Below are 46,036 nucleotides of genomic sequence, written 5' to 3' on the forward strand. Positions count from 1 at the left end.
TAAAAAAGGAATAGGAATTTTAGATGAAGTAATTAATGAAGCACCAAAGAATATCGAAGCAAGGTTAGTGCGTGGGATTAATAGTCTTTACTTACCAGACTTTATCTTTAGACGTTTAGACTTAGCTAAAGAGGACTTGCAGTATGTTATTAATTTAGCTAATAATAATTCGCAGTTAGTTACTAAAGAAGAATTAGCAACTGCTCATTTGAATTTAGGGAAATATTATCAAAAACGGAATAAACAGCAATTAGCTATAAATGAATGGAAGAGAGTTATTGCTTTAGGAATAAATCAAACTCAGGTTAAAAGAGCTAAAGAATATATTGTTGAGATTAAGACTACTAATTAAGGAGGGGAATTTATGATTAAAAAATATCAATTAAAGCAGGTTCATATGGGAAGACTACCTCATGGTTCGGATTTAATTGAAGAACTAACTAAGATTGTTAAAGAACGTGATATCGAATCAGGGAAGGTGACAGTCATTGGGGCTGTTACAAAAGGAACGATTTCATTTTACGACCAAAAAGAACAAGAGTATAATGAAAAAGCATTTAATGAAGAATTAGAGATAGTTAATTGTATTGGTAATATATCTTTAAAAGATGGGGAACCATTAATTCATGCCCATATCTCTTTTGGTGATGAAAAAGGGAAATTAATTGGAGGACATTTAGCTAGTGGAACAATAGTCTTTGCTGGTGAATTTATTATTGAAGAATTTTCTGGAACGCCATTCAAAAGAGGAAAAGATGAAGTAACTGGACTACCATTATGGGAAGAATAGTTTATTTTTAGATTAGCACTTATACATAAAATCAGTTCCTTTACAAAGAATAAGTATTAAATTATAAGAAAGGACTGATAAAAAGTGAGCCAAAAAGATGTTAAATTTACTGATTTAAATGAGCATGAATTACAAAAGTTAAACAAGATGGAAAGGGCTTTAGGAGACCGTAAAGGTAAGAAAGTAATACTTTTAGCTTATGAAATGGAGTAATTCATAAAAAAGACTGACAAAGCCATGAATCGCCTCATATAATATAAAAATTCATACTTTAAAGGGGTGATTCTATGGCTATTAAAATTAGATAAATAAGTTTGACTTAATGTAAATTGTTATGTTATAATTTACCAGGAGATATATAATTAGCAAATAGATTTTTAAATTTAAGTTAAATGATGAAAAGAAGGGATAATGATGAAGTTATTAATAATACCTATTTCTAAATTAGTAATTCTAGTTGGAGCAATATATTCATTGTTTCAAACTGATCAATACAAAAGAATAATTTTTAATAAAGATAATGCTAAGTTGTCAATTAAAGATAATTTATTATTAATTGCTCTATTTAGTTTAATCGGACTACTTGGTTTCTTAATTCAGCCACAGACTCGGAATTTATTTTTAGGTTTTGAAGATATGGGTTTTCTTTTAGCTGGGTTGCTAGGTGGTCCATTAATTGGGATATTTGTTGGGATAGTAGTTAGTCTTTATAAAATAACATTAATCAATCAAAATGCTATTTTAGTCATAGTAGATGTTTTGGTATTAAGTGGTGTGGCAGGCTTTTTAAGAATTAATTTTGATTTTGAGGAAGAGTTTGACTATAAAGCAGTAATTATTAAAAGTTTAGTTCCTGTAAGCCTTTTATATTTATTGTTAAATTTAAATGTTATTTATCGTTTTACCATTTCAACACCTAAAATTGCTACTTTTAAATTATTTTTAAATTTAATAGGGGTCTACTTAACTATCTTTAGTATTAACAAATTGAAGCAATATGAACAAGAGAGAAAGTTAAAGGATAAAGCCATGGATAACTTAAATAAGTCTTTTAAAAAGTTAAATGGTCTTTATGAAATGGTAAATGAGGTTGATACTAGTGCTACTTTACATGCGACATTAAATTCAATAATTAATGTTACTTGTAAAGCGCTACAAGTAGATGCTGGAGGCATTATGTTACTAGATGATGATAAATCAATGCTTACTTGTGATGCTGTAAAGAATCTTAATAAAAAGCATATTCCAGGTAAGATAGAAGTTAAAGGGTTATGGGCCTCTATAATCGAAAATCAAAAAGTAATTATAAAAAATGATATTAGTTTTGATAAGGAATCTAATTTTATTAATAATAATAATTATACAAATTTATTAGCTGCTCCTTTAGTAGAAGATGATAATATCTATGGCATCTTATTTGTGGCTGAAAACATTAAATTTAACAATGAAGATTTAAAAACTTTAAAAGCATTAGCTACTCAGGCTTCATTTGTAATTAAGCAAAATCAGTTATTTAATAAGATGCAACGTAATGTGGCAGAACTATCTACTCTACAAAGAGTTAGTAAGACTATTAATTCTACTTTGAATTTAGAACAAGTTTTAGACTTGACAAACGATGTAATTGTAGGAACCATGGGTGTCTCTTCTTGTGCTGTGCTTTTAATTGATGAAGAAAGCCAAGAATTAGATTTAGCGGCTAGCAGAGGTGTATTAGGTGAAAAATCTGAAATAAAAAATGTAATAAATAATTCTGATTGTATATTAATTAATGAATTATTTGAGATGCAGAAGCCATTAGTTTATAATACGGTTCCAGAGGAAATAAAAGAAAATTTAGGAATGTCTCAACTTAAATCTGCTATTACCGTTCCTTTGAAGTCTCGGGGCAATATGATTGGAGCAATTATAGCAATCAATACATTAATGGCTCACAGTTTTAAAGAAGAAGACAAACGTTTTTTGACTACTTTAGCTAACCAAATATCTATTGCGATTGATAACGCAAGAATATATAATCGAATGGAAGAAATGGCTAGTAGAGATGGATTAACAAAGTTATATAATCATAGTTATTTCCAAGAAGCTTTAGCAGAAGAGATTAATAGAGCTGAGAGATATAATTTAGACCTCTCTTTATTACTATTAGATATAGATAACTTTAAAAGCTTTAATGATACATATGGACATCCAGTAGGAGATAAGGTCTTAAAGAAGTTAGCTGAGACTTTACAAATAACAACAAGAGATATAGATATTATAGCTAGGTATGGTGGAGAGGAATTTGCAATTATTCTCCCTGAGACGAAACCGGAAGGGGCTAAGAGAGTTGGTAAGAGAATTAACAAGGCTGTTCGAGAAATGATAATTAAAGAAGGGGATTTAGAGTTAAATGTAACGGTGAGTATTGGTGTAGCAACTTATAATAATGAGTTGTCTCAAAAAGAATTAATTAATAATGCTGACCAAGCTTTATATCAAGCTAAAGATGAAGGAAAAGATAGAACTTGTGTTGCTTAACGTAATTAAATACTATTTAGACTTAAAAAGCACCTAAATTTAGGTGCTTTTTTTATTTGTCATAATTTTTAAGGTGGTTGAATAGGATAGTTATAGATTGTATAACAAAAGGAGGTATATTAGTGAGAATTAAGCATAACATGATTTTATTGGTAATAATTGCTTGTCTTTTGATTGCTATAGTTGGAATTACTAATTGGCCTGCGGACCGTACTCAAGAAGTAAACGTTAATAATGAACAAACACCAAATTTTAGTGAAGCTAACAATATTGAAATAATTTGGGATGTATCTGACAGTATGTGGGGTAAAGTAGATAATGAACGAAAGTATTTAAGAGCTAAGAAGGCATTAGTCGATATTATAAACTCCATCCCTACTAATGTTAATATAGGTCTTAGAACAATTGGGAATCAAAAAGGTAGCAATGGTTCAACTAAGTTAGTGGTTAATATAACTAAAAATAATAAACAGAATTTATTAGATAATATAGAAAGTTTAAGGCCAACTGGTAAATCGCCAATTGGTAAGGCAATGTTAGAAGCAAGTGATGACTTATCTAATTTAGAAGGGAATAAGCATATCTTATTAGTAACTGATGGTAAAGATACCGGGAAAGTGATGCCTAGTAAGCTTGCTAATCAAATCTATGATAAAGGAATTCGGGTACATGTATTACAGGTAGGTAGTAATGAAAATGTAATCAATTTAAAATTGCAATCTATTGCCCAATTAGGTGGTGGGAAATATTTTACTTATTCTGAAAAGGACAAGGTAGTTCCTACTATGAATTTGATAGAATAGCATACCGACTTGCAAAAAAATACATCTTTTCCATTGTGAAAAAAAAAACTAATTTTTTTGCAGGGATTTCCTGCAAGTAGAGAGAAATATAGTTATAGCAAAATAATAATATACAACCCATAATAAAAAAATAATATACAATTCACTTTTTTGTAGTCTTCAATTCACTAAATAATCTTACATTCTATTCTCTATAAATTTTATCAGACATTATTGACGCCTATAGATGATGATTTGATTTTTTAATTATAACTTCTCATAATTCTAATTAATTAAACACTATATATTTTTTTGCCCACAGTAACAAAAATTTCTATATAAATACTTTAAGTTCTACTAATGGCATGAAATAAGTAATATGATAAATGTCAATCCATTAGTCAGAAAATTTTAAAACATTATAATATTTCAAAATAACATTAAATATCTATAGAAAGAGGTGCTGAAAAGGGATGAAGATAGCAATTTCAGGAAAAGGAGGAGTAGGAAAGACAACAGTAACAGCAAATCTAAGTAGATTATTTGCACAGAATGATTATCAAGTATTTGCTGTTGATGCTGATCCAGATGCTAATTTAGCAACTGCTCTAGGAATTCCAGAAGAGGATGCAAAAGAACTTAAACCATTAGTAGAGTTAGAAGATATAATAGAAGGCAAAAATTCAGGAGGAGGCTCATTTGTTAGTTTAACCCCTACTGTTGATGATGTATTGGACGACTATTCTTATAAGTTAGGAAATATCAAATTTGTAAGAATGGGTGCTGCTAAACAAGGAGGGTCAGAGTGTTATTGTAAAGAAAACTCTTTTCTCCGTTCTTTAATTGAATCATTATTAATAGATAAGAAAGAAGTAGTAATCCTAGATATGGGAGCTGGAATTGAGCACTTAAGTCGAGGAACAGCTAAGGATGTAGATTGCTTGATTGTTATTGTTGAACCAAGCCAAGTAAGTATTGAGACAGCTGATAAAGTAAAGAAGATGGCTGCAGATTTAGGAATTCCTATATTCAAGGTTATAGCTAATAAAGTTTATGATGAAGAAGCTAAAGATTTCATTGTGAATTACTTTCATGCTGAAGATATATTAGGATTTATACCATTTAGCCAAGAAGTAATTACTTCTGCTATGGATAGGAAGCAACAAGATAAGATATCTCAAGCATTAAGACCCAGCATGAAAGATATATATAATAATCTTTTGAGGGAGGCAGGTGATAAGTAAGTTAAATGATATTCTAGTAGGTGCAGGGGGTTTCATTATTATGCTTCCATTGAATTGTAATAGTACCTTTTTATAAAAATTTTATAGGGTATTAACTGTTGATGAAGGGAAGATAAATCTTTCATAAGGATGATAGCTATGTAACCTGCTAGATGTGCAATTTGTTTATGGGGTGTTTATTTAGAAACTAGAAGGATTTGAAGATTGCTCTAAAGACTATTGCTCTATAACAAGTATTTAACAGTATGGTTCAAAGAATGCTTTAATAATTGATTTTACTAGAGACATAATTTTCTGAAAAACATAATTTTCTGAAAATAAGAATAAGGAGGTTGACAGATATATGAGTTTTGAATCAAAATCACAAGATCCTGCTAGTCAAGAAATACTTCAACTAGCAGAAGAAAAAGGAATGGAGACAATTTGGGACCGTTATGAGGCTATGCAACCACAGTGTGGCTTTGGAAGTACTGGACTTTGTTGTACGAACTGCTTACAAGGACCTTGTAGAATTGATCCATTTGGAGAAGGACCTAGTGAAGGAATTTGTGGAGTGAAAGATTATTCAGTTGTAGCTCGTAACTTAGTAAGAACAATTGTAGGTGGTACTGCTTCTCACTCTGATCATGCTCGTCACGTAGCAGAACTATTAAGAGAGGTAGCTGCTGGTCATATTGAAGGTTATGAAGTAAAAGATGAAGAGAAATTAATGAAGGTTGCTAATAAGTTAGGATTAGAAACTGAAGGAAAAGACGTAAATGAGTTAACTAAGGAGGTTGCTGAAGAGGCTGTTGGTAACTTTATTGGCTTCCATGGTGAGGAAATGAGCTTCTTAAAGCCAATGATACCAGAAGCTCGTTATGAATTATTTAAGAAGTGCGATATTGTTGCAACTGGTATTAATGATGTTATTAACCAGGCTCTTCATAGAACAGCAATGGGAATGGATGCTGACCCATTAAACTTAATTTTTGGTGGTTTAAAAGGAGCATTAGCTGACTTTGTTGGTTGTACTATCGGAACTGACTTATCAGATATATTCTTCGGTACTCCAGAGTTAGTTGAATCTGAAGCTAACTTAGGAGTGTTAGATGAAGATGCGGTTAATGTTATAGTTCATGGTCACGAACCAGTTCTAAGTGAGAAAGTTATAGAAGCTGCTAGAGCATTAGAAGATGAAGCTAAAGAAGCAGGAGCTAAAAATGGAATTAATGTTGTTGGAATCTGCTGTACAGGAAATGAGCTTTTAATGAGACAGGGAGCGCCATTAGTAGCTAACTATGCTTCACAAGAGTTAGCAATTATGACTGGAGCGGCAGATGCTATGGTAGTAGATATTCAGTGTATAATGCCAGCATTAAAGAATGTATCTGACTGTTTCCATACTGAGTTGATTACAACTATGCCACATGTTAAGATTCCAGGAGCAAGACATATTCAGTTTAGTGATAGTACTGCTGACCAGGATGCAGAAGAGATTATTAGAACTGCAATTGATGCTTATGGAAGACGTGACCCAGAAAAAGTTAATATTCCAGACCACAAAAGCAAATTAATGGCTGGATTTAGTGTAGAAACATTATTAGATGCTTTCAGTCAAATTAATGAAGAAGATCCTTTAAGTGTTATTACTGATGCGATTGCTGCCGGTGATATTAGAGGTATAGCTTTATTTGCTGGTTGTAATAACGTTAAGACACCACAAGATAGAAATCACGTGGAAGTAGCTAAAGAGTTAGCTAAAAATGATGTATTATGCTTAGCTACTGGATGTGTAGCTAATGCCTTCGGTAAGAATGGTTTATTACTTCCAGAAGCAGTTGAGAAGTATGCAGGAGAAGGACTTAAGCGATTCTTTAGTGGAGCTGCAGATGCATTAGGTATGGAGCTACCATTAATCTTCCATATGGGATCTTGTGTTGACAATTCCAGAGCGGTTGAATTAGCCACAGCTATTGCGAATAAATTAGGTGTAGATATCGGTGACTTACCATTAGTTGCTAGTGCACCTGAAGCTATGCATGAAAAGGCTGTGTCTATTGGTAGTTGGGCTGTTTCATTAGGTCTGCCTACTCATGTTGGAGTTCATGTACCGATTACTGGTAGTTCTTTAGTGACTGAGGTTGTTACTAAGATAGCTAAGGATGTATTCGATGGTTACTTCATTATTGAAGAAGATCCTAAAGCGGCTGCTGAGAAGTTAATAGCAGAGATTGATGAACGTAATTGGTTATTAGAAATGAAGGCTAAAGCTAAGGAAGCGTAAACGAGAATATGCAAGTATAAGGAGGAGATAAAATGTCTATAGATGTATGTAAAGCAGCGATTGAAGGGACTATAGTGGCTACTAGCTTTGCTGAAACTCGTCTTAATCAGGCACTGAAGGAGCATGGTCCAGATACTGAAGTAGCTTATCCTGATACTGGATATGAGCTACCTGTTATTTCAGGATTGGAAGGAACTAAGGTAACAAAACTTGGACAGTTGCCTAAGATTTTAAATAAGTTTAAAAAGAACTTAAAGCACGAGTTTGATTTTGAAAATGCAAAAATGGCTGGTGAGCTAACAGCAATATCTGCTGAGATTATTGAGGCATTAAAGTATATTGGCGATGAAGATCCATATGAAGATGAAGTTTATACTGGATTCGTTGGTGATGGAGTATTACGAGAATTAGGGGTACCATTAGTAGATGGTACAATTCCTGGTATTGCATTACTTGTTGGTAAAGCTCGTAGTAGTGAAGAGGCTGCTGAGTTAGTTAAGGACTTACAGGGGAAAGGTATTTTAACAGTTCTTAATGATCAGATTATCGAACAGTTAATTGAAGAGGATGTTAAGATCGGTCTTGATTACTTAACTATTCCTTTAGGTCACTTTACTCAGGTAATCCACGTTGTTAACTTTGCTGTAAGAGCAGCGTTAGCTTTCGGTGGTGAGGAACGTGGTGACTACGAAGCAATCTTAACTTATATTAGAGATCGAATCAAAGCATTCGTTCTTGTTTTAGGAGAGTTAGATGAGGTTAGAATTGCAGTTGGAATGGCAGCAAATCACTTAGGACTACCGGTTATTACTGACCAGGATATACAAGAGGTTCCTGATTGGTTCGTAACTGAAAAAGATTACGAAGAAGCAGTCCAGTTGGGTCTTGAGTTACAGGATATCCACATTGAAATTGTAGATATTCCAGTGCCAATTACTGTAGGGCCTGCATTTGAAGGTGAGCAGATCAGAAGTAGCGATATGTATGTTGAGTTCGGTGGACAGAGAACTCCAGCCTTTGAGTTAGTTAAAATGCGGGAGAAAGAAGAAGTAGAAGACGGTAAGGTAGAAGTCATCGGCCCTGATATTGAGGATATTGAAGATGGCGACAAGCTACCACTAGGTATCTTCGTTGATGTGTACGGCCGAAATATGGAAGAAGACTTCGAAGGTGTATTTGAAAGAAGAGTACACTACTTCTGTAACTATGGTGAAGGTTTATGGCACGTAGGACAGCGTGACATTAACTGGGTTCGAATTAGTAAAGATGCGGTGGATAAAGGATTTACAATTGAAGGTATAGGTCATATTTTATACGCTAAGTTCAAGTCTGAATATCCATCACTTATTGATAGATTACAGGTTAGAATCATTACTGATGAAGATAAGATTGAGGAAGGATTAGAAGAAGCTCGAGCACGTTATAAGAAACGTGATGATCGAATGAGAGAGCTTACTGATGAGTCAGTAGATGTATTCTATGACTGTACTTTATGTCAGTCTTTTGCTCCAAATCACGTATGTATTGTAACTCCTGACCGAGTTGGATTATGTGGAGCTGTTAGTTGGTTAGATGCTAAAGCAGCATATGAGATCGAACCAACTGGTCCTAACCAGCCTGTCGAATTAGGAGAATGTATTGACGATCATAAGGGGCAGTGGACAGGATGTAATGAAAGACAGTATAAAGAGTCAAGTGGTAATATTGAAGAAGTAAATATCTATTCAATCATAGATAAGCCAATGACTTCTTGTGGATGCTTTGAGGCTATTATGGCGATGCTTCCAGAAGCAAATGGGTTTATGATTGTAAACCGTGAATTTGCCGGTCAGACTCCTGTTGGTATGAAGTTCTCTACTTTAGCTGGAACAGTAGGTGGAGGAAATCAGACGCCAGGATTCATGGGAATCGGTAAGTCTTATGTTGCCAGCCCTAAGTTTGTTAAGGGTGATGGAGGTATAAGAAGAATCGTTTGGATGCCTAAAGAATTAAAAGAACACTTGAAAGAAGATATTGAAAGACGTGGTGAAGAGCTAGGTCTTGATAACTTCTATGATATGATTGCTGATGAAACGGTTGGTACTACTGTAGATGAAGTTCTACCATATCTAGAAGAGAAAGGTCATCCTGCTTTAGAAATGGGCCCACTTATGGGTTAATTTAAGGCTGAATTTAATTAATAATTGAATAAGATTGAAGTTTTAATAGTAAGGTTGAGCATTTTAGGTGCTCAACCTTCACCAAAAAATATATTAAAAAACTAATTTCAACAATATGAAAGGAGAAATCAGATTATGGGTTTAACAGGATTAGAAATTTACAAGAAATTACCGCAAACTAACTGTGGAGAATGTGGACCTCCTACTTGTTTAGCTTTTGCTATGAAGTTAGCAGAGGGGAAAGCTTCACTGGACCAGTGTCCAGATGTTTCAGACGAGGCAAAGGAAGCTTTAGATGCTGCTTCTGCACCTCCAATTGCAGAAATTAATATTGGAAGTGGAGATTACGAATTAGCTGTAGGTGGAGAGACAGAGTTATTTAGACATGATAAAACATTCTTTAATCAGACTGGAATTGCAGTTTCAGTTAGTGATGATAATGATGTAGATGCTATTGCAGATAGAGTAAAGAAAGCAGATGCTCTAACTTTTGAAAGAGTTGGGCAGGTAATTGAAGTAGATATGGTAGCTGTTGTAAACGATTCTGATGATGCTGATACTTTTGTAGAGGCGGTAAAGGTAACTGCTGAAAATACTGACCGTACTTTAGTATTAGTTTCTCAAGATCCAGCGGCTATTGAAGGAGCTTTAGATGTGGTTGCTGATAAGAATCCATTAATTTATGCAGCAACGGAAGATAATTATGAAGAAATGACAAATTTAGCTATGGATAATGAATGTCCATTAGCAGTTAAAGGGGATGACTTAGATAGTTTAGCCGAGTTATCTAAGAAAGTAAAAGACTTAGGTCATAAAGACTTAGTTATAGATTCTGGTTCTAGAGAAACAGCCCAAGTATTAGCTGATCAAAATGTAATCAGAAGACTATGTATTAAGAAGAAGTTTAGACCATTCGGTTTCCCAACTATTACTTTCACTGATGCTGATAGCAATGAAGAAGAAATTATGCAAGCTAGTACTTATGTTTCTAAGTATGCTGGTATTGTAGTCTTAAGTGATGCCATTGAGTTAGCAGAATTACTACCATTATTGTCTGTAAGACAGAATATCTATACTGACCCACGAGTACCAATCACTGTTGATCCAAATCAAGTATATGAAGTTGGTGAACCAGATGAGTTATCACCAGTATTCATTACTACTAACTTCTCATTAACTTACTATAGTGTTGAAGGAGATATTAGTGGTGGTAAGCTTGATGCATATATTATTCCGATCGATACTGATGGTACTTCTGTACTTACTGCTTACTCTGCTGGTAAATATGGAGGTAAGAAGATCGGTGAAATCATGGTTGAAGAGACAGATATTGAAGATAGAGTAAGCCATAGAAAGGTTATTATTCCTGGGCATGTAGCTGTTGTTAGTGGTAAGCTAGAAGAAGCTTCAGGTTGGGATGTTCTTGTTGGACCACGTGAATGCTCTGGAATTCCAAGCTTCATTAAGAATAGATGGGAAAAAGAGCTAGGCGCTTAACTAGTACTAAACAGTCTGGTCTTAAGGAGGAGTAGATATGGCAGAAAATAAAGTTAAATTTTTGCCGAATGAAATAGAAGTTAGTTGTGATTCGGGAACGAACTTACTAGAATTGGCAGCAGATGCTGGAGTTGAACTTAAGGCGGTCTGTGGTGGTGCTGGAAGTTGTGGAAAGTGCCAGGTAATCGTTAAAGAAGGTGAAGTGAATAAGCTTGATCAGGGGAATCTTTCCCCTGACAAGTTATCACAAGGTTATGTTCTGGCTTGTAAAACAGAAATAACCAGTGATGTAGTTATTGAAATTCCACCAGAGTCACGATTAAGTAAACACCAAATTCTAGTAGAAGATGATGAAGACTTCTTAACAGAAGAGGAATTACAAATTGCGGAAGAAGTAGAGTTATCTCCTATCTATAAGAGGTTAGAACTGGAGTTAAGTGAACCATCATTAGTTGATAATGCTAGTGACTTAGAAAGACTCTATACTGAGATTAATCGAGATAGAGAATTACCACCTTTAATAACTCCATTATCCGTTTTAAATGAATTAGCTGATCACTTACGAGAAAATGATTGGAAGACACAGGTTTCATTAACAGCTTTGAATGGAAATTATGAAGTTTCAGAGTTAATTTCACCAGATGATGAAAATCCTGATTATGGAATAGCTGTAGATATAGGTACTACTACATTAGCTTTAGATTTAGTAGACTTAAGTACTGGTCAAACAGTAGTAAGTGAAGGAGCTTATAATAAACAGGCTAACTATGGTGATGATGTGATTGGCAGAATTAACTTTGTAACTGAGAATGAGGGTGGTTTAGAAAGATTACACCAGGCAGTAATCAAGAGTATTAATGAATTAATAGATAAGGCAATCAATAAACAGGGAATAGAGTATAGTGATATTAAGACAGCTGTTTTTGCAGGAAATACAACAATGAGTCATCTTTTCTTAGGTATTGACCCAAATAATATTAGGTTGGATCCGTATATTCCAACTGCTAACTTTATTCCGCCTTTAAAGGCAAATGAGTTAGGGATTAATATCAAAGAAGAAGCTTGGATTCATTATTTGCCAGGTGTAGCTAGTTTTGTTGGTGGAGATATTACTTCTGGAGTTTTAGCAACAGAGCTATCTAATCAAGAAAGTATTACTTTATTCATTGATATTGGGACTAATGGTGAGTTAGTACTAGGTAACCAAGATTGGTTAATGACTTGTTCATGTTCTGCTGGTCCTGCCTTTGAAGGTGGGGGAATTGAATATGGTATGAGAGCCATGAGCGGTGCTATAGAATATTTTGGTATAGATGAAGAAACTTATGAAATAAAGTATAGCACTATTGATGATGTTCCACCAATAGGAATCTGTGGGTCAGGACTAATAAATTTAATTGCTACTTTAAACGAGGTAGGAATTATAAGTCGATCTGGGAAATTTAATGAAGACTTAGAGCATGGTCGTTTAAGAGATCGTGAATATGAAAAAGAATTTTTATTAGTGCCGAAAGAAGAAGCAGGAATAAATGAGGATATAGTTATTACTGAAAATGATATTAAAAACTTATTAAGATCTAAAGGCGCTATTTACGCTGGTATAAGAATGATGCTTAAGAATATGTCATTAACTGAAGAGTTTATAGAACAGGTCTTAGTTGCTGGTGGTTTCGGAAATTATATTAACTTAGATGATGCTAAGAAGATAGGATTACTTCCTGACTTACCGGCTGATAGATTTAAATTTGTTGGTAATACATCTCTAAAAGGTGCTAAGAAATCTTTATTATCTCAAGAAGCTTTTGAACAGGTAAATGAGATTGCTAAGAAGATGACTTATTTAGAATTAAGTGCTGAAGATCAAAGTCATGCTTTCACAGATGAATTTGTTTCAGCTCAATTTCTTCCACATACTGATTTAAGCTTATTTCCTTCAGTTGCAGGATAATAGTAATTAAAATTGTCAAAGTGGTAAGGGAGTGGTAATTATGAATATAGCAGTAGCCGGAAAAGGAGGAACTGGAAAGACGACTTTTACATCCCTATTAACAAGAACTTTAATTAAGAATGGGGAAACACCGATTTTAGCTGTAGATGCGGATGCCAATGCCAACCTGAATGAAGCATTAGGCATGGATATTTATACAACAATAACTAAGTTACTGAATGATTTTAAGGAGATGAAAGGTAGACCACCAGGAGGAATGGATAAAGCAAGTTATGTGGAATACCAATTAAAAAGTTCAATAGTGGAAGAAAAGGATGTAGACCTATTAGTAATGGGAGGTCCAACTGGACCAGGTTGTTATTGTTACCCAAATGACTTATTGAAAGGGTTTCTTTCGGACCTGAGTGATAATTATCCTTATGTATTATTGGATAATGAAGCAGGTTTAGAACATCTAAGTAGAAGAACAACGCAAGATATAGATATCTTATTTGTAATCAGTGATGCCAGCGCTAGAGGAATTCGGTCTGCTGGTCGTGTTAAAGATATTGTAGAGGATATTAAATTAAATATTGACCAATTGTATTTAATAATAACTAAGGCACCGGATAATGTAACTGAAGCACTAGGAGATGAGATTGAAAAGACTGGTTTAGAAATGGCCGGAACGATTCCTCATGATCCTAAGGTCGCTGAATATGATTTGCATGGTAATCCATTGGTAGAATTACCAGATGATTCATTAGCAGTTAAAGCTGTGGAAGAGATTGTTGGTAAGACAATTTTGGCTGATTAGAGAAGCCTAAAAATAAATATACCAATCAAGAAATTTATTAAAACAAGAGAAAGGGGCGTATAAAATGGCAGTAGAATTATTAAAGGAAAAATGGAGTGGCCAAGTAAATGAATTAACTATTGGCGCTACAGAAGAAGATGGAGGAACTAGAACGTCTACAGTTACAGTTGGAGGTGAAACTGCACTTCCTTACTTACACTTCGAAGGGGAGTTTCCAAATAAACCGGTTGTGGCTTTTGAAATTTCTGATGAAGAGCCAGAAGATATGCCAGAACCACTAGTTGAAGCTTGGAGTGATGTTTGGGCAGACCCAGTTGATTGGGCTAAAAAATGTGTAGAAGAATATGATGCTGAATTACTTGCTTTAAAATTAGACAGTACTAATCCAAATGGTCAGGATGCTTCTGCTGAAGATGCTGTTGAAACTGTAAATGCTGTTTTAGAAGCAGTAGGAGTTCCATTAATTATTCTTGGCTGTGATGATGTTGAGAAGGATAATGAAGTTTTAAAGGCTGTTGCAGCAGATACTGAAGGTGAAAACCTATTATTCGGTATTGCAGACGAAGATAATTATAAGACCCTTGCGGGAGCGTGTATGATTCATGGGCATAGCATAGTTGCTCAGTCTCCAGTAGACGTAAATATCTGTAAGCAGTTAAATATCTTACTTACTGATATGGGAGTTAAGGAGGATCGAATTGTTATCGATCCAATTATCAGTGGATTAGGTTATGGTATGGAGTACTCTTACTCTATCATGGAAAGAATTCGTTTAGGTGCCCTAAGAGATGATAAGATGTTGTCTATGCCAATCATTAACTTCATTAGTGGTGAAGCCTGGAAGGCTAAAGAAGCTAGTACACCACAAAATGAAATGGAAGGATGGGGCGACTTAAGTGTAAGAGGTCCTTTATGGGAAACTTTGACTGCAACTCCTCTTTTACAAGCGGGTGCTAATATTTTAGTAGTTTGCCATCCAAAGACTGCTGAAAATATAAAGAAGCATGTAGAAGACCTAATGAATGAGTAAATAATTAGTGCTTAAAGCTAAAAGCTTTCAAGCTAAATTTAACAAAAATTAAGGAGGTAATTATTAGAAATGATTATTATTGGAGAAAGAATTAATGGAATGTTTAATGATATTGGGGAGGCAATTAAGAACCAAGATCCAAAGCCAATTCAGAAGTGGGCAGTAAAGCAGTTAGAAGCGGGTGCTAATTACCTTGATGCTAATGTAGGTCCAGCTGTTGAAGATTCTCCTGAGGTAATGAAGTGGTTAGTTGAGGTTATTCAAGATGAAGTTGATGCTCCAGTTGCTCTAGATACTACTAATATAGATGCAATTGAAGCTGGATTAGAGGTGCACAAGGGAACAGCAATGATTAACTCTACAACTGCCCAACCTGAGAAATTAGAAAGAATTTTGCCTTTAGTTAAGGAGTATGATGCTGAAATTATTGGTTTAGCTATGGATAAGAGTGGAGTTCCTAAGGATGCTGAAACTAGAACTGCTAAGGCTATGGAGATTATAGCTAATGCTGATGCTCATGGTATTCCAATGGAGAACGTATTCATTGACCCATTAATTCTACCGGTTAATGTTGCTCAGGAGCATGCTCCTGAAGTATTAGATACTATTCGTCAGGTGAAGTTATTAGCTGACCCTGCTCCTAAGACTGTATTAGGATTAAGTAACGTTTCCCAGAACTGTAATAATATGAAGTTAATTAATCGTATCTTCATGGTAATGGCAATGGCTGCTGGTTTAGATGCGGCTATTATGGAAGCTGATGATGAAGACTTAGTAGATGCTATTGCAACTGCTGAAATTTTACTAGGTAACGATGTTTATTGTGATTCATTCTTAAATCAGTTTAGAAAAAGTTCCTAAACTATACTGTTTTGAAACTAAGGAGTAAATTTCATGGAATTGAGGAGCAACTTTGCTCCTCAATTTACTCCTCAATTTTTTAGAATTGATTCAAGATTAAAGTATAATAGGCCTGATTATAAAAGGTAAGGAGGGATTATATAATGACGACATGTCAGTGTGGAGATTTAGAGGAAAATAAAGAGAAGTACTTAGCACCATTAAAAGAAATCCTGGAAAATTATGATCAGAAAGAGGAAGATCTAATTCCTGTTTTACAGGATGCTCAGGAAGAATACGGTTATTTACCTAAAGTAGTCTTAAGAGAAATAGCAGATAGCTTGGATATTTTCTTTAGTGATGTTTATGGGGTGACTACGTTTTATTCTCAATTTCATTTAGAACCTCGGGGTGAAAATGTTATTAAAGTTTGTCTGGGGACGGCATGCCATGTTAGAGGTGGAGCACGGATTCTTGAAAGGCTACAAGATGAGTTGGGTATTGCTGATGGAGAAACGACAGAAGATCTTAAATTTACTCTAGAGTCTGTAGCTTGTATTGGAGCTTGTGGTCTAGCACCGGTAATGATGATTAACGATGATACTCATGGTTTATTAACGCCGGGTGAAGTTCCTAAGATTTTAGACCAATATAATCAAGGTTAGAATATAGTAAAATTATGGAGGTGAATATTATGAAATCACTGGTAGAATTAAAGGAATTAAAGGAAAAAGTTCAGATAGATTTAGAAAAAACAGAAAAAAAGATTTTAGTCTGTGGAGGAACAGGATGTGTTTCTTCCGGTTGTAAAGAAGTTCAGGAAGCATTAAGCAGTGAATTAGCAGCTAACGATTTAGAAGATGAATATAAAATAGTTGAGACGGGTTGTCATGGCTTCTGTGAAAAGGGCCCACTTGTAATTGTTTATCCAGAAGAAGTATTTTATTGTAAAGTAAGTCCAGAGGATACAAAAGAGTTAGTAGAAGAGCAGTTGCTAAAAGAAGAAGTAGTTGAAAAGTTATTGTATCAAGACCCAGTTAGTAAAGAGAGTATTTCTTCTTATCGAGATATTGCCTTTTATAGCGCACAACAACAGACGGCATTAGCTAATTGCGGGCATATTGATCCAGAAGATATTGAAGAATATATAGCTACAGGTGGTTATGAAGCATTAGGTAAGGCTGTAACGGAGATGGAAGCTCAAGAAGTGATTGACGAAGTTAAAGAGGCAGGACTTCGTGGGCGAGGGGGAGGAGGATTCCCAACAGGTCTTAAGTGGCAGTTTACGCGTGATGCTGAAAATGACACGAAGTATATTATCTGTAATGCTGATGAAGGCGACCCAGGTGCTTTTATGGATCGAAGTATATTAGAAGGAGACCCTCATAAGGTACTGGAGGGTATGATTATTGCTGGTTATGCAATTGGTGCTGATAAAGGATATATTTATGTTCGGGCTGAGTATCCATTGGCTGTTAAACGTTTAAAGAAGGCCATTTCTCAGGCACGAGAGCGTGGGTTATTAGGAGAAAACTTATTTGGAACTGATTTTGACTTTGATTTGCATATTAAAGCTGGTGCCGGAGCTTTTGTTTGTGGTGAAGAGACAGCTTTAATAGCTTCTATTGAGGGTAAAAGAGGGATGCCTCAATCTAGGCCTCCGTATCCGTCTCAAGAAGGTTTATGGGGTAAGCCTACCAATGTTAACAATGTAGAAACTTATAGCAATATTTCAACAATAATCACCAATGGTGCTGATGAGTTTAGTTCAGTTGGAACTGAGGATAGCAAAGGAACTAAAGTATTTGCTTTAGCAGGTAAGATCAATAATACTGGTTTAGTTGAGGTTCCAATGGGAATAACAATGAAAGAAATTATTTATGATATAGGTGGCGGGATCCCTAATGATAAAGAGTTTAAAGCAGTACAGATTGGTGGTCCATCTGGAGGTTGTCTGCCAGAAGAGAAGCTAGATTTACCTATAGATTATGATTCTTTAACTGATGCCGGAGCAATGATGGGGTCTGGTGGATTAGTTGTTATGGATGAAGGAACCTGTATGGTAGATATAGCGCGATTCTTTTTAGACTTTACAGTTTCTGAATCTTGTGGTAAGTGTACTCCTTGTTCTGAAGGTACTCAAAGAATGTTAGAGATACTAGAAAGAATTACTCAAGGTAAAGGAAAAGAAGAGGACTTAGATGAATTAGAGAATCTAGGTAAAACGATAACCGATACTTCACTATGTGGGTTAGGTAAGACGGCTTCTAATCCTGTATTGTCAACATTGAATTATTTTAGGGATGAATATGAAGCTCATGTAAATGATAGAACATGTCCAGCTGGAGCATGTAAGCCATTAATTGAGTATCATGTTACAGATGATTGTTCAGGTTGTACTAAGTGTGTAGATGAATGTCCAGCGGATGTTATTAGTGGAGAGAAGAAAGAGAAGCATGCTATAGACAGAACCGAATGTACTAAATGTGGTGTCTGTATAGATGTTTGTCCTTTTGATGCAATAATTAAAAAATAGTTATGAGTTAACGGTAATGGAAGTTTATATTTAACTTCAATAAATTATTGGGGTTATTTGTTAACAAAAGGAAAAAGCAAAAAATATTAAGCGTATAGGAAAGAGGGGATAAAATGCGAAAGATAATTCATGTTGATTTAGATACATGCATGGGATGTCATACATGTGAGCTTGAATGTGCTACTGCTCACTCTAAATCTAAAGATCTCTTGACAGCTATTCAGGAAAACCCTCTACCACAACATAGGATAAGAGTAGAATCGGTAAAAGGGATTAATATTCTCTGGCAGTGTCGTCATTGCGAAGATGCTCCTTGTGAGACTATTTGCCCTACAAATGCTATAGGAAGAGCAAATCCTGAATCTCCAGTTGTGGTAGACGATAATAAGTGTTTAAGCTGTAAGATGTGTATTCAGGTTGGTTGTCCTTTCGGAGTTTTAAAGGAGGATAATGCAGACGGTGTTGTAACTAAGTGTGATTTCTGTATAGAAAATTTAGAAGAAGGTGCAGAGCCAGCGTGCGCATCAGGATGTCCTACAAAGGCATTGAAGCTTGTTAGCTTAGATGAATTACCTGAGGATAAGCAAGAAGAAGTTGGAAAAGAGATTCCAACTGTAGTTTATAAAAAAGTAAGCCTACCGTAATGAAAGGGAAGGAGTGATATAATGAAGGTAATAATTGATGGTAAAGATGTTGAATTACAGGAACAGAAGACTATCCTTAAAGTGGCAGAGGAGATAGGTATTGAAATTCCGACTCTATGTCATCATGATGGCTTGAGTTCTTATGGTTCCTGTAGATTATGTATTGTAGAGATAACTAACAATGGTAATACGGAGATAGATACTGCTTGTACTAGGTCTGTAGAGGACGGCATGGAAATTAAGACAGCAACAGAAAGGTTAACTGAAGAGCGAAAGCTTATAGCTGAACTTTTATTAGCTCAGGCTCCAGAGTCAGAAAAGTTAAAAGCATCTCTTAGCAAACTAGGAGTTCAAGAAAGTAGGTTTGAAGCTAGAGAGGATTCTGATTGTATAGTATGTGGCAGATGTGTTAGAGCTTGTAAAGAAGAAGTAGGAGCTGGAGCGATAACCTTTGTAGGAAGAGGTTATAAAACTAAAGTTGATACGCCATTTTCTATCAACTCTGATGTATGTATAGGATGCACAGCTTGTGCTGAAGTCTGTCCTACAGGGGCTATAACAGTTGAAGATGAAGAAGCAATGCGATATATTCGTTACTTCAATACAGAGCTTGAACTTGCCGAATGTGCAGAGTGTGGCAAATATATCAATCCTAAGAGAATGATAGAAAAACTAAAGAAAGAAGATTTTGCTTATTATCCAGAAGAGAACTTTGAATTGTGTGAAGCTTGTAGACGTAATAAAGAAATGAATAAATTTGCTGATAAATTCTTAGAAGCAAAATAGTAAATTATAAGGAATAGCTTTTATAACAGGAAGGTTCTGATCTGAGTTAATAAAGCAGCCAAGTCTTGGCTGCTTTATTTTTATTGGAAAAAAGTTCATTTCTATTTGTATAATATTAGGATGATTATTCCAAACTATAAAGAGGAGAAATAAATTTTAAGTAGAAGTTAATCAAGGAAGGAGGGAAAGTAATGCAATTTACTAGAAAGTTTTTATTTATTATAGTTGCCTTAGGGTTGATTATTAGTTCTCTATTTTTGTCAGGGATAAACTTTTATACTGACTGGTTATGGTTTGATAATATTGGTTATTTATCAGTTTTTAAGACTATTTTCTTTACTAAGATTGGTATCTCTATAGGAATAGGATTACTGTTTGCTTTATTTGTTTTTATCAATCTTTTGATTACAAAGAAGGAAATATTAGAATATAAGGATGCTAATAAAGTTACTATCCATGATGTTGATGACCCATTAGCAGTTGAAAAAAATCAGTTTTTAGATATGATAAATAGTAAAAACTTAACCTGGGTCTTTTTAGGGATAAGTATTTTAATTAGTCTTTTATTTAGTTCAATTAATGCAGATGCTTGGCGTATAGTTAAAGAATTTTTAAATAGTTCTTCGTTTGGGGTGGCAGACCCTATATTTAATAAAGATATCGGATTTTATGTCTTCAAATTACCTTTTTATAAGTTCTTATATCAATTACTGACTGTATTATTAATAGTAAGTGGTATAATTTCAGCTGCCATCTACCTATTCATTAATTCGGAGCGACTATTAAGTCAGAATATTAATCAGGCTTCTAGAGCTAGGTTGCATCTTTCGGTATTAGTAGCATTATTTATGTTGTTAAAGGCCGGAGGTTATTGGTTATCTAGGTATGATCTATTATATTCTGGTAGAGGGGTAGTATTTGGAGCAAGCTATACAGATATAAATGCTAGTTTGTTAGCTTTTAATGTATTAACTGTTATTGCAGTTATAGTAGCTATCTTTATGCTTATTAATATTTTCACTAAAAATTTAAAATTAGTATTTGGTGGTATTGTTGCTTTAATTATTGCTTCAATTGCTTTAGGAAGCATATATCCTGCTTTAATTCAGAGATTTCAAGTAGAACCTAATGAAATAGCTAAAGAAACTCCTTACATAAAGTATAATATTAAATCTACTAAGTTAGCATATAATTTAGATGAAGTTGAAGAACGAGAATTTAAAATTAATGAAGATTTAACTTTACAAGATATTAAAGATAATCCAGCTACTATCAATAATATTCGTTTGTGGGATAGTAGACCATTAAAGCAGACTTATAGTCAATTACAGGAAATGCGTTTATATTATAACTTTAAAAATATAGATATTGATCGTTATAAAATTAATGGTGAGTATCGACAAGTGATGTTATCAGCAAGAGAGTTAAACCAAAACCAACTTCCAACAAGAGCGAACACCTGGATTAATAAAAAATTAAAGTATACTCATGGGTTTGGATTAGCAATGAACTTTGTTAATCAAGTTACTTCGGAAGGACTCCCAGAATTTTTAATTAAGAATATACCTCCAGAGTCTGATTTTCAATTAAAAGTTAAAGAACCTCGTATTTATTTTGGTGAACAGACTAATAATTATGTAATTACTAACACTAAGTCAAAAGAGTTCGATTTTCCGATGGGAGATCAAAATGCATATACTACTTACCAGGGGTCGGGTGGAGTTGAATTAAGTTCAATAATTAGAAAGTTAGCGTTTTCTATTAGATTTGGCACATTCAAAATGATTTTAAATAATGATATAACAAGAGATAGTCGTTTGTTATATGATCGTAATATTAAAGAGAGAATTAACAAGATAGCACCTTTCCTAGAGTATGACCGAGACCCTTACTTAGTTTTAAATGATGACGGGAAATTATATTGGATTCAGGATGCTTATACTACTACTAATATGTATCCTTATTCAGAACCATATAATGGCGCTTTTAATTATATTCGAAATTCAGTTAAAGTAGTAGTTGATGCCTATACTGGTGAGGTTAATTATTATATAGTTGATGATTCTGATCCACTAGTTAAAACTTATGGTAATATTTTTCCAAATTTATTTAAGCCTTTTTCCCAGATGCCAGAAGGTTTGAAGAAGCATATTAGATATCCGGAAGATCTATTCAAAGTGCAAGCAAAGCTTTATGAGATGTATCATATGGAAAATCCAGTTGTTTTCTATAATAATGAAGACCTTTGGAATATACCAAATGAAAAGTTTGCTGGCAATAGTATTCAGATGCAACCTTACTACACAATTATGCAATTGCCTAATGAAAATAAGTCGGAATTTATCTTAATGTTACCATTTACTCCGGCAAGAAAGAATAATATGGTTTCTTGGTTAGCAGCTAAATCTGATGGTAAAGATTATGGTAAGTTAGTACTTTATGAATTTTCTAAACAGGAATTAACATATGGACCAATGCAAATTGAAGCTAGAATAGATCAGGATTCCAGTATTTCACAGAAATTAAGTCTCTGGAATCAGAAAGGTTCAAGTGTAATTAGAGGAAATCTATTGGTTATTCCAATTGAGAATTCATTATTATATGTGGAACCAATTTATTTACAAGCGCAGCAGAGTCAGTTGCCGCAGATGAAGAGAGTGATAGTTGCCTTTGGAGACAAGTTAGTTATGACTAACAACTTAGAAGATGCTTTTACTCAGATCTTTGGGGTTGCAAAAGAAGAACCTCAAGAACCAAAAACAGAAATAGAAAAAGATAAGAAGATAGTAGATGTTGAAAACTTAACTAAGAGAGCTTTAGAGCTTTATAAACAGGCACAAGATAGTTTGACCAAAGGTCAGTGGAGTAGATATGGTGAATTAATCAACAAGCTAGGAAATATCTTAGAAGATTTAAATTCTCAATCAAAATAATCTATGATTAAAATAAAGTCAGGAATTAAAATAATAGATCTGTTTTATATGAGAAGATATCAAAGAGTCGAGTGTAAAATTACGCTTGGCTCTTTTCTATAGAATGAATAAAATTAGGAAAATACGACTATTAATAAAGGAATATTGTAGAAAAATAGAGAAATACAATATAACATTTAAGGAGCGTAATAAGGGTGGGATAAATAAATGGATTCTAAATCAAAAGTGATACAGGATAATACTAGTCTTGATGAAGAGGAAGCGAAGTTGGCTTTAGATTTAGCAGAAGGTGATCTTGAACAAGCGTTGCAAATGGTAGAATATGTAGAGAAGTCCTTCTTTACTTTACAAATAAAATTTCAAACAGAATCTTCAAACAAGATGTATGGACTAGTGAGTATAATTGCTGATGGTAAGAATGGAGATTTATTAAAATTAGGTGTTGCGTGTAGTTATCATCGTGATGACGTAGGGTTAGGAATTAGTAATCAGGCTTTTAATCAGACTATTGAAGAGATTAAATCTGAAAGTAATAGTTCATATGATAGTAATGTTCAGCAGGCTTTCCATGACAATTTAAATTCTGCAGATGTTTTTGAGTTGTTTACTAAGACAAAGCAAGAAGAAATACAAGAGACAAAGTTTATGGTGGAAGATATTCTAAATGAAATTTTTGATAAACGAGTAGAAGTAATGGTTGAAAGTGAATTGATGACTAAAGCACAAGTACAGCAGTTAATTGAAATTACATATGAAAGTGATTTAGAGGAGACGGTTCAAGATGAGGAGACTGAATTATCAATTTATTTAAAATGTACTCCAATTATTTCTGCAGTTAAAGGTATTAGAGCAGGAGATTTAGAAGTTGGAGATAAATTATTGGTGCGAATAGTAGACCGCCGTGAGGTAGGACGTTATTTAGCAGATTTGATTAGTACTGAAGACCAACAAATAGCTATCGGTGTTATTGATCAAATCTATTTTAATGAAGATTCAAAGCGTTATACTTTAATGATTGAATTTGGACCAAATATTTATGGTAAATTATTAATTGATAGTGAGGTTAAATTGGCTTTAGCTCACGAGTTAAATAAAAATAATAATAACCAAGAAGCTAAAGAGTTATCAACTACTATGGTTCAATTAGATATCTCTAGGTCATTACTCTTTTTGTTTTCTATCTTAATTATTTTAATAATAATTTTATTCTATCTTATATAGTTCTTTTGATGCATAATATATATTTATGAGGAGTACACTACTCTTAAGTTGTAATTGTGAAGAAATAACTCTTTAGATTTAAATTATAATCTTAATTTTAAAAGAAAGGATATTATAGGGTATGGGAATTAAATGTTATCATTGTGGGTCAAAGAATACATACTTTAAAGAAGATATTCTTGGTGGTTGTTGCCACAAAAAGAAGACAGGTGAGAAGTGGTTTTGTAAGGATTGTAAAGAGATATTTAGTTTTCAAACTGTTTATTCTGATGAAGAAGAGGGCTGTGGTTGTAGTCATAATTCTCCTTAAGAGATTTTATGAACCTTAAGGAGAAAAATGACTACTTTTTTATTTATAATTTCTCCTAAAATAGTAATAGGAAATTTTTTGTTATTGCTAAATTTTAAATCCTTAAACCCAGGAGCAACTGTAGCATCTTTGCCTGGAGGAACATAATTGACTTGAAGAGAGTGAGGATGCCTTTCAAGGATTTCTAAATTTGCATTTAATAAATTATTATAAAGGGTTGAAGAAACTTGACAGACTCCTCCTCCGTACTTTAATTTTAATTCGTTATTAATGATTGCGGGGGCTTTTTGGTAACCATTTTTAGCATTAAGTCTACCAATCGCTTTATTAAAGGAGAATTTATCTTTTGGATTGATGACTAAACCATTTAAATTATTTAATGCTACTTGAATGTTATTAACCCTTGTAGATTGGTCATTATTTAAGGGAGTTGTATAAGTGCTGAGAAGACTTACCTTTAATTTGAAGCTATTATTTTTGAAATTTATCCATATTTTTTTATTATTAGTTATGAACTTAGTAGTGATTTTAGGTCTAATTTGAATTGTATTTAGGCTAATTTTAGTTCCAGTTTGAGCTGTTAATAGTTTATTGGCAGTTTGATTAATATTAAACGTGATACCATTTTGTTCAGGAATAACTTTTGTGCTATTAGGAGCTAAATGTGCATTTTGAGCTCTTCTTTCTTGTTTTTCTTTTATTTTTTGCAAAAAATTTATTAACTCTCTGTGGTTCAATGGTGTCAATTTTAAATTTTCTAATTTAACACCAGGTTCTACTATTTGTTGATAATAAATTGTGGAATTTAAATTACCGATTAGAATAGGAATAATTAATAAGAGAATAGTTAAAATTATACTTTGTAAGATATTATTCTTCATTATAAAAACTCCTTACATATTATTTGTTTTAGAATTTCATATAATTAATTTTATTATCAGTATTACGTTAATTTTATATTCGTCAATTTAAAATCTAATATTTGATTTTAAATTTATAATATGATTAAAGATGTTCTTTTAGTCTATATTGAAAGAAAAGCTTAATTAAAGTCTTCTTTTTAATATTTTAAAGGATTATTTTGCCTTTTGGAGAATGATTGAGTTAAGTTGGTAATTTTTTAAGTAAGCAGATTACATAATTAAATTTCGAGTATAATTAATTATTCAGCCACAAGTATTAATTTATTTTTGGAGGGAGGATTAAGTTTGGAAAGTAAAGATTTCTTAAAGAGTTTATCTAATAAGACAGGAGTATCTGGGACAGAGGAAGAAATAACAAAAGCTGTTAAAGAGGTTTTTGGTGATTATATTGACGAAAGCAGAACTGATGCTTTAGGAAATTTAATTACTTTAAAGCGGGGAGAAGGTAAAGAGTCTGATAAGCCTCAAATTATGTTAGCAGCTCATATAGACGAAATAGGTCTAATGGTTAAAGAGATAGATGAGAAAGGATTTTTGAAGTTTACTACAGTTGGAGGTATTGACCAAAGAACTTTAGTAGGTCAAGAGGTATTAGTGTATGGGAAAGAAGTTGTAAAGGGAATTATAGGCGCTAAACCACCTCATGTTCAAGATAAGAAAGAGCAGAAGCAAGCAATAAAGTTAAAAGATATGTATATAGACCTGGGGAGAAATGTTAAAGAGGTAAAGGGCTTAGTTGAGGTTGGTGATTTAATAGTAGTTACTAGAGAATTTTGTGATTTAGAAGGTAATAGAGTTAGTGGTAAGTCTTTAGATGATAGAGCTGGAGTAACTATGGTTCTAGAATGTTTGAAGGAATTACAGCGTTTAAAGCACGCATCAGATGTATATGGGGTAGCAACAGTTCAAGAAGAAGTTGGAGTTAGAGGAGCTACTACTAGTACTTATGGTATTGTTCCTGATATTGGGATTGCTATCGATGTCTGTCATGGAGAGATGCCTGGAGTTTCTGATGAGGAGACTGCAAATTTAGGAGAGGGACCAGTAATCTTTTTAGGACCACAAGTTCATCCTAAGTTGCATAAGAAATTGAAAAGAATAGCTCAAGAATTTGATATTTCATATCAGATAGGAACTTCTACTAGCCCGCGGGGAACAGATGCATTTGCGATTCAGGTTACCAGGAGTGGGATTCCTACTGCTTTAGTTTCGATTCCATTACGGTATATGCATACTTCAGTAGAAACTTTAGACCTGAATGACATTAAGAAAGGTGGACGTTTGTTAGCTAATTTTATTAGTCAAGTTGACTCTGAATTTGTGGAGGGGTTAAGATGCTTTTAGCAGAATTGTCAGAAGCTATTGGGGTTTCCGGTGCGGAATATGAAATCCGGGATTTAATTAGAGAAGAGATAAAAGAGCATGTTGATGAAATAAGGACAGATGCTTTAGGCAATTTAATTGTGCATAAAGAAGGAGATTCTTCATTGCCAACATTACTTTTGGCGGCGCATATGGATGAGATAGGTTTGATGGTTACTAAGGTAGAGAAGAATGGTCTGTTGAGCTTTAAACCAATTGGTGGTATTGATAAAAGAGTTTTAGTTTCTAAGAAGGTAGTAGTCGGTAAGGATAAGATACCTGGGGTGATTGGAGCTAAAGCTATTCATTTACAAAGACCTAGCGAAAGAAAGAGGCCACTTAAGATTAAACAACTATATATTGATATTGGCGCCAAAGATGATAAAGCAGCAAAAAAAGTAGTGAATATTGGTGATACTGCTACTTTTGCTACTAAGTTTTCTCAACTAGGTCCGAAAACAGTGAAAGGAAAAGCATTTGATGATCGGGTAGGTTGTTCAGTTCTAATGGAATTATTAAGAAATGACTACGATTTTCCTTTATATGGTGTATTCTCTGTTCAAGAAGAAGTAGGATTGCGAGGTGCTGGGGTAGCAGCTTATGATATTAACCCAGATTTAACGATAGTAATAGAAGGCACGACAGCTTCTGATGTACCTGGTAGTAAGGAACATGTTTATTCTACAACGGTAGGAGAAGGGCCAGCATTAACAATGATGGACATGACAATAATTCCTAATCGGGGTTTGATGCAAAGTATTATTGAGACTGCGGAAGATACAAATATAGGTTATCAATTTAGACGTTCAACGGCAGCCGGAACTGATGCAGGACGTATTCATCTTTTAAAGGAAGGTATTCCAACAGCGGTTGTTTCGGTACCGGTTCGTTATATTCATTCACCAGCCTCTCTATTAAATTTAGATGATTATGAGGCTACTAAGAATTTACTTAATGAATTCTGTAAAAGATTATCGTCAGGAGGTTTTAACTTTGAAAAAGATAATTAAAAGGTTGACTGAAACTTATGGACCATCGGGACATGAAAAGAACGTGACAGAGCTAATTAAGAATGAAATAGAAAGTTTAGTAGATGAAGTTAAAATAGATAAGATGGGGAATATGATCGCTTTTAAGAGCGGTAATAGTGATAAAAAGGTGATGTTAGCTGCTCATATGGACGAAATAGGTTTGATTGTAACACATATTGATGAGAATGGTTTTATTAGGTTCTCTAATGTTGGTGGGGTATCACCGTATGTTCTATTAGGAGAAAGAGTTATCTTTGGCAATGGTGTTGAAGGTGTGATTGATAAGGAGAAATTAGATAGTATTAAAGAATTAAAGTTAAGTAAGATGTATATTGATATTGGTCTAAGTAATGAAGAAGAGGTAAAGGAAAAGGTTCAGATTGGAGATGTAGCTATTTATAAACGTGAATTTTCTGATTTAGATAAGAGATTGGTAGCTAAGTCATTAGATAATAGAGTGGGATGTGCAATATTAATAGAAGCGATTAAAGGCTTAAAAGAGGTAGCAAATGATACCTACTTTGTCTTTACTGTGCAAGAAGAAGTCGGGATTCGCGGTGCCCAAACTTCAGCTTTTGGTATTGCTCCAGATTTTGGTATTGCGGTGGATGTGACAGCTACTGGGGATACTCCAGAAGCAAAGATTATGGCGGTTTCTTTGGGAGAAGGTCCAGCAATTAAAATTAAAGATCGCTCTTTAATTACTCATCCTAAGGTTAAAGAGTTGATGGTAAAAGTAGCAGAACGTGAAGAAATTCCTTATCAATTTGAAGTCTTAGAATTTGGTGGTACAGATGCTGGGAGTATTCACTTAACTCGAGGCGGAGTTCCAACAGGAGTCTTATCGATTCCAGCTCGTTATATTCATACTCCAAGTGAGATGGTTGATTGTGGAGATGTAGAGTATGGTGTGAAGTTATTAAGTGCTATTTTACAAGAAGAGATTGAATGAGATGATATTAATAGTTGAGAATTGACAGTTAATAAATTTAAGCTATAGGTACTGAAAAGAGAGGAGTAGTGAACAATGGGGGAGGCTCAGAAAGAGTATCAGGAATTAGCTAATATTTATGATTATTTAGTAGCTGAAATTGATTATGATGACTGGTTTAAATATATACAAAAGATTTTAGATAAGATAGATTTTCAACCTAATAAAGTGGCGGATTTAGCCTGTGGGACGGGAAAGACTACAATTCCATTTGCTAAGCTAGGTATTAAGAGTTATGGGGTTGATATTTCTAAGGATATGTTAGAGATAGCCGATGAAAAGGTAAAAGCTTTTGATATGGATATAACATTTTTAAAGCAGGATATGAAAGAATTATCCTTACCAGAAGAAGTAGACTTAGTTGTCTGTTATCATGATGGTATGAATTATATACTTTCTTTGGGGGAGTTATCTAAAGTCTTTAGTTCAGTATATAATAATTTAGCTGATGGAGGTTATTTTATTTTTGACCTTAATTCAGTTAATCGTTTTCAAGAAGCTGAGGAGGAAGAAGGAGTAACGATTATTGATGAAGAAGAAAGGTTTTTGGCGTGGCAGACTGATTATGATCCATTAACTGATATTTGGACGATTGATTTGACTGGGTTTATTAAGGGAGAGGATGGACTATACCAACGTTTTAAAGAGGTACATAAAGAGAAACATTATTCAGAAGGTGATGTATTAATGGCTTTGAGAAAAGCTGGATTTAAAGTAGTTGATTATTATGAGGCCTTTACTTGGCAGAAACCGAGTTATAATTCTTCACGAATTATGTATATAGTAGAAAAAAATTAAATATATACATAAATTCTTCTTAGTTAGTAAATATTATAGAAAAGCATCTAACTATGAGGGAGGAGATACTTTGCAATCAGAATTCAGATTCAATAAGGGTTTCATGATTATTTTACTGTTAATTATCATTCTATTAAGTACATCTCAATTAACCTTAGCCCAGGCGAAAGATGATAAATGCCTAAGTTGTCATCAAGGACAGACTCCAAATATTATTGATGAATGGGAGAAGAGTAAACATTCAAAGAACGGAGTAGGCTGTTATACCTGTCATCAAGCTAAGAAGAGTGATAAAGACGCGCAAAAACATTATGATGATGTATATATTTCGCCGATAGTTTCACCAAAAGACTGCTCTAAGTGTCACTCAGAGCACGTAGAAGAATTTAATAATAGTTTACATGAAAAAGGGGCAGAATTTGTAATTGCTTTTGAGGAGAAGAATAAAGACCCAAATTATTTAGCATATAAAGTTCAAGGGGAAGCATCGAGTCATGCTGGGTGTGAACAGTGCCATGGTAGTCGAGTTAAGGTTTTAGAGAATGGTAAGTTAGACCCGATGACTTGGCCTAATACTGGAATTGGAAGGATTAATCCTGATGGTAGTAGAGGAACTTGTTCGGCTTGCCATACTCGACATGTCTTTTCAATTGAAGAAGCAAGACGAGCAGAAGCTTGTTATACCTGTCATGTTGGACCTGATCATCCACAAAAAGAGATCTATCAGGAATCAAAACATGGTGCCATTTATTCAGCTGAAGGAGATAAATGGAACTGGACTGCTCCGGTTGGAGAATGGGGAGTAGAGAACTATCGAGCCCCTACCTGTGCAACTTGTCATATGTCTGGATTAGGGGATACTGAAGAAACACATAATATCAGTGAACGACTTTCTTGGGAGTTAGAAACACCATTATCTAGTCATACTGATAATTGGAAAGAAGAAAGAAGTAAGATGAAAGAAGTTTGTCGTCAATGTCATAGTTCACAATGGGTAGACGGAATGTATACACAAGCTGATGCTGTAGTTGAGTTATATAATGAAGAGTATTATAAGCCAGTAACTAAGACGTATAATGACTTGAAAGAAAGGGGTTTAATTACTAAAAAGAAGTTTGATGAAGCAATAGACTATCAGTATTTTGAGCTTTGGCATCATGAAGGTAGAAGAGCTAGGATGGGGGCATTTATGCAGGGACCGGATTATGTTCAGTGGCATGGATTTTATGAATTAGCTAAAAATAAAGCTGAATTTAATGATATGGTAGCTGAAATTAAAGCTACTGGAGGCAGTGAAGATAAGACTGCTGCTGAAAGCTTATCTGCTATTCCTTATTTAGGAATTGGGATTGCTGTCTTAGCTTTATTAGCCGCTATTTATGCTATCTTTAAATAGAATGAATACTTGTAAGCTAAGCTTTGATTAAAAATATTATAGATGCTTAAAACCACAAAAAGATCATTTTTAACAATAAAATGATCTTTTTGTGGTTAAAATATTGCAAGTATATAATTTAGCATATTTGTTATATTTTTCTGGTTTAGTAATATAATTATTAATCATTTGGAATAAATTGATGATTTTATTCTTTTTGCAGGAATTATATCTCAAATGAAGAAAGTAATCATAGGATAAAGTAAGACTTTAAATACCTGTAACTTCTAAGGGGGATACTAATTAGATGATTATTAAAGAGGATGCCTTAATGGGTTATGAAACTCCAGAGGAAAAGGAAAAAAAATTACGAAAGACCAAGAAGAAGGAAAAAACGAAGAAAGATAGACAGATTAATTATGCTAAACAATCTTCAGAGATCATGAAAAATTTTGATAAAGTTTATAAGTATACTAATAAGGGTAAGAGAGTAGCTGTAATTTCCGATGGCTCAGCAGTATTAGATTTAGGCATAGTAGATCCTAAGGCAGCTTTGCCAGTAGTTGAGAGTAAAGCAAGGTTATTAGAACGACACGGAAAGGTAGAAGCAGTTCCTATCTGTTTGGATGCGACTGGAGTTGAAGAGTTAGTAACTATGATTAAGGGGTTAGCTCCTACTTATGGTGCTATTTTTTTAGAAGATATTGCTGCACCAAGATGTATTGAACTGCAACAGAGGTTACAGAGTCAATTAGAAATTCCTATTTATCATGATGACCAGCAAGGGACAGCAATAGTAGTATTAGCGGCTTTATATAATGCTTTAAAGATAGTTGATAAGAATTTAGAAGAATTGAAAGTTGTTATTAATGGGGCAGGAACTGCAGGATTGGCAATTACTAAGTTATTATTAGCAGTTGACATAGGGGAAGTAGTTTTATGTGATAAAGAAGGGGTCTTAACTTTAAATAGTAAAAAATTAAATTTTGCTCAGCGTGATATGCTTAAGAATTCTAGAGTGAATATTAAATCTGGTAGTTTAGAGACAGCTTTAATTGATGCTGATGTCTTTATTGGAGTCTCCGTAGGCGATGTATTAGAACAGCATTTTATTAAGAAGATGAGAAAGAATCCAATTATTTTTGCTTTGGCTACACCGGTACCGGAGATTGAACCGAAATTAGCTAAAGAAGGTGGCGCAAAGATAGTAGCTACCGCTTTTGGGCAAGATAGTAATCAAATCAATAATCAATTAGTCTTTGCTGGTTTAATTAGAGGGTTATTAGCTGCTAGAGCTACCAATTTATCTTTAAGTATTCAGATTATTACAGCTAAGGCTTTGGCTAATTTAGTAAAGAAAGTTACAGTTAAAAAAATTCTTCCCTCTCCATTTGATGTAGAAGTGGCTAATAAAATAGCTGAAGTGGTTATTAAGGAAGTTAATAAAAAGGATGTAAGAAAAGAAGAAGAGTTAGAGATTAAAGAAGAAATTGAAGATTTACCGTTAGAAGTGGTAGAACATTTATTAGATTAAAATTTAAGATATGAAAGATTATAGAAAAACATCTGCATTTTAATGCAGATGTTTTTATGTGTAATTAAGGAATTTTTTAAAAGTATAATATTTTCTTTAATTAATCAGAATAATAATTACAGATTCATAAAATTGATATTTTGATTGAGGGGTTGAAGTTAAGAAATGTTAATTGATCGTTTAATAAAAGAGGTAACAATTGAATTACAAGAAGCTCATAAATTATTAGATGAATTAAATAGGGATACAGAAGATGTTTGTTCTGACCAATTAGGATTTAGTAATGAAGAGTTATTGTTAGAGACTACTAGAGAGATTATTGATGAACAAAAATGTTTACTATCTAACTTAAAGACTGATCAATTAGCTACTGTTATTTCTAAAATAGAAGAGAAGTATACTGCCTGTCCTTCTTGTGATACTAACTTATCAGAAAGTTGTCGAATTGTTCGTTTGCCTCATCAAAGTCTAATTTATATTAAAGAGAATCCAGTTCCTCCAACGGAAATTGTAATTGTTGATACCTGTCCACATTGTAATTATATTCTCAATTTTGAGTTTTTTAAAGGGCAGAAAGCCCATAAATTGTATCAGATATTAATTGATGATTTAAGTGATACGGAATTTGAATTGGAAGAAGGAGTTAAAATATGAAACCATTTGAGCCCGAATTAGTCTTAATAGAAGAGGCGGCCTTAGACTATAAATTAGGAAGAGAAATTAAGAATAAATATGAATCAAAGGGTGTACCTATTAGAATGATTGAATCACATAATAGGGTTAAGTGGGAAGAGGAGATGACACCACTAGAATTATTTGAAAAAGCTAAGAATACTTTAGTGGTAGGCGTTAAGAAGACGCTAAACTTTAAATCTTGTCAACCATCAGCTGATTATCGGGTAGTGACAAGTACTAGTTGTCCTGCAAAGTGTGAGTATTGTTATTTAGCAACTAATTTAGGTTCAGCGGTATATGTTAGAGTCTATGTTAATTTAGAAGAGATTTTAGAAGCAATAAAGAAACATATTAAGAAGAATGATAAAGAGATTACTACTTTTGAAGCCAGTAGCTCTTCTGATCCAGTCGCAGTTGAACATATTACTGGGGCGTTAAAGAGAATGGTCCAATTCTTTGCTAAACGAGAAGATGCCAAGCTAAGGGTAGCTACTAAGTTTGATAATGTAGATTCTCTTTTGAATTTAGAGCATAATGAAAATATCAAGTTTAGATTTAGTATTAATTCTAGTTATGTTATTAAGACTTTTGAGAACTTTACTCCTTCCTTAACTTTAAGATTGCAAGCAGCAAATAAATTACAAAAAGCCGGTTATCCAGTTGGATTTATGATTGCTCCGATTATTGCTCACGATGGCTGGAAAGATGCTTATAAGGAAATGTTAGATCGAGTGGTAAAAATTTGTTTCCAGTCAATTGAAGATGATTTAACTTTTGAATTAATTATGTTTAGATTCAGTACTCGTTCTAAAAATCTTATTGAAGCAAGGTATCCTGATACAGAGTTAAAGTTAGATAAAGAAAAGTCTAAGCACAAGGGGTTTGGTAAATATGTTTATCAAGATGAGGTTGCTGATGAATTAAAGCGTTTTATTACTGAACAGATTGAGATTAAGTTTCCTAATGCTAAGATTGATTACTTTACTTAGTTTTTATTTGGCATTATAATTTATTAATTAAATGTATATAATAGAGTATTAGAAAGATTCGACAAAATTTCAAGAAAAAAATTAATGATAAGTCTTGACAAAATTAAGTTAGTTATATATAATTATACATGTAATCAGTAATTATTACTATTACTGATTAATTCTTAAACTTACATAATAAACTTAATAGAATCAAAATACTAAAGGAGGAGTTATTTATGGATTTAATTAATGAGAACAAGTTGGGTGTGACTAAGGGAACTGAAGTAGAGGAAGCTATTAATAATGAATTTAAAGGGGAGTCAATGGAAGTTGGTCTGTACTTAGCAATGGCTCGACAGGCACAGCGTGAAGGATTGCCAGAAGTGGCTGAAGTATTAAGGAGAATAGCTCTAGAGGAAGCTGCTCATGCTGCAAGATTTGCAGAGTTAAATGGTAAGATATCTGAAAGTACTAAAGAAAACATTGAGAAGATGTTAAAAGGAGAACAGATGGCCAATAAAGGTAAACGAGAAGGTGCAGTTACAGCAAAAGAAGCTGGTATTGACCCGGCACATGATGTTTTAGATGAATCTTCTAAAGATGAAGCTCGCCATGCTCGTGCATTAAAAGGTTTACTAGAACGTTATTTCTAAATTAATAGTTAGCTTAGAATTTAAAGATCCTCACTGGATATCCAGTGAGGATCTTTTTAGGCTATTATCTGTAATTTTTCTCCTTTTTCCATATTAATTAAGATCTTTAATGCTGTTTTAGCAGCATTCAGATGTTTTGGACTCGGTTCGATAGTAGTAAATCTTTGTACTAGATAAGGTATTGAGAGAATAGGCTGTGGTGAAATTAAGATTATTTCGTAAGCTATACCAATAGCAATTAAACTTTCTAAATAGACATTAAAAGTTATACCTAAGGTTTCTAGAATAGTGACGACCAATAAATAAAAAACGACGAGATTAGTTCCGCATCGTCTTGCTAATCTTGAATGGGAGCTTAATCTACCTTGGTAGTTAGATTCGTAATAATTAACAGCTTTATGCTCTGCACCGTGGAATTTAAATATTTCTTTTAAGATGGTCATTCTTAGTAACATAACTAAACAAGCGATACCAAATAAATAAATAGGAAGCATATAAGGTGAAACTGTGATGAATAGACTACTCCCTATCATATTATCCGGTTGTAATCGAAAATAGATTTCTAAACCGATATTTATGATGATTATAACTAAGATAGGCCAAAACTTTTTTGGTTTTTGGATTGCTTCTTTAAGAAAGAAGATAAGTGAAAAGATAATACTAATCATACCTCTGAGAAATGGTATTTTTTTTGCTAAGAGATATAATTTATTATTAATTAAGGTATTTTCACCAATTTCATATTTTAATTGATCATCTTCATAATAAGCTTTAACAGAATATCTTTGTCCAAAAAGGCGAACACCATTTTTATATGCTCTTCCTCCAATTCTCATCATTGCCACCTCCGACTATCAATAGTTTATTAGCTTTTACTTTAATTGTCAACTATTATTGATAAATAGTTTGTGCTAATTCATAATTCGAGTTTACTTGACATTAGAGTATAAAACTGATATATTTGAAGGTGATTTTTCATTATATAGTAATTAAACATAGTAAAAGGAGGAGTAGAGTATGGAGCAGAGTGATAATCAATGGGGGTCAAGACTTGGATTTATTTTAGCGACGATCGGTTCAGCAGTTGGATTAGGGAATATTTGGCGTTTTAGTTATGTGGCATATGAGAATGGTGGAGGAGCATTCTTAATTCCTTACTTCTTTGCCTTATTAACGACAGGGATTCCATTATTAATTCTTGAATTTAGTTTTGGACAGAAGATGCGAGGTTCATCTATCTTATCTTTTGCTAAAGTTGATAAGAAGTGGGAATGGGTTGGTTGGTGGTCCACATTGGTTACTTTTGTCTTAATCACTTATTATTCGGTGATTATTAGTTGGAGTTTTAAGTATCTTTATTATGCATTTACACAAGCATGGGGTAGTAATCCGGAGTCTTTTCTTTATGGGACCCACTTAGGTTTAACTTCGGGTTTAAGTGAAATAGGTGGAATTAATGGGTCGATATTAGGAACGGTGGTTTTAGTTTGGATTATTAATTTTGTTATTATTTATAATGGAATTGAGGCTGGTTTAGAGAAAGCGTCTAAGATATTTATGCCTGTTTTAGCGATTTTAATGTTAATTATTACTTTTCGCGGTATTACATTACCAGGTGCTATGGAAGGAATTAATAAGTTTTTAGAGCCTGACTTTACAGCTTTATTAGACCCTAAGGTATGGTTAGCAGCCTATGGTCAGATCTTCTTTACTTTAAGTATCTGTTTTGGCGTTATGATTACTTATGCAAGCTACCTACCAAAGAAGTCAGATGTAGTTAATAATGCATTTATTACTAGTTTAGCTAATTGTGGATTTAGTTTTATAGTTGGAATTGGAGTCTTTGGTATTCTTGGTTATATGTCAGCGGAGACTGGTCAGCCAATTCAAGACGTAGTAGCGCAGAGTATCGGTTTGGCTTTTGTAGCTTTTCCAAAAGCAATTAACATGTTACCGACTTTTCAAACTACTTTAGGTGTTATCTTCTTTCTTGCTTTAGCAATTGCTGGAATTTCATCTAGTATCTCTATGGTGGAAGCGGTAGTAGCACCGTTAATGGATAAGTTTGGTTTAAGTAGAAAGAAAGCGGCGGTTATTGTGTGTGGTTTAGGCTTTTTAGGTAGTATTATCTTTACTACTGGAGCTGGGCTCTATTTCTTAGATGTAATTGATCACTACAATATGCAGTTTGGAGTGGCTATCATCGGAATGTTAGAAGCAATTATTTTAGGTTGGTACTATCGTGCAGAAAGATTGCGTAACTTCTTTAATCCCATTTCTAACTTTCAGATTGGAAATTGGTGGGATATTATGATTAAATACGTAACTCCATTATTCTTAATAGTAATGTTAGGACAGTCATTGATTACAGAATTCAAACAGCCGTATGGAGGCTATCCGCTAAGTGGGTTAAAGATTGGTTGGATAGTAGCGGGAGCACTTTTGATAACTTCTATTATTCTTAATTTATTGCCAAGCAAATATAATGGAAGATTACTTGATAAGTAAATATTGATTTGTAGTTTTGGATATTGATCCTAAGTAAAAACGGTCCCTTGCAAGGGACCGTTTTTCAATTGATGGCTTAATTAGAGATTATATTGTGACTTACTATATTAGTATTACATACCTTTAATTTTTTCTGTACCCAAGTACTTACCTTAATTTTAATTTCAAATACTACTTTTTCATTTAAGGTAGTAGGATTAATTAAATTAAAGTCAGTCTCTGCAAGAATGAGTTCATTTTGAATTTCTAATTCTAAATCTGGGTCTACGCCATCGATTTCAGCAGTTGCAGTGAAAGGAATGTCTACAAACTCACAACGAATGATCCCATCTATATCACAATATTCGATTCGTTTGCGGATAGTACCTTGCTTTACAATTTTATCAGTAAAGATATGATCTTCAGTATTAATTAATTCAAAGTCTACATCTAAGACTTCTTGTGCTGGAAAGTCTAATTCATCTATTGAATCAGAAACAACTTGCACTACTTCCTCACCTATTACCTTTAACACTTTAAATTTTTCACAACTGAAAAGTGGTTTTTGCTTTTGATTTCTCTTGAACTTCTTTTTGCATTTGTTCTTATATTGATCATTGTACTTATTCTTATAAGACATGAATAAATTCCTCCTTTGTTTAATAGATTTAATATAATATATGATTATGATACCAAAATGTTACAACACGAGATATATTTGTAAAATAGTAATTGAGAAATAATTTATAAATGTTTGGTTAAGGGATGAACTAACGACAAATTTCTGATATAATCGACATAGGAGTGCTAAATAAGAGAATTAAATGATTAATTATTTAAAAGCTATGAATCAAGGAGGAAGAACTCAATGTTTGCTAAAAATGAATTTGAAACTTATAGTAATTTAGAGAATAATCTTAAAGATGCACTTAATATATTAAATTCAGAACAGCAGTCAAATGTTGTTATAGAAGAGATGTACTATAATACGGCTAAGAATATTGGTAGTAGATTAAATATTAGTAGTTATGACCAACTAACTGAAAAATTATCGATGTTAGGCCTTGGACAAGTCAGGGTTAATTTAATTTCTGAAGAAAAGATAATTATTAGGTTATATGAATGTTTTACTTGTAGTAGCATGGATTATATCGGTAAGAATATCTGTCATTTTGAAGCAGGAATAATTAGTGGAGCAGTAAGTACAATTATTAATCAGGAAGTGGAAGCGGTTGAAACTAGATGCTGTGGACTAGGTGATAATTTTTGTGAATTTGAGTTAATTAAAGATAGTCAACTAGAATCAAAGAAAAAGATTAGTCATGATATTAGTGAAAATGAAACTAATGTAGTTGATTTAACTTTACATTCTTTGAATTTAGCTAAGAAGTATAAAGAGGCTGAATATAAAACAGAATGCTTTTCCAATGTCAATAATCAGTTAGATAAAGCTTTAAAGAATGTAAAAGAGATAAATGAATTTAACGAAACAGTTCTAGATAGTATTCCTAATTGTTTAGCAGTAATTGATAGTAATGGAGTTGTTACTAAGATTAATGATAATTATTTAGAATTCTTAGGTAAGAATATCTATGAGGTTGAGAAGAGGAGTATTAAGAATTTAAATTGGCAGACTAAGTATCAAGAAGTGTTAAATAGTTACGAACCTGCGGTTTGGAAAGAAAGTAATGACCAAGGGGCATATATTGTCTTTGAAACTCCACTTAAGGAAGAAGAGGGTGTAATTAGACAGCTAATTCCTGTAGAGTCGCAGTTTATTAAGTTATTATTAGATAAGATGACTTTCTTAGAGAAAGAGATGAAGTATTATAAGAATAAAGTAACAGAGCAGAAGAATAAAGAAAGATTAATTGATAATATGATTGTGACTAGTGATAAGATGAAAGAAATAATAAAGTATGCTAAAAAAGTGGCTAAAACTGATGCAACTGTTCTATTAAGAGGAGAGAGCGGTACTGGTAAGACGATGTTAGCTAAAAGGATGCATCAAGAGGGGCCTCGTAGCCATAATTCTTTTCTCTATATTGATTGTACAACTATTCCTGAAAACTTCTTTGAGGCAGAATTATTTGGCTATGAATCAGGAGCTTTTACTGGAGCTAAAAGAGGTGGTAAGGTCGGTAAGATAGAGGAAGCCGATGGAGGTACAGTCTTTCTGGACGAGATTGCTGAAGTACCAATTAAAATGCAAGCTAAATTGTTACGCTTTTTACAAGAACAGAAGTTTGAACGTATTGGTAGTACAGAGACCAAAGAGGTTGATGTACGGATTATTGCAGCTACTAATCAGGATTTAGAAGCAATGGTTAAAGAAGGTCGATTTAGAAAGGATCTATATTATCGTTTAAATGTAATTAATATAACTTTACCTTCTTTAAGTGAAAGATGGCAGGACATTCCTTCTTTGGTTGATGATATTCTACTTCAATTTAGTAAGGAAGCAGGAATAAATATTAAAGAGATTAATGAAGAGGGAATGAAGGAATTAATAGATTATTCTTGGCCAGGCAATATAAGAGAATTAGAAAATGTATTAAAGAGACTTATGATTGCTACTGAAGATAGGGTGATTAAAAAGAATGACATATTAGAAGAGTTGAAGAAAACTGATAATCATAAAGAGGTAGAAGAGCTTAAATATGATATAGGGGATGAAGGTGAAGGAAAGATTAAGCTGATAGAAAAAGAGTTAATTATTAAGTATTTAAAAGAGGATAACCATAATAAAACAAAAGTAGCCAATAAGCTAGGAATATCTAGGCAGACACTTTATAACAAACTCAATAAATATGATATAGATTATTAATCTCCATATAATTGTCAATTTGACATTTACACTGTCAAATATTTTGACAGACAAAAATGAATAATTAATCAAAAGAGCCCATTTTCCTTAAGAAAATGGGCTCTTTCTTTTTGGCATAAAATTTGCAATATTTAATACAATAAGGCGAACAATATCAAAAAATAAAGAATAAAACTTTGAAATGCGAGAAGGGAGGAAGAGAAGTGGGAGAAGGAAATAATATTGAATTTATTAGTGGTAATGCTGAATTCTGTAAAGGTTGTAAGAATTGTGAATTGGCTTGTGCTCGAAGACAAGTTGAAGATATTGGTTTGGAGAGAGTTAATGAGTTAAATATTGAGGTGAATCCACGTATATTTATTATCAATAATGAAGGGGTTAAAGAGCCTAATTATTGTCGTCATTGTAAAGAAGCAGCATGTATGGAGGCTTGTCCGGTGGATGCCTTTGATAGAGAAGATGGAGTTATAATTTTAGATGAGGATAAATGTGTTGCTTGTAAGCTTTGTATTAAAGCTTGTCCTTACGAAGTAATTACTTTAGGTGAAAAGTTAGTTGGTGATGAAACAGAAATGGTAGCCAAGAAATGTGACCTATGTAAGGATCGCCAAGAAGTTGGAAAGGATCCAGCATGCTTTTCAGCTTGTCCAACTAATGCTTTAGGATTAGAGAAGAATTAAAATACTAAAAGAGGTGATACTAATGGATAAATGTTATAGTTGTTCTGACCATTCTTTAATTAATAAGGCAGAAGAAGAAGGGATTGATTTAGTTTGGGATCGTTATGAAGCGATGCAGCCACAGTGTGGTTTTGGAGAGATGGGAATCTGTTGTCGACTTTGTATCAAAGGCCCTTGTCGAATCGATCCTTATGGAGCTGGACCGCAAGAAGGTATCTGTGGTGCTAGTGCAGATACAATTGTAGCTCGTAACTTAGTAAGGATGATTGCATCCGGAACGGCGGCCCATTCACTTCACGGTAAGGAGATTGCTAAAACATTATTAGAAGTAGCACATAATGAAGTGGATAGTTATCAGGTAAAAGATATTGCGAAATTGAAGAATATTGCTAAAAAGATAGGGATTAATGAGGTTGAGGGAAAGAGTGAGGAGGATTTGGTTGAAGAAGTAGCTTATAAGACTTTAGGTGATTATAGTCGTATAGAGGATGAACCTTGTAATTGGCTAGCCAATACTATAACAGATACTCGCTTAGAAAGATTAGAAGAGTTAGATATTGCATTAAATAATATTGAATCTTCAGTAACTGATATTATGTCTAGAACTCATGTTGGAACAGATGCTGACCCGTTAAATCTATTATTAGCCGGTTTGAAGTGTGGCTTGGGTGATTATACTGGGATGCAGATCTCTACTAACTTATCAGATGTTTTATTTGGAACTCCAGAACCAGTAGTGAGTGAATCTAACTTAGGTGTAATTAATGAAGGTGCTGTCAATATTGCAGTACATGGTCATAACCCACTATTGAGTGAGATAATCGTTGATGTAGCAGATGAATTAGAAGAGGAAGCTATTCAGGCAGGAGCAAAAGATGGAATCAATATTGTTGGTGTTTGTTGTACAGGAAATGAAGTGCTTTTAAGAAGAGGTATTCCATTGGCAACTAATTATTTATCGCAGGAATTGGCGATCCTAACTGGAGCTATAGAAGCAATGGTAGTCGATGTACAGTGTATTATGCCTTCTTTGGCTAAGATAAGTGATTGTTATCATACCGAACTATTTACTACTATGCCTGATGCTAAGATTCCTGGAGCTACTCATGTTGAATTAAATTCTTCGGAAGTTACAGAAAATGCTAAATTAATTGTGCGAAAAGCTATTGCAGCTTTTAAAAGAAGAGAAGTGGAGAAGGTAGAGATTCCAACCGAAACAAGTCAGACTATAGCTGGTTTTAGTAAGGAAGCAGTTGTAGATCTATTAAGTCAAATAAATTCAGAACAGCCGTTACAACCTTTAATCGACAATATTGTTAATGGGAATATTAAAGGAATAGTTCTATTTGCTGGTTGTAATAATGTTAAAGTAACTCAGGATAAGAACTTCTATGAAATGGCAACTAGACTTATACAAGATAATATCTTAGTTTTAGCTACTGGATGTGCAGCTGGGGCTTTTGCTAAGAACTCTTTGATGAGTTCCCAAGCTACAATCGATTATGCAGGAGAAAGTTTAAAAGAAGTCTTGACAGCACTAGGTCAGCAGGCTGGTCTTGATGCTCCATTGCCGCCTATATGGCACATGGGTTCTTGTGTAGATAATAGTAGAGGGGTAGATTTAGCCGTAAGTATTGCTAATGAACTGGGAGTAGATCTAGATCAACTACCGTTAGTAGCCTCTGCCCCAGAATTAATGAGTGAAAAAGCAGTCTCAATTGGGACTTGGGTAGCTACTTTAGGAATACCGGTTCATGTAGGAGTGACACCACCGGTAACAGGTAGTGCCTTTGTCACTGAAGTCCTAACAACTGGATTAGAAGAATTACTTGGTGGGTACTTTATTGTTGAAGAAGATTCAGAAGCAGCTACTGATAAATTGATAAAAGTTATTGAAGATAAACGTGAAGGCCTTAATATTAGTGATGTACAGTCGGAAGCGGTGTAGGTTAGGTGTAAGAAAGGAGTAGATAAGATGAAGATTGCTATTTCAGGTAAAGGAGGCGTAGGAAAGACTACTCTGTCTGCGTTGATGGCTAGAAGATTAGCCGCCCAAGGTTATCAAGTATTAGCAGTAGATGCTGATGCCGATGCTAATTTAGCAACTGCTTTAGGAATTGATTTAAAAGAGCATGAAATTAGGCCTATTGCTCAATTAGAGGAATTAATAGAAGAAAAGATGGGGACCGGTGAAAATGTTGGCCAAGGGTTATATGTTCTGAACCCTACGGTTAGTGATATTCCAGATCGATTTGCTATTGAACACGAAGGAGTTCGGTTTTTAGCAGTAGGTACAGTTAAGACTGGGGGTGAAGGGTGTTATTGTGCCGAAAATAAGTTGATTAAAAGACTGATCAATCATCTTATGGTTAAGAGTGATGAAGCGGTCATTATTGATATGGAAGCAGGTTTGGAACATCTATCGCGAGGGACAGGGAAAGGTGTTGATACTTTTATAGTAGTTGTTGAGCCCGGGATGCGTAGTATCCAGACTGCTAAAAATGTTAGGGATATGGCAAGAGATATTGGAGTGAAATCTATCTATGGGGTAGCAAGCAAGGTGCGAAATGATAGAGAGATAAAAATAATTAAAGATAATTTAGAAGGAATTGAATTTGTAGGTGCCATTCCCTATAGTGACCAAGTAATTGAAGCGGATTTAAGAGGAGTTTCTCTCTTTGACATTGCTGATGAAGCATTATTAGTAAGGATTGATTCAATTTTAAAGAATATTGATTAAATTAGTGCCCACTTTTTCATAGGTGGGCACTTTTTATGTTTGTTAGGGTGATTCTGATAATGGTAAAAAAATTTCAATTCTAATTATAAAGGGGAATTATAATTTTTAAAGAAATAATTAAGTAATAAAAACTGATTTTTAAGTTTTTATGGGTGCTAAACGATAATTTGTCGTGAAAGGAGTTTTAATCTTATGAAAATAGGGAGGAATGATTCTTGTCTATGTGGAAGCGGTGAGAAGTATAAACTTAATATTGTTTTTAAATAAGCTTATAATATTAACATGGTTAGATTTAAAAATTACTAGATGAGGTGTTAAAAATGAAAAGAAGAGAAATAAATAATGAGGAAATAGAAGTAGCTCCCGAAAATGTAGAATTTAGTGAGGGGGATGAAGTTGATATTGTAGTCGACCAATTTACTGATTTGGGTGCAAAAGTAATAATTAATGATAAATATTATGGTCTAGTATATGAAAATGATATTTACAGAAATTTAGAAGTTGGAGACAAGACTAAAGGATATATTAAAAAGATAAGAGAAGATAACAAAATAGATGTAAGTTTAAGAAAAATAGGATATGGGAGAGTAGAAGATGCAAAGCAAAAAATTCTGGAAGAATTAAAGAATAATGGAGGTTTTTTAGCTTTAAATGATAATAGTTCTCCTAAAGAGATAAAAAGAAAGTTGCAAATAAGTAAAGGGAGCTTTAAAGAAGCTATTGGTGGTCTTTATAAGGAAAGAATAATAGATATAACTGAAGAAGGAATTAACTTGACTTAATCAAAAAGGGGTGATAATGATGTTAACATTTGCTGAGGCTGTTAAAATAGGTTTAGAAAGAAATCATCAGATTGTAAAAATGAAAGAAAAAGTAGCCAGTTTACAGCGAAAATTGAAGGAAATTGAGAATAGAGATGATTGGGAATGGGAGGCTAATTTAGAAGGGAGAATTGTCAGTGATAATACTACAACTACTTCTAATAAAAGGATGGCTTCATTAGAACTAGAAAAGAGATTCCCTAGAGGATTAACTATCACCCCAGAGTTTTATTTAAAAGAAGATGATCTATTAGAAGATGGTTTGAGTAGAGATGACATTAATTTTGCTGTTAATCTAGAAGAACAGATTTATCCTCTGGAATTAGGGGATAATGAAAAATATTATCTAAAGACTGAACTTAGATTAGTTAAAGCAAGGGTTAAACTGTGGCAAGTAAGAGAGGAAAAATTAATAGATTGCTTAGCAGATTATTTTAGCTTAATTGAGCTAAAAATAGAAAGAGAGATTGAAGAGAAAAAATATGAGATAAGTAAAAGGCAATTAAAGAAAGAACAAGAAGCATATCAAACAGGTAAAAGTGATCGTCAAGACTTACTTAAGGCTAAAATAGATTTAACTAAGGCACAGCGGTATTGGGAAGAAACTAAGAATGACTATCATAAATGTTATAGAGAACTGTCGCAAGAATTAGGCTTAACTAAAGATGAAAATTTAGAGGTAGCGACTGACAAAGCATTTAACTTAGAATCCATAGCTAAAATTGAAGTTGAACTACCTACTTTTCAGGATAGGGAACAGTTGTTAGATTTAGCTATAGAAAATAGCAAGCAATTGTGGGTTCATCAATTAGAGCGAGAGCAAATAAAGAAAGAAGAAGAGTGGCAAAAAGATGAAGAAAAACCGAAAGTAGATGTTAATGCAGATTATGATTCTGACAGTGATGAGTGGCAAGTAGCATTAAATATAACTGATAAATTATTTAACCGAAGTGACGATAAATTAGCTCAGGAAGAATTAGCAGCAGATTTAGAAGCACTAAATCGGGAAAAAGATGAGTATCTTCAGGAATTAAAAGTTGAAATTGGTGAGTTAGTAGGAGAAATAACAGTTAATCAGTTAAAGGTAAAGGAAGAGAAACTTAAATTAAAAAGAAGCAAGTTAGAATTAGAAAGTAGTAAAGAAGAATTGATATCTAAAGATTTAAGTCAGTTAAAGTATGATTTAGGTCTGCTCGATATAAAAGAAGACCAACTTGGGCTAAAGGAAAAAGAGCATGAATTATTGTTAAGTAAGTATGAATTAATTAAGTTATTGGGAGTCTTGGAATTTGATTAGAATTTAATAACAGCAAATCAAAAAGACTTTTCTCATTTTCTCGCTTCGGATGAGAGTAAATTTAAAATTACTTTTTTCCTTGATTTTCAATAGATTCTTTAATTGTTTCTATGGTAGCACCACCAGTAGATACAACGCAATAGCTTCTAGACCAAAAAGCAGATTCCCAATGGAGGAGGTGTAAAGAAATGAAATTAACTTTTAAATTCAAACCTAATTTTAGTCATAAACAATTAGAAATAGTTAAAGAACTAAGTTGGCATTGTTCAAAATTGTATAATACAGTTAATTATCAAATAAAGAATAATGAAGAAGTCAAACCTGTATATACTCGATTAGAAAATAATTTTAAATCTAATTGGCATACAGATTATTTACACAGCCATAATAGACAACAACTATTTAAACAATTAGCTCAAGATTGGAAAAGTTACTTTAACTCAATCAAAGATTACAATAATAATCCTAATAAATATCAAGGTCAACCAAAACCACCTAATTTTAAATATTTAAATAGTAATCCAAGCGAAATAATATTTACTAACTTAGCTACCAGAATTAGAGAAGGA

The 46,036-nt window shown here is 33.5% G+C and carries 41 protein-coding genes and 1 pseudogene (1 of these 42 running past the window's edge); 38 read left to right on the forward strand and 4 right to left on the reverse strand.

The features are described 5' to 3' along the window. From BM077_RS05925 to BM077_RS06015, 20 genes are all read left to right on the forward strand, one after another. Window positions 1-352, forward strand: the 3' portion of a protein-coding gene (locus BM077_RS05925) for a hypothetical protein (protein WP_089748696.1). 347 nt of this gene lie to the left of the window's left edge; only the last 352 of its 699 coding nucleotides appear in the window; its start codon lies beyond the left edge, outside the window; its stop codon occupies window positions 350-352. Window positions 353-364: 12 nt separating this feature from the next. After that, a complete protein-coding gene (locus BM077_RS05930) occupies window positions 365-790 on the forward strand; it encodes a PPC domain-containing DNA-binding protein (RefSeq protein ID WP_089748697.1) in 426 nt (141 codons plus the stop codon). A gap of 84 nt (window positions 791-874) precedes the next feature. Continuing rightward, entirely contained in the window at window positions 875-1,003 is a 129-nt protein-coding gene (locus tag BM077_RS14000) for a hypothetical protein (protein ID WP_255361569.1), read from the forward strand. 201 nt (window positions 1,004-1,204) lie between these two features. Continuing rightward, window positions 1,205-3,310 carry a sensor domain-containing diguanylate cyclase gene (locus tag BM077_RS05935; RefSeq protein ID WP_176941645.1) on the forward strand — a complete coding sequence of 702 codons (2,106 nt, stop codon included), beginning with the start codon at window positions 1,205-1,207 and terminating at the stop codon, window positions 3,308-3,310. 122 nt (window positions 3,311-3,432) lie between these two features. Beyond that, a complete protein-coding gene (locus tag BM077_RS05940) occupies window positions 3,433-4,113 on the forward strand; it encodes a vWA domain-containing protein (protein WP_089748699.1) in 681 nt (226 codons plus the stop codon). Window positions 4,114-4,565: 452 nt separating this feature from the next. Next, window positions 4,566-5,336 (forward strand): ATP-binding protein, encoded by a 771-nt coding sequence (locus BM077_RS05945; RefSeq protein ID WP_089748700.1) that lies wholly within the window; start codon window positions 4,566-4,568, stop codon window positions 5,334-5,336. Between the two features lie 343 nt (window positions 5,337-5,679). Then, window positions 5,680-7,602 carry an anaerobic carbon-monoxide dehydrogenase catalytic subunit gene (gene cooS, locus BM077_RS05950; RefSeq protein WP_089748701.1) on the forward strand — a complete coding sequence of 641 codons (1,923 nt, stop codon included), beginning with the start codon at window positions 5,680-5,682 and terminating at the stop codon, window positions 7,600-7,602. A gap of 32 nt (window positions 7,603-7,634) precedes the next feature. Further along, window positions 7,635-9,761: an acetyl-CoA decarbonylase/synthase complex subunit alpha/beta gene (acsB, locus tag BM077_RS05955; RefSeq protein WP_089748702.1), complete on the forward strand. Its 2,127-nt coding sequence runs from the start codon at window positions 7,635-7,637 to the stop codon at window positions 9,759-9,761. A gap of 135 nt (window positions 9,762-9,896) precedes the next feature. Beyond that, window positions 9,897-11,258 (forward strand): acetyl-CoA decarbonylase/synthase complex subunit gamma, encoded by a 1,362-nt coding sequence (gene acsC / locus BM077_RS05960; protein ID WP_089748703.1) that lies wholly within the window; start codon window positions 9,897-9,899, stop codon window positions 11,256-11,258. A gap of 37 nt (window positions 11,259-11,295) precedes the next feature. Continuing rightward, a complete protein-coding gene (locus BM077_RS05965; protein WP_090003473.1) occupies window positions 11,296-13,206 on the forward strand; it encodes an ASKHA domain-containing protein in 1,911 nt (636 codons plus the stop codon). 40 nt (window positions 13,207-13,246) lie between these two features. Continuing rightward, window positions 13,247-14,002, forward strand: coding sequence for an ATP-binding protein (locus BM077_RS05970; RefSeq protein ID WP_089748705.1), 756 nt, complete (start codon window positions 13,247-13,249; stop codon window positions 14,000-14,002). 64 nt (window positions 14,003-14,066) lie between these two features. Continuing rightward, on the forward strand, window positions 14,067-15,032 hold the full coding sequence (locus BM077_RS05975; protein ID WP_089748706.1) for an acetyl-CoA decarbonylase/synthase complex subunit delta: 966 nt from the start codon (window positions 14,067-14,069) through the stop codon (window positions 15,030-15,032). 69 nt (window positions 15,033-15,101) lie between these two features. Further along, the gene (locus BM077_RS05980; RefSeq protein ID WP_089748707.1) at window positions 15,102-15,893 is read left to right on the forward strand and encodes a methyltetrahydrofolate cobalamin methyltransferase; all 792 of its coding nucleotides are present in this window, start codon (window positions 15,102-15,104) and stop codon (window positions 15,891-15,893) included. A 143-nt stretch (window positions 15,894-16,036) separates the two neighbouring features. Beyond that, on the forward strand, window positions 16,037-16,537 hold the full coding sequence (gene nuoE / locus BM077_RS05985) for an NADH-quinone oxidoreductase subunit NuoE (RefSeq protein WP_089748708.1): 501 nt from the start codon (window positions 16,037-16,039) through the stop codon (window positions 16,535-16,537). A gap of 29 nt (window positions 16,538-16,566) precedes the next feature. Beyond that, window positions 16,567-18,408 carry an NADH-quinone oxidoreductase subunit NuoF gene (gene nuoF, locus BM077_RS05990; RefSeq protein ID WP_089748709.1) on the forward strand — a complete coding sequence of 614 codons (1,842 nt, stop codon included), beginning with the start codon at window positions 16,567-16,569 and terminating at the stop codon, window positions 18,406-18,408. Between the two features lie 113 nt (window positions 18,409-18,521). After that, window positions 18,522-19,052 (forward strand): 4Fe-4S dicluster domain-containing protein, encoded by a 531-nt coding sequence (locus BM077_RS05995; protein WP_089748710.1) that lies wholly within the window; start codon window positions 18,522-18,524, stop codon window positions 19,050-19,052. 21 nt (window positions 19,053-19,073) lie between these two features. After that, window positions 19,074-19,838 carry a 2Fe-2S iron-sulfur cluster-binding protein gene (locus tag BM077_RS06000; RefSeq protein ID WP_089748711.1) on the forward strand — a complete coding sequence of 255 codons (765 nt, stop codon included), beginning with the start codon at window positions 19,074-19,076 and terminating at the stop codon, window positions 19,836-19,838. 191 nt (window positions 19,839-20,029) lie between these two features. After that, window positions 20,030-22,771, forward strand: a complete 2,742-nt coding sequence (locus BM077_RS06005; protein ID WP_089748712.1) for a UPF0182 family membrane protein — start codon at window positions 20,030-20,032, stop codon at window positions 22,769-22,771. A 207-nt stretch (window positions 22,772-22,978) separates the two neighbouring features. Then, window positions 22,979-23,992, forward strand: coding sequence for a hypothetical protein (locus BM077_RS06010; RefSeq protein WP_089748713.1), 1,014 nt, complete (start codon window positions 22,979-22,981; stop codon window positions 23,990-23,992). 121 nt (window positions 23,993-24,113) lie between these two features. Continuing rightward, the gene (locus BM077_RS06015; protein ID WP_089748714.1) at window positions 24,114-24,302 is read left to right on the forward strand and encodes a hypothetical protein; all 189 of its coding nucleotides are present in this window, start codon (window positions 24,114-24,116) and stop codon (window positions 24,300-24,302) included. On the opposite strand, the gene BM077_RS06020 is transcribed toward BM077_RS06015, so the two are convergent. Further along, window positions 24,299-25,183 carry a VanW family protein gene (locus BM077_RS06020; protein ID WP_089748715.1) on the reverse strand — a complete coding sequence of 295 codons (885 nt, stop codon included), beginning with the start codon at window positions 25,181-25,183 and terminating at the stop codon, window positions 24,299-24,301. The two genes, BM077_RS06015 and BM077_RS06020, sit on opposite strands and share 4 nt — an antisense overlap. 327 nt (window positions 25,184-25,510) lie before the next feature. Here BM077_RS06020 and BM077_RS06025 point away from each other — a divergent pair, with 327 nt between their 5' ends. The 9 genes from BM077_RS06025 (at window position 25,511) to BM077_RS06065 (ending at window position 34,615) form a co-directional block, all read left to right on the forward strand. After that, the gene (locus tag BM077_RS06025; RefSeq protein WP_089748716.1) at window positions 25,511-26,569 is read left to right on the forward strand and encodes a M42 family metallopeptidase; all 1,059 of its coding nucleotides are present in this window, start codon (window positions 25,511-25,513) and stop codon (window positions 26,567-26,569) included. After that, window positions 26,560-27,597, forward strand: coding sequence for a M42 family metallopeptidase (locus BM077_RS06030; protein WP_089748717.1), 1,038 nt, complete (start codon window positions 26,560-26,562; stop codon window positions 27,595-27,597). The genes BM077_RS06025 and BM077_RS06030 overlap by 10 nt, the downstream gene beginning before the upstream one ends. Beyond that, the gene (locus tag BM077_RS06035) at window positions 27,581-28,570 is read left to right on the forward strand and encodes a M42 family metallopeptidase (protein ID WP_218124655.1); all 990 of its coding nucleotides are present in this window, start codon (window positions 27,581-27,583) and stop codon (window positions 28,568-28,570) included. The genes BM077_RS06030 and BM077_RS06035 overlap by 17 nt, the downstream gene beginning before the upstream one ends. Window positions 28,571-28,645: 75 nt before the next feature. Next, entirely contained in the window at window positions 28,646-29,407 is a 762-nt protein-coding gene (locus BM077_RS06040; protein WP_089748719.1) for a class I SAM-dependent DNA methyltransferase, read from the forward strand. A 70-nt stretch (window positions 29,408-29,477) separates the two neighbouring features. Further along, a complete protein-coding gene (locus tag BM077_RS06045) occupies window positions 29,478-30,803 on the forward strand; it encodes a multiheme c-type cytochrome (protein WP_089748720.1) in 1,326 nt (441 codons plus the stop codon). A 286-nt stretch (window positions 30,804-31,089) separates the two neighbouring features. After that, window positions 31,090-32,316 (forward strand): NAD(P)-dependent malic enzyme, encoded by a 1,227-nt coding sequence (locus BM077_RS06050; RefSeq protein WP_090095177.1) that lies wholly within the window; start codon window positions 31,090-31,092, stop codon window positions 32,314-32,316. Window positions 32,317-32,481: 165 nt separating this feature from the next. Continuing rightward, window positions 32,482-32,970: a hypothetical protein gene (locus BM077_RS06055; protein WP_089748723.1), complete on the forward strand. Its 489-nt coding sequence runs from the start codon at window positions 32,482-32,484 to the stop codon at window positions 32,968-32,970. Then, the gene (gene splB, locus BM077_RS06060) at window positions 32,967-33,980 is read left to right on the forward strand and encodes a spore photoproduct lyase (RefSeq protein WP_089748724.1); all 1,014 of its coding nucleotides are present in this window, start codon (window positions 32,967-32,969) and stop codon (window positions 33,978-33,980) included. Before BM077_RS06055 ends, splB begins: the two co-directional genes overlap by 4 nt. A gap of 218 nt (window positions 33,981-34,198) precedes the next feature. Then, complete coding sequence (locus BM077_RS06065; RefSeq protein WP_089748725.1) at window positions 34,199-34,615, forward strand: ferritin-like domain-containing protein; 417 nt, start codon at window positions 34,199-34,201, stop codon at window positions 34,613-34,615. 56 nt (window positions 34,616-34,671) lie between these two features. Here the strand turns inward: BM077_RS06065 and BM077_RS06070 are convergent, their stop codons facing one another. Further along, the gene (locus BM077_RS06070) at window positions 34,672-35,454 is read right to left on the reverse strand and encodes a DUF1385 domain-containing protein (protein WP_255361570.1); all 783 of its coding nucleotides are present in this window, start codon (window positions 35,452-35,454) and stop codon (window positions 34,672-34,674) included. A 178-nt stretch (window positions 35,455-35,632) separates the two neighbouring features. Between BM077_RS06070 and BM077_RS06075 the strand changes: the two genes are divergently transcribed. After that, window positions 35,633-37,123, forward strand: a complete 1,491-nt coding sequence (locus BM077_RS06075) for a sodium-dependent transporter (protein WP_089748727.1) — start codon at window positions 35,633-35,635, stop codon at window positions 37,121-37,123. A gap of 76 nt (window positions 37,124-37,199) precedes the next feature. Here the strand turns inward: BM077_RS06075 and BM077_RS06080 are convergent, their stop codons facing one another. Continuing rightward, window positions 37,200-37,742: a DUF3794 domain-containing protein gene (locus tag BM077_RS06080; protein ID WP_089748728.1), complete on the reverse strand. Its 543-nt coding sequence runs from the start codon at window positions 37,740-37,742 to the stop codon at window positions 37,200-37,202. 228 nt (window positions 37,743-37,970) lie between these two features. Here BM077_RS06080 and BM077_RS06085 point away from each other — a divergent pair, with 228 nt between their 5' ends. The 7 genes from BM077_RS06085 (at window position 37,971) to BM077_RS06115 (ending at window position 45,467) form a co-directional block, all read left to right on the forward strand. Continuing rightward, window positions 37,971-39,929, forward strand: a complete 1,959-nt coding sequence (locus BM077_RS06085; protein ID WP_089748729.1) for a sigma 54-interacting transcriptional regulator — start codon at window positions 37,971-37,973, stop codon at window positions 39,927-39,929. Between the two features lie 203 nt (window positions 39,930-40,132). Further along, complete coding sequence (locus tag BM077_RS06090) at window positions 40,133-40,609, forward strand: 4Fe-4S dicluster domain-containing protein (protein WP_089748730.1); 477 nt, start codon at window positions 40,133-40,135, stop codon at window positions 40,607-40,609. A gap of 22 nt (window positions 40,610-40,631) precedes the next feature. After that, window positions 40,632-42,557, forward strand: a complete 1,926-nt coding sequence (gene cooS / locus BM077_RS06095; protein WP_089748731.1) for an anaerobic carbon-monoxide dehydrogenase catalytic subunit — start codon at window positions 40,632-40,634, stop codon at window positions 42,555-42,557. A gap of 27 nt (window positions 42,558-42,584) precedes the next feature. Then, entirely contained in the window at window positions 42,585-43,349 is a 765-nt protein-coding gene (locus BM077_RS06100) for an ATP-binding protein (protein ID WP_089748732.1), read from the forward strand. 192 nt (window positions 43,350-43,541) lie between these two features. Then, window positions 43,542-43,616 (forward strand): SEC-C metal-binding domain-containing protein, encoded by a 75-nt coding sequence (locus tag BM077_RS14200; RefSeq protein ID WP_089748740.1) that lies wholly within the window; start codon window positions 43,542-43,544, stop codon window positions 43,614-43,616. 53 nt (window positions 43,617-43,669) lie between these two features. Continuing rightward, window positions 43,670-44,131, forward strand: coding sequence for a S1 RNA-binding domain-containing protein (locus tag BM077_RS06110; protein WP_089748733.1), 462 nt, complete (start codon window positions 43,670-43,672; stop codon window positions 44,129-44,131). A 19-nt stretch (window positions 44,132-44,150) separates the two neighbouring features. After that, on the forward strand, window positions 44,151-45,467 hold the full coding sequence (locus BM077_RS06115; protein WP_176941646.1) for a TolC family protein: 1,317 nt from the start codon (window positions 44,151-44,153) through the stop codon (window positions 45,465-45,467). Window positions 45,468-45,534: 67 nt separating this feature from the next. Here BM077_RS06115 and BM077_RS06120 read toward each other — a convergent pair whose 3' ends face one another. Continuing rightward, on the reverse strand, window positions 45,535-45,678 hold the full coding sequence (locus BM077_RS06120; protein ID WP_089748735.1) for a transposase: 144 nt from the start codon (window positions 45,676-45,678) through the stop codon (window positions 45,535-45,537). Between BM077_RS06120 and BM077_RS06125 the strand changes: the two are divergent. Further along, window positions 45,656-46,036 (forward strand): annotated as a pseudogene (locus BM077_RS06125) (RNA-guided endonuclease InsQ/TnpB family protein); the annotation flags it as partial. The gene BM077_RS06120 and the pseudogene BM077_RS06125 overlap by 23 nt on opposite strands.

This window comes from Candidatus Frackibacter sp. WG13 (assembly GCF_900114655.1).
In the GTDB taxonomy this organism is placed as follows: Bacteria; Bacillota; Halanaerobiia; order Halobacteroidales; family Acetohalobiaceae; genus Frackibacter.

What these genes read in the sequence shown, in the direction of transcription:
- cooS (WP_089748731.1), top strand. Translation starts at nt 40,632, where the DNA reads ATGGATAAATGTTATAGTTGTTCTGACCATTCTTTAATTAATAAGGCA.
- splB (WP_089748724.1), top strand. Translation starts at nt 32,967, where the DNA reads ATGAAACCATTTGAGCCCGAATTAGTCTTAATAGAAGAGGCGGCCTTA.
- nuoF (WP_089748709.1), top strand. Translation starts at nt 16,567, where the DNA reads ATGAAATCACTGGTAGAATTAAAGGAATTAAAGGAAAAAGTTCAGATA.
- BM077_RS06005 (WP_089748712.1), top strand. Translation starts at nt 20,030, where the DNA reads ATGCAATTTACTAGAAAGTTTTTATTTATTATAGTTGCCTTAGGGTTG.
- BM077_RS06115 (WP_176941646.1), top strand. Translation starts at nt 44,151, where the DNA reads ATGTTAACATTTGCTGAGGCTGTTAAAATAGGTTTAGAAAGAAATCAT.
- BM077_RS06040 (WP_089748719.1), top strand. Translation starts at nt 28,646, where the DNA reads ATGGGGGAGGCTCAGAAAGAGTATCAGGAATTAGCTAATATTTATGAT.
- BM077_RS06065 (WP_089748725.1), top strand. Translation starts at nt 34,199, where the DNA reads ATGGATTTAATTAATGAGAACAAGTTGGGTGTGACTAAGGGAACTGAA.
- BM077_RS06055 (WP_089748723.1), top strand. Translation starts at nt 32,482, where the DNA reads ATGTTAATTGATCGTTTAATAAAAGAGGTAACAATTGAATTACAAGAA.
- acsC (WP_089748703.1), top strand. Translation starts at nt 9,897, where the DNA reads ATGGGTTTAACAGGATTAGAAATTTACAAGAAATTACCGCAAACTAAC.
- BM077_RS06070 (WP_255361570.1), bottom strand. Translation starts at nt 35,454, where the DNA reads ATGATGAGAATTGGAGGAAGAGCATATAAAAATGGTGTTCGCCTTTTT.
- BM077_RS06015 (WP_089748714.1), top strand. Translation starts at nt 24,114, where the DNA reads ATGGGAATTAAATGTTATCATTGTGGGTCAAAGAATACATACTTTAAA.
- BM077_RS05965 (WP_090003473.1), top strand. Translation starts at nt 11,296, where the DNA reads ATGGCAGAAAATAAAGTTAAATTTTTGCCGAATGAAATAGAAGTTAGT.
- cooS (WP_089748701.1), top strand. Translation starts at nt 5,680, where the DNA reads ATGAGTTTTGAATCAAAATCACAAGATCCTGCTAGTCAAGAAATACTT.
- BM077_RS05945 (WP_089748700.1), top strand. Translation starts at nt 4,566, where the DNA reads ATGAAGATAGCAATTTCAGGAAAAGGAGGAGTAGGAAAGACAACAGTA.
- BM077_RS05970 (WP_089748705.1), top strand. Translation starts at nt 13,247, where the DNA reads ATGAATATAGCAGTAGCCGGAAAAGGAGGAACTGGAAAGACGACTTTT.
- BM077_RS06020 (WP_089748715.1), bottom strand. Translation starts at nt 25,183, where the DNA reads ATGAAGAATAATATCTTACAAAGTATAATTTTAACTATTCTCTTATTA.
- BM077_RS05980 (WP_089748707.1), top strand. Translation starts at nt 15,102, where the DNA reads ATGATTATTATTGGAGAAAGAATTAATGGAATGTTTAATGATATTGGG.
- nuoE (WP_089748708.1), top strand. Translation starts at nt 16,037, where the DNA reads ATGACGACATGTCAGTGTGGAGATTTAGAGGAAAATAAAGAGAAGTAC.
- BM077_RS06010 (WP_089748713.1), top strand. Translation starts at nt 22,979, where the DNA reads ATGGATTCTAAATCAAAAGTGATACAGGATAATACTAGTCTTGATGAA.
- BM077_RS06050 (WP_090095177.1), top strand. Translation starts at nt 31,090, where the DNA reads ATGATTATTAAAGAGGATGCCTTAATGGGTTATGAAACTCCAGAGGAA.
- BM077_RS05995 (WP_089748710.1), top strand. Translation starts at nt 18,522, where the DNA reads ATGCGAAAGATAATTCATGTTGATTTAGATACATGCATGGGATGTCAT.
- BM077_RS06030 (WP_089748717.1), top strand. Translation starts at nt 26,560, where the DNA reads ATGCTTTTAGCAGAATTGTCAGAAGCTATTGGGGTTTCCGGTGCGGAA.
- BM077_RS06110 (WP_089748733.1), top strand. Translation starts at nt 43,670, where the DNA reads ATGAAAAGAAGAGAAATAAATAATGAGGAAATAGAAGTAGCTCCCGAA.
- BM077_RS06000 (WP_089748711.1), top strand. Translation starts at nt 19,074, where the DNA reads ATGAAGGTAATAATTGATGGTAAAGATGTTGAATTACAGGAACAGAAG.
- BM077_RS06080 (WP_089748728.1), bottom strand. Translation starts at nt 37,742, where the DNA reads ATGTCTTATAAGAATAAGTACAATGATCAATATAAGAACAAATGCAAA.
- BM077_RS06100 (WP_089748732.1), top strand. Translation starts at nt 42,585, where the DNA reads ATGAAGATTGCTATTTCAGGTAAAGGAGGCGTAGGAAAGACTACTCTG.
- BM077_RS06085 (WP_089748729.1), top strand. Translation starts at nt 37,971, where the DNA reads ATGTTTGCTAAAAATGAATTTGAAACTTATAGTAATTTAGAGAATAAT.
- BM077_RS05935 (WP_176941645.1), top strand. Translation starts at nt 1,205, where the DNA reads ATGAAGTTATTAATAATACCTATTTCTAAATTAGTAATTCTAGTTGGA.
- BM077_RS05930 (WP_089748697.1), top strand. Translation starts at nt 365, where the DNA reads ATGATTAAAAAATATCAATTAAAGCAGGTTCATATGGGAAGACTACCT.
- BM077_RS06075 (WP_089748727.1), top strand. Translation starts at nt 35,633, where the DNA reads ATGGAGCAGAGTGATAATCAATGGGGGTCAAGACTTGGATTTATTTTA.
- acsB (WP_089748702.1), top strand. Translation starts at nt 7,635, where the DNA reads ATGTCTATAGATGTATGTAAAGCAGCGATTGAAGGGACTATAGTGGCT.
- BM077_RS05975 (WP_089748706.1), top strand. Translation starts at nt 14,067, where the DNA reads ATGGCAGTAGAATTATTAAAGGAAAAATGGAGTGGCCAAGTAAATGAA.